This is a genomic window from Streptomyces sp. NPDC104581 (genome assembly GCF_055583685.1).
Genome location: NZ_JBVJNN010000012.1, coordinates 20,449 through 77,139, shown reverse-complemented (window position 1 = coordinate 77,139; position 56,691 = coordinate 20,449). Strand labels below are relative to the sequence as shown.

Here is a 56,691-nt window from a genome sequence, read left to right as displayed (position 1 = left end):
GTCGACGGTCCGGTCGACGAAGACGAGGGGCACGGTGGTGGCGAGGGCGCGGAGGTTCGCGCTGTCCTCCCCCTGCGGAGCGATGATGATGCCGTCGACCCGCTGGGTGAGGAAGGACTCCAGATAGGTGTCCTGCTGTCCCGGGTCCTCGTTGGCGTTGGCGAGGAGGGTGACGTACGAGGAGCGCAGGGCGGCCTGTTCGGCACCGTGCGCCACATCGGCGAAGAACGGGTTGCGTACGTCGGAGATGAGCAGCCCGACCGTCTGCGAACGGGCCGAACGCAGGGAGCGCGCACGGGCGTCGGGCCGGTAGCCGAGTTCCGCGACGGCGGCGCGCACGCGTTCACGGGCGGCGGGGGAGGTGGAGGGGTTGCCGGAGAGCACCCGGGACGTCGTGCCCACGGAGACGCCGGCCAGTGCGGCGACGTCCTTGATGGTCACGGTGCTGTCCATGGGTACCTCTCGCGGATCGGTGTGTGAGCTGTCGGGACTGTATCCCGAGAGTGACTGGAAACGATTCCATGGAAACGTTTCCGAGACAGGATCCTGAAGTGTCTCCTCCGGCGCGTCAAGGGGTTCGGCCGATCGGTTTCCGGGGCGGTCCGCGTGGCGGCCACGTCCCCGCCGGCTCGTGGACCAGGCGTGACGTCTAATCTGCGGCCATGGATTCTCAGACGTACCTCTCCGAACTGTTCTCCCTGGAAGGCCGCGTCGCCCTGGTCACCGGCGGCAGTTCCGGCATCGGCAGGGCCATCGCCGAGGCGCTCGCCCGAGCGGGCGCGAGCGTGGTGATCGTGGCCCGCAGGGAGGCGGAACTGAGCGCCACCGTCGACGAGTTGACGGACCGTGGCTGCCGCGCGGCCTGGGTGAGCGGCGATCTCGGGACGCGCGAAGGAGTCCGTACGGCGGCCGACGAGGCCGCCCAGGTGTTCGGTGAACCGGACACCCTCGTCAACTGCGCCGGGATCAATCTGCGTCCCCCGCTGGGGGAGACCATGGACGACGTGTGGGACGCGACGATGTCGGTGAATCTGGAGGCGCCCCATCTGCTGGGGCAGCGGTTCGGTCCCGGCATGGCCGAGCGCGGATTCGGGCGGATCATGCATGTCACGTCCCAGCAGGCGCACCGGGCGTTCGTCCAGAGCGGTGTCTACGGCGTCTCCAAGGGCGCGCTGGAGTCGCTCGCCCGTTCACAGGCCGAGGCGTGGTCGCGGTACGGGGTCACCTGCAACACCCTCGTGCCGGGGTTCGTGATGACGCCGCTCAACCAACGGCTGTCGTCCGACCCCGAGCGTGTGGCGGCGCTCGCCGCGCGCACGATGACCGGGCGCAACGGGGTCGCGGAGGACTTCGCCGGCGCTGCGGTGTTCCTGGCGAGCCGGGCCTCGGCGTACGTCACCGGGCAGTCGGTCTTCGTGGACGGCGGTTTCTCCGTCCACTGATCCGGCTGTCGGCAACCGATCCCCGAGCCTGACTGCGAAAAAGTCTCCGCAAAGATTTCTTTGCGAACAAGTCTTTGCGAAGAACTGTTCGCGGTCTACGCTGCTCTCCATGACGGATTCCGACAGCACTCCTCGCGGTCCCGAGCTTGACTCGAACACGGTCGTCCTGGACGCCAAGGGGCTGCGTGCCCTGGCCCACCCGGTCCGTGTCCAGCTGGTCGGGCTGCTGCGCAAGCACGGCCCCTCGACCGCCACCCGGCTGGCCGAGCGGCTCGGGGTCAACTCCGGTACGGCCAGCTACCACTTGCGCCAGCTCGGCGACGCCGGCTTCGTGGAGGAGGACGCGGAGCGCGGCAACGCACGCGAACGCTGGTGGCGTGCCGTGCACCGGTCCACGCGGTTCAGTGAGCCCGAACTCGCCGAGCGGGAGCCGGAGGCGGCGCTGGCCTATCTCCAGTCGGTCGCCGCCGCGTACACCCTGCGCACCCAGCGGGCTCTCGGCGAACTCCAGACGCTCCCCGACCGGTGGCGCGGCACCTTCGACATCAGCGACTGGCCGCTGCGGCTGACTCCCGAGGAGACGGTGAACCTGCGGGAGGAATTGCAGGCACTCCTCGCGCGCTACCGCGCCGACAGTCCGGAGACGGCGGCCGAGGCACCGGAGGGCGCCGAGCGCGTCTCCCTGATCACCCAGATCCTGCCCGAGCTGGACACCTCGGGCGAAGACCCCACCGATCTCGCTCCCGCGACCGAACCGCCCCCCGTGCGGCGGGGAATGGAGTCCTGGTGAGTCCAATGGGCCTGCGGGAAGGCGCATCTGACGGTATATCAGGTCGGCGTGCGCCGATGCCGCTCGTCGGTCTGCTCACCGCGATGGCCGTGTCGCTGACCGGTACGCGGGTCTCCGCCATCGCCCTGCCCTGGTTCGTGCTCGTCACCACCGGCAGCGCGGCACAGACCGGGCTCGTCGTCTTCTGCGAGATGGCGCCCTATGTGGTGGTCAAGGCGTTCACCGGGCCGCTCGTGGACCGGGCCGGACCGCGGACCATCTCCTGGACGACCGACCTGATCAGCGCGGTCGCCGCCATCGCGGTGCCCCTCCTGCACAGCGCGGACCGGCTCTCGTTCCCCCTGCTGCTGGTGCTCGTCGCGCTGATCGGCGCGGCGCGCGGACCGGGCGACCTGGCCAAGGACGTCATGGTCCCGGAGGCGGCCGACCACGGGCGGGTCCCCCTGGAGCGGGCCGCCGCCTTCGCCGGTGTGACCGAGCGGCTCGCCTCCACCGTCGGACCGGCGGCGGGCGGCGCCCTGATCGCGCTGCTCGGCCCGCTGACGGGGCTGACCGTCAACGCGGCCTGTTTCGCGCTCGGTTCGGTGATCATCGCGCTGTTGCTGCCACGGGGCATGGGCCGGCCGGCCGAGCGGATCCCGTCGCCACGGGACGACGACGGTGAACCGTCCGCCGAACCGGGCTACTGGCGGCGGTTCGGCCAGGGCTTCACCTTCCTGCGCGGTGAACCGCTGCTCCTCGCGATCATCATCATGGTCGCGATCACCAACCTCCTGGACGCCGCGTTCAGCTCCGTGCTCCTCCCCGTCTGGGCCAAGGAGTCCGGCAACGGACCGAGCGCCATCGGCCTGTGCGCGAGCGCGGGCGGACTCGCGGCGATCGGCGGCAGCCTGATCGCGGCGGCCGTCGCCCACCGGATGCGCCGACGGCTCGTGTTCTTCGGCGGATTCCTCCTGGCGGGCGCGCCACGCTGGCTGATCCTCGCCTCGCCCGCGCCCCTGTGGGCCGTGGTGGTGGTGTTCGCGGTGGGGGGCTTCGGTGCCGGTTTCCTCAACCCCATTCTGGCGGCGGTCAGTTACGAACGCGTGCCCCGTCACCTGCTGGGCAGGGTCAAGGCCCTCAGCGGATCGCTCTCCTGGTCCGGAATCCCGCTCGGCGGCCTGATCGGCGGTGCGGCGGTGGCCTCGTTCGGACTGGCGCCCGTTCTGCTGGCGGGCGCGGCGGCGTACTTTCTCACCACGAACCTCACCGGACTGCGCCCGGAATGGCGCGAGATGGACCGCCTGCGCGGCAGGGGCCGGTCACCCGAATCCCGCTCCACCCCACCACCGGCGCCCCCGAAGCCCGGTCCGGGTCCGGCCCCGGACCCCGACGACGGCCCGGACGCGGACCCGGATCGTCCGGCGCTCTCGAAGCGGTGAACGACTCCGCCGGTCACCCCGCTCGGGTCGCTGGTCGAGGTGCGCGGCCGACCTCAGCGAACCCCCGGATGCTGTCCGGAAGAACGCGCGTGTCCCGGCCCGGTCCGCCGCCGGGCTGTTGGTGACGTCGACGACCGCCTCCACGCCGGTCAGCGCGTCGTCCAGCCCCTCACCCGTCGACAGGTCCACGCCCAGGACCGGCTGATCCGTACGACGTCGCGGCCGTCCGGTTCGAGCGCGGCCACGGTGAGGGCCCCGATGTTCCCGGTCGCACCGGCGACTGCGATCCGCATGCTGCTCTTCTCCCTCCCTCGCCCCTCGATCCCGGGCGGACGGTAACAGGGAGTGAGCGCGACTTCGGCGCCGCTCGCGGGGGACTGCCGGCTCCGTGTCCTGACGGGGAAGGGCGACCGGCGCGGCCCGGCCCGGCCACCGGTGGCCTTCGCGACCGGTGCCGCGTGTCGTCCGCACTCCGCGGGAGGTCTGTGGGCAGGGTGCTGCTCATGAGACTGCGGGGCGCGGACGGCGACGACAAGGACGGCTCCTGGCGCGGGGCGTTGACGGCGGTGACGGACCTGCGGAAAGACGTGACCTTCACACAGACCCTGCGCTCGGCGGCTGCCGCGACGCTCGCCTACGTCGTCGCGCTGTGGCTCAGCACCGAACCCGCGCCGCTGACGGCGCCGCTCACCGCGCTGCTCGTGGTGCAGGTGACGCTCTACTCCACCCTCACCACCAGCTTCCGCCGGGTGAACGCCGTCGTCGCCGGTGTGCTGATCGCCATCGCGTTCAGCGTGCTCGTGGGGCTGTCGTGGTGGAGCCTGGGGCTGATCATCCTGGCCTCCCTGCTGGCCGGCCGGCTCGTGCGGGTCGGCGAGTTCGTTCCCGAGGTCGCCATCAGCGCCATGCTCGTCCTCGGGGTGACCCACGCGGCGAACACCGCCTGGGACCGTGTCCTGGAGACCTTGATCGGCGCGGTGGTGGGACTGCTGTTCAACGTGGTGTTCGTGCCGCCGGTCTGGGTCTCGGCCGCCGGGGAGTCCATCGAGGGCCTCGCCCGGCGGATGCGCCGGCTGATGCGCGACGTCGGCGAGGAGCTGACCACCCCCACGCCGGTCGAACGCGCCGCGGCCCGGCTGTCGGAGGCGCGGCGGCTCGACCACGGCATCGCGGAGGTGGACGCGGCGCTGCGCCAGGCCGAGGACAGCCTGCGGCTCAACCCGCGCGTCAAGGAGGGACTCCTGCACCGGGTGGTGCTCCGTACCGGCCTCGACACCCTGGAGATCTGCGCGGTCGTGCTGCGCGTGCTCACCCGCACCATCACGGACCTCGCCAAGGAGCGGGAGGAGGAGAACCTCTTCACACCCGAGGAGGGATCCGGCCTGGAGGAGCTGCTGTCGCAGGTCGCCGACGCGCTCGTCAGTTTCGCGGTGCTCGTCACCACGCAGACGAGCGAGGCCGCGGAGGCGGCGGAGGACCGCCTCGCGGGCGATCTGAACGCCGCGGCCGCGAGCCGCGAGCGGGTGGCGCATCTGCTGCTGGAAGGCGTACAGCGCCACCCGAGGCAGTGGCAGCTGCACGGTGCGCTGCTGTCGGAGATCGACAGGCTGCTCGACGAACTCGACACCGACCACCGCTCCCAGAGGCTGATGGAGGAGCTGGACAAGGCCACCCGGGAACAGCGCGAACGCTATCCCCGCTACACGGCGTTCAGACAGTGGCTGCGGGGCCGGAAGAGGCCGCCACGACCGCGCCTGAAGCGCCCGGGACGCTAGGACGCGTGGGTCCCGCTGTGCGTCGGGGGCCGTCCGGCCTGCGAGGGCGGACCGGACGCCGCCGTGATGACGTCGTCCAGCACCTCGCGCGTACGCACGAGCTCGGCGATCCTCCGGTCGATCCTGGCCCGCTGCCGCGTCAGGTCGGCCACCAGCCAGGGTGTCGCGGCCTCGGACGGGCCCCCGTCCTCGTCCCGCATGCACGGCAGCAGTTCGGCGATCTTCCCGCTGCACAGCCCGGCGGCGAACAGCTCCTGGATACGGATCACCCGGTCGACCGCCCGTTCCGGATAGGTGCGGTGGCCCGAGGGCGTGCGCTCCGGCGCGAGCAGTCCCTGTTCCTCGTAGTAGCGCAGTGAGCGCTCGCTGACGGCGGTGCGTCTCGCCAGTTCGCCTATCTTCACGCGTCCTCCCCGGGGCTCCGCACCGTCGCCGTGACGGTGGCGGGATTGAACCTGACACCAGTGTGAGGTCCTACCGTCCCGCCATGACGAAAACGACGCTGCTCGCCCCGTATTCCCTCGGCCCGCTCCTTCTTCCCAACCGCATGGTGATGGCGCCCATGACCCGCTACCGCGCCGCCGTGGACGGCACCCCGCTGCCGGTCGTCGCCGAGCACTACGCGCAGCGCGCCGGCGCCGGCCTCGTCGTCACCGAGGGCATCTGGCCCAGCAGCCGGGGCCAGAGCGGCTGGCGGCTCCCCGGCCTGGAGACGGCGGCGCACATCGAGGGCTGGCGCGCGGTCACCGACGCGGTGCACGCCGCCGGGGGCCGCATCATGGCCCAGCTGATGCACGGCGGCCGGCACGGTCACCCGCTGTCCCGGATCGACGGGGACGTGCCGCGCGGCCCGTCCGCCGTACGTGTCCCCGGACCCGTACACGTACGAGACGGCGGCAAGGCCGACCCCCTCCCGCCGCGTGAGATGACGCGTGACGACATCCGCCAGGCCGTCGACGACCACGCCAGGGCCGCGGCCAACGCCATGGCGGCCGGCTTCGACGGGGTCGAACTGCACGGTGCGAACAGCTACTTGATCCATCAGTTCCTCGCCGACAACACCAATCTCCGCACCGACGAGTACGGCGGTACGACCGAGGGCCGGATCCGCTTCCCCGTCGAACTGGTCAGGGCGGTCGCCGACACCGTCGGAGCCGGCCGGACCGGGCTGCGGCTCTCCCCGGGCAACCCCCAGTTCGGCATGGCGGAGGCCGACCCGGCGCCGGTCTACCGAGCGCTCCTCGACGCCGTCGACCCGCTCGGTCTGCTCTACCTCCACCTCACCGACAACGACCGCTATCCGGCACTCACCGACCTGCGGCCCCGCTGGCACGGCCCGCTCATCGCGAACGTCGGTGAGAACCACGGCCCGACGACGCGCGAGGCGGGCGAGTCGGTGCTCGCGGACGGCCTGGCCGACCTCGTCTCGTACGGCAGGTCCTTCATCGCCAACCCGGACCTCCCCGAGCGCTTCGCCGCAGGCGCCCCGCTCAACGCCGTCGACGAGCGGTACCTCTACACGCACGGCGCCCGGGGATACACCGACTACCCGGCGCTGCTCAAGGACCTCCGCGCGGTGGGCACATGACGGCCCGTGAGGCACGGGCGATGCTTGACGGCGGTACGGCGGTACGGCGGTCGTACGGATACGACCGGGATCGCCGGGCCGCCCGCACTGAGCGGCAGGCCCGGCGAACCCGGGTGTCCGAGCGCTCCCGGCCCTCAGAGCGGAAGTACGCAGACGGCGACCGGGGACGCGAACGGGTCGCCCGCCGCGGCCAGTTCGCCGCTCTCCCGGTCGACGTGGAAGACGGACACGTCGTTCGACCGCTGGTTCGCGGCGAACAGCAGACTCCCGTCGGGCGAGAGGGCGAGCTGCCTCGGGTAGTCGCCCCCGACGGGCACCGTGTCCAGCAGTCGCAGACCCGCCCCGTCGTCCTCGACGGCGAAGCGGGAGAGGCTGTTGTGCCCCCGGTTGGCGAGGAAGACGTAGGCGCCGTCGCCCGTGATCACCGGCTGCGAGGGAAAGCTGTCGCCCGCGCCGCCGGCGCCGGTGGGCAGCGGTTCGCCCGGAGTGACGGCCCCGGTACCCGGGTCGTACCCGCACACGGCGATCGTGTTGTTCAACTCATTGGCCAGATAGGCGAATCGGCCCGAGGGATGGAAGACGAGATGCCTCGGCCCGGCTCCGGCGGGCAGCCTCGCGTACGAGACCCGGGTGAGCGTGCCCGCTGTTTCGGCGAGGCGGTAGGTGTGGACGCTGTCGGTGCCGAGGTCGACGGCCAGCACATGGGCGCCGTCCGGACTGGTGACGATCTGGTGCGCGTGCGGGCCGTTCTGGCCGGGGCCCGGAGCCGGTTCGCTATGGGCGACCAGATCGGTGCGCTCGCCCAGCGCGCCCGACGCCTCGATGGGGTGCACCGCCACGTCGCCGGAGCCGTAGTTCGCGCTGAGCAGCCACCGCCCGCCGGGATGGACCGACAGATGGCAGGGCGACGAACCGCCGGTACCGCGGGTGCCGAGCACCGTGTGGTCGCCGTTCCCGCCCAGCGCGATCGCCGTGACACCGCCGTCCTGGCGCTCGTTGACCGTGTACAGGGTGCCGCCGTCGGGATGCGCGGCGAGGTACGAGGGGTCGCCGACACCCTGGAGCGTGCCGGTGCCGGTGATATCGCCGGTGGCCGTGTCGTACGAGGCGAGCCCGATACCCGGACCGCCACTGGAGGTGTATGTGCCGATGAACAGGCTTCCTGTCACGCGGGGTTGACGGGTGCCCGCCGTGACTCCCGTCGCGGGAACGGTGGTTGGCGTCGTCCGGGCCGTCGCGGTTGTGGCCGGTACGGCGACCGTCGCCGCGGCGGCTGCCACCATGCCGACGACCTGACGGCGGCTCGGGCCGCCGGACCGTCCTGCGGCTGTCGCGGGCGCTACCGCGCCCGTTGCCGGATACTCGCCCGAGGGCGTTCCTGTGGGGTCGTTTCTCATGCCGGGCACCTCGGATGACTCGTGGGGGGAGTGCTTGCCGGTGTTGTCGCACACACCCTGTCGCCATCCCGCCCCCGTCGGCAAGGCCACCCCGGCAGGGCCGCGCCGTCACGGCCACCTCGTTCGAGGCCGCTTCGGTGGCCTCAGTCGCGGAGTGCCCGGGCGTCCCCCATCACGATCACCGGGCGTTTCGCCGGGTCCAGCAGGCGCAGGAGCTCGACCATGTGCGTCCTCGACAGCGAGACGCACGCCTGGGTGGGGCCCTTGTGGTCGACATGGACCCAGACGCCGCCGCCCTTGCCGGCGCCGAGGGGGCGCTCCTTGTCCAACGGCGTGGTGCCGGGCGTGCGGTTGTAGTCGATGGCCACGACGTAGTCGAAGGAGCCCTCCAGCGGCTCGCCCAGGAAACCCGTCCCGGACGCCTCGAAGTCGCTGTCCTCGTCGTAGGGGAGCCGGGACCCGGGGTCGGGCAGCCGGCCGCCCGCGTCGCCGAGGGTGAAGACGCCGATGGGTGATCGCAGGTCGGAGGCCCGGTGGTCACGGGTCCAGCCGCGCAGCGCGTTGTGCGCGGGCCAGCGGTTGGTGACGGGCTGCCAGCCGGTGTCCGCGTCCCGCTCGTACAGCGCGACCCCGGAGCGCGGTGAGTTCCGGCCCTCGCCCGTGACGACGAGGGCCTGGCGTGCGGAGACGGGGATACCGGCGCGGGTGGCCGGGCCGAGGCCCGGGATCTCGCGGATCAGCGACGCCTCCACCGGTCGGCCGGCGGCTCCGTGGGCCCCCGCCCCGTTCAGCGGGTCCTGACGGCGATCGGGCCGTCCGTATCTCGTCTCACCCCGCGCCTGCCGCCCCTCGACCGGCTTGCCCTCGGCCGACTTGCTCTCCGTGATCCGCCCCTCCTCCCGCGCGCCGGCCGGGCCCGTTCGCCCCTCCGTGCCGCTCTCGGCCCGCGCTCCGCCGCCCGGCGCGGGCGCCTGCTGAGCACATCCGGTGAGCAGCAGGCACGTACAGAGCGAGGTGAGGGCCAGGGCACCTCGGGCGCCGTGAAGTGCGCGGGGGAGGAGGAGCATGTCGAACCTTCCGTGGGTGTGGGCAGGCGGTCAGTCCTCGTCCGCCGCGTCTCTCTGCGCCATGAAACGCGATCATCGTGTGATCCGACCGTCACGGGATACGCGACCAGTGACAGACCCCGTGATTTCCCCCGTTCTGCCTAAGAAGGCGTCAGAGGTCGTACACGCGAGGTGGATTCCGGTCGGCCGCCGGGTTTCCGGGGCTTCCGTCATTGGTGCGAGCAAAGGCGGAGGAGGGTGATTGGTCGGCCTGCGGGCGATTCGTGAACGCGCGTAGTTTCAGTCTGCCGAAAGAGCGTCAAATTGGTTGCCCGACAGGGTTGTCGAGAACATGGCGGAATTGCTTGTCTTGATCCGTCGTGCACCGTGGGCAGGCCAGGACTCCGCCCCACCGGAGTGGCCAACCCCGAGGCACGGCACACCTGTTGTCGTTGAACCCGGGAGATCGTTCCCCCCACTTCCCAAGGAGATCGACATGGTTGCCACATCAGGACCCGGCCGTCGTACGGTGCTGAGAGGCGGTCTGACCGCCACGGCCGTCGGCGCGCTGGGACTCGCCGCGACCGGGACGGCGAACGCCGCCCCCGCCCGCCGTCCGGCGGGCGGTTCGGCGCCCGCCGCCGCGGAGCCCCGCATCTACAGCACCGCGGAATGGGGCGCGCGACCCCCGAACCAGCAGATCGTGGTGCTCGACCGGGTCCCCACCTACATCGTCGTGCACCACACAGCGGAGCCCGGCAACAGCGAGGACTACTCGCTGGAGCACGCGATGGCGATCTGCCGGTCGATCCAGAACTTCCACATGGACGGCCAGGGCTGGGGCGACTCCGGCCAGCAGTTCACCAACTCGCGCGGCGGATTCATCCTCGAAGGCCGCCACCAGAGCCTCGACGTCGTACGCGGCGGTACCCAGCACGTACAGGGCGCGAACGTCGGCGGCCGCAACAGCGAGGTCATCGGTATCGAGAACGAGGGCCTCTACACGGACGTCGACGTACCCGCCGCGCTCTGGGGCTCCCTCGTCCAGCTCGTCGCGTGGATCGCCACCCAGTACGGGCGCCCCGTCACCGACATCATGGGCCACCGCGACTTCAACTCCACCGAGTGCCCCGGCGGCGTGCTCTACGGCAGGCTCCAGGAGCTGCGCGACGCGGTCGCCGGCGCACTGGGCGTCGCGCCGGCCGACCGGCCCTCCGTCTGGCCGCTGCTGCGGCCGGGGGCCGTCGGTCCCCAGGTGCGTGCCGCGCAGTACCTGCTGCGCGCCCGCGGCTTCGACGACGTGCCCGTGGACGGTGTCTTCGGCGCGGCCACCAAGCGCGCGGTGGTCACACTGGCCGACGTGCACAACGTCGAGAAGCACACCTGCGCGGCCATGGCCCGCAGCCGCACGGACGAGACGGGCTATCTCGGCTCCGACATCTGGCCCCTGATCACCCCGAAGGTCGGGGCCGGCGAGAACGCCGACGTCGAGAAGGCGGTGACCACCCTGCACCGCGCCGGCGCCGACCGGGCCCACTCCACCGGCGTACTCACCGCGACGGACTGGAAGCACCTCCTGGCCTGACCCCCGGCGCGACCCTCCGGCGGCAGGAGCCCCGTCCTGCCGCCGGAGGCACCTTCGGAGCGGACCGCGTTCCGGGCCCGATGTCGGACTCCGGGTGGTACGGCGCCTTCCTGAAGGAGGGGGCGAGCTACAGGAGGCACGACATGTCCGAGCCCGGGACCGGAGCCGGCAGACGGCGGGAGCCGGCGGCCGACGCGGCGGCACAGGTCTTCGTCGACCACCGGGATCTGCTGTTCTCCGTCGTCCACAACACCCGCCGCGCTCACTGGCCCCCGAGCCCCGTCGTGGCGACGGACCTGACGATCTGCCGCTGGAACAGCATGAAGACCACCAGCAGCGGGATCGCGGCGAGCACCGACGCCGCGGACGCCTGGGCGTTCTGGAGCCCGTAGGAGTCCTTGACGCTCGACAGCCCCACCGGCAGCGTCATCAGTGTCGGGTCGCTCGTGATGATGAACGGCCACAGGAAGTTGTTCCAGGTGGTGATGAAGACGAAGATCGACACCGCGGCGAGGATGGGCCGGGACAGCGGCAGTACGACGCTGACGAAGATCCGCACGCTGCCCGCGCCGTCGATGCGCGCCGCCTCCTCCAACTCGCGCGGTACGGCGTCGAAGAACTTCTTCAGGATGTAGACCATGACCGGCGCCACCACCTGCGGCAGGATCACCGCCGCGTAGGTGTCGACCAGATTCATGGCCAGCATCTGCCGGAACAGCGGCACGATCAGGATCTGCGGCGGCACCAGGATCGACGCGACGGTCACGGCGAGCAGCGCCCGCCTGCCGCGGAAGAGTCCCCGGGAGAGCGCGTACGCCGCCAGCGCGGACACGACGACCGTCAGCACGGTCACCGCCACCCCGATCAGCAGGCTGTTGAGCGCCCAGACGGGCAGGTTCCCCTGGGCGAAGATCTCCCGGTACGCCGCCAGAGTGAAGCCCGCCGCCGGTATCCAGTCACCCGCGGCCGAGCTGGCGTCGACCTCCGACTTGAAGGAGGTGTCCACCCCCCAGGCCAGCGGCAGCAGCCAGACACCGGCCATCAGGATCAGCGCCAGCACGGACAGGACCCGGGGGAGGAGCCCCGCGCCCAGCATGGGGTGCCAGCTCCGCCCGGCCACTCCACCGGGGGGCGGACCGCCGCCCCGGCGCCTGCGCGCCACCTCCCTCGGCATCGTGCTGCGGTGCGGTCCGGACGACTTGGATGCGAGTGCGTCGGTGCTCATGACCGGCTCAGTCCTCCCTGCGCGAGAAGAGCTTCAGTTGGGCGAGGGAGAGGATCAGGACGACCGCGAAGAAGACGTACGACACCGCCGACGCGTAGCCCAGCCGGTAGTTGGTGAAGCCCGTGTCGTAGATGTACTCCAGGATCGGCCGGGTGGATCCGGCGGGCCCGCCCTTGGTGAGCAGATAGATCTGGTCGAACACCTTGAGGGAGGCCAGTACTTGCAGGACCGCGATCAGCCCCGTCGTACGGCGCAGCTGCGGCAGTGTGATCGACCACAGCCGGCGCCACGCGCCCGCCCCGTCGAGCGCCGCCGCCTCGTAGAGATGGTCGGGGACGGACTGGAGCGCGGCCAGGTAGAGCAGGAAGTTGAATCCGACGGTCCACCAGAGCGTGAGGAGCGCGACCGACCACATCGCGTACTTCTCCTCGACCACCCAGCCGATGCCGTCGATGCCGACGGCCTTCAGCATGGTGTTGAACAGACCCAGTTCGGGCTGGTAGAGCATGCCCCACACCTGGGTCACGACGGCCACGGGCAGCAGGTACGGGGCGAAGAAGGAGAGCCGCCAGATCCACTGGCCGGGCAGGCCGGTATGCACGAGCAGCGCCATCACGAGCGCGAAGAGCACCAGCGGTACCGACGAGAGCAGGGTGAACCAGGCGGTGTTGCCCAGACTCTGCCAGACCTCGCTGTCCCTGAACGCCTCGGTGTAGTTGTCCAGTCCGGCGAAGGCGCTGTCGCCGTTGCCGGTGAGACTGGAGTCGGTGAGGCTCATCCACAGCCCGAAGGCGAGGGGCACGACCAGGAAGAGGACGAAGAAGACGAGGAACGGCACGACGAACGGCCATCCGGCCCCCTTCGACGCACCTCGCCCCGACGCGACCTTTCCTGACGGCCGTTCACCTGATGTGGCGTCACCACCCGGCGCGTCACGTCGCCGGCGTTTCGCGGAGGGCCGGGATCCGTCCACGGCGGCCTGGCCGCCGGCGGTGGGCACGCTGCTCATGGCCGTCGCTCCTTTCCTTCGCGATCAGGCCGGATTCGGCTTGGACAGAAGCGTGTTGATCTCCGACTCCATCTTCCGCACGGCGCTTCGGGCGGACGCCGCCCCGGTCAGGGTCGGCTGGAGCGCCTGGCACATCCGGTTCTGGAAGTCCGAACCGGAGCCGGTGAACCAGGCTTGGGGATCGAGGACCGGATGATCGGCCGCGGCGGCGTACTCGGCCTGCGGATGCAGCCCCGCGTACTCCTCGGACTCGACGACCGGTCGGTACGCCGGGATATGACCGGCCCCGGCCCACGCCAGGCTGGACTTGAGCAGCTCGGCGACGAACTGGTGGGTACGGCGGCGCCGGTCCGGATCGGCCTCGCTCTGGTGGGGGAGCACCAGTGAGTGGCTGTCGGACGCGGCGCCGGGCTTGTCGAAGAAGGTCGGGAAGGGGGCCGCGCCGAGGGCGTCCTTCTTGGCCGAACGGAAGGTGTTGAGCTCCCACTCACCCGAGAAGATCATCGGGGACCGGCCGTTGGCGAACGCGGCGATCGCGGTGGTCAGGTCCATCGTGCGGCAGTCGGGCCGCACGATGTCGGCCATGAACTCCACCGTTTCCGCGGCCACTTCACGGTCGATCTCCAGCCTGCTCCCCGACAGGTCGAAGGTGGCGCCCGTCTGGTTGAACAGGGTCCAGAACATGCGCCAGCCCATGGCCGCGTCCGTGACATGGCCGAAGAGGGGGCCGAGCTTCCCGTGGTCCTCGCGGAGCTTCTCGGCGACTTCGAGATAATGCGCCGGCGACTCGAACGGGAGGGGCTGCCCGTCACTCCTCAGCAGCCCGGACCTGTCCATCATGTCGCGGTCGAAGTAGATGATGAACGGGTGGGTGTCGAGGGGGATCGCATACGGCTCGCCCTCGTACAGACACCGCTCGAACACCGTCTCGTTGAGATCCTCCCGGCGTACGCCGAACTCGGCCAGCAGGTCCATGTCGAAGGGGTCGAGCAGACCACCGGGGGCGTAACCGGGCAGCCGGGTGAGATGGAGGATCGCCAGGTCCGGCGAGCGTCCCCCGGCCGAGGCCATGGCGAGTTTGGTGTAGTACGGCGGCCCCCACTCCAGGACCGTGCTCCTGACCTTCAACCCCGTGGTGCGGCGCTCGATGTCACGGGTGATGTCCTTCATCAGCGCGCCGTCGGGGCCCTGGAAGAGGTTCCAGTACTGGATCATCTCCCCGGCGTCCGAGACGCTGCCGGTGAACGAGCCGCAGGCGCCGAGAACGGGGCCGAGGGCGGTCGCCCCGGCGCCGTACAGCGCGCCTTTCAGCAGCCGGCGCCGGGACGGGCCGCTCACCGCTCGGCCCCGCCGTCGCCGTCGCCGCCCTCGCCGTCGTCCGGGGCCGGTTCCTCGAAGGCCGCGCGGCGTTCCTGTGCCGCGCGCAGCCGCGCGACGTCGAGCTTCGGCGTACGGTCGAAGCGGTAGACCCCGTTCTGCTCCTGGAACACGTCGGTGAGCTGGGTGTAGCAGTAGCCGAACATGTGCGGATCGTCGAGCAGTACGGCGGTGAGCCCGGCGAAGCGCCGCTGGAACTCCTCCTCCGTACGCGGGCGTTGCCCGTACCCCCACGACACACTGCGGTCGGCGTCGCCCACCGCCTCGTCGTCCCCCGGTCCGTCGCGGTGGGCGGCGGCCTCCTCCGGGTTCCACCAGATGCCGCCGAACTCGCTGCAGAAATAGGGCTGTCCGCCGTACGGCAGCGACCACACGGCGTCCGTGTCCCGCTCGTCGGGGTTGACGAACGGGGAGTCCTTGTCCAGGCCCGCCATCTGGGCGCGGAAGAGGGCCGGGTCCTGTTCGTAGCTGTGCGAGTCGTACACGTCGGTCTCGGCGACCCGGTGGGAGTAGCCGGACGCGTCGATGACGGGCCGCGAGCGGTCCGCGGCCTTCGTCGCGAGGAACATCGACCTGGTGACGTCGTCCAGGACGGTATGCCGGTCGTGGAGCTTCTGATGGGTCTCGTTGAGCGGGCACCAGCCGACGATCGAGGGGTGGGAGTAGTCCCGCTCCAGCGCCTCCAGCCACTGCGCGGTGTATCCGGCGGTCGGCCGCTGGTTGTCCCTGGTGGTGGGCCCGCCCGCGCAGCCCCAGTCCCCGAACTCGCCCCAGACCAGATAGCCCAGCCGGTCGGCGTGGTGCAGGAACCGCTCCTCGAAGACCTTCTGGTGCAGCCGGGCGCCGTTGAAGCCGGCGGCGATCGAGAGCTCGATGTCGCGCACCAGGGCGGCGTCGTCGGGCGCGGTCATCAGCCCGTCCGGATACCAGCCCTGGTCCAGTACGAGCCGCTGGAAGACGGGGCGCCCGTTGAGCAGCAGGCGTTTGCCGTCGATGGAGACCGACCGCAGCCCGGCGGTGCAGACGGCGGAGTCGGCGACCCGTCCCGCCGCGTCCACCACCTCGATCAGCACCGTGTAGAGATGCGGATCCCGCGGACTCCACGGCCTGCGCCGGCCGGCGGGGACGGCCAGCACCATACGGGGCGCCAGATCGAGATCGGCGGGTACGTCGGCCCGTACGACGGCGTCGCCGTCCGCGTCGTGGAGCGTGGCCCGTACGCGGTACCCCGGACGGTTGGCGGAGAGCGGCAGTTCGAGGTGGAACGCGCCCGAGCCGAGGTCCGGGGTGATACGGGGCCTGCGCAGATGCACATCGGCGACCGGCTCCATCCACACCGTCTGCCAGATCCCGGTCGTACGGGTGTAGTTGCAGGCGCTGTTGGCGTACTCGACGGACTGTTTGCCGCGCGCCTGCGGACCGTCCGGGGTGTCCCTGGCGCGCACCACGACGACGACCTCGCCGTCGTTTCCGTCGTCCCCGTCGCCTCCGCCCTCTCCGTTCCCGCTCCTGTCTCCGTGCCCCGCTCCGGCGACCTCGCCGAGGTCCACGGTGAAGGAGGTGAACCCTCCGCTGTGGCGCCCCACTTCACGCCCGTCGGCCCACACCGTCGCGTCGTGGTCGACCGCGCCGAAGTGCAGCAGCACGCGCCGTCCCGCCCAGTGCGCGGGCACCCGCACCGTACGCCGGTACCAGACCGCGGGATGGAAGTCGGGATCGCCGATGCCCGACAGCTCGGACTCGGGGCAGAAGGGCACGACGATCCGGCCGTCGAGCTCCCGGTGGACCAGTCCGCGCTCCAGACCGCTGTCACCGGGGTCGAACGCGAACTGCCAGGTGCCGTTGAGATTCCGCCACTCCTCACGGACGAAGCTGGGGCGGGGATATTCGGGCCGTGGGACGGGTTTCGACTCGCCGGACGGCGTCTCGGTCGGATCGGTGGAGGGCTGTGACATGGCGTCTCCGGTCAGGGACGAGGCACGGAAGAGGCACGTGAGTGGCAGCGGGGAGGCTGGGCTGACGTGTGCGGCCGGACATCGATTACATCGATGTAAAACCCTGGATGTAAATACCTCGCACACAGGTTTCTCGTCGTCGGCCGCACGTGATCAGACCAGCCGGATCACGTTCCAGGAGAGCGGGGCGAGTGTGGCGCGCATGGTGCCGCCGGACACTTCGGTCCCCAACTGGGTCCGCGGCGCGACCCGTTCGGGCTCGGCGAGGGTGTTGCGGGCATCGGGATCGGTGTCGTGGAGCGTGCTGTGCTCCACGACCTCGCTCACCCCCGTCCCGCGCAGGGAGACCTCCAGCGGCAGCGGCTCGGCCCTGTCGCGGTTGACCGCGAAGACCGTGACCGAGCCGTCGTCACCCTGGACGGCGGTGGCGTGCAGCAGGTCGGTCTCCCCGTACGCCCGTGTCGGATACGTCGGTGAGTCCACGTCCACCCGGAGCACCCGGCCCCGCCCGTACCGTGAAGCCTGCTGGAAGGGGAAGTACGTCGTCTGCTTCCAGGCGGCGCCGCCCGGCTCCGTCATGATTGGCGCGATGACGTTCACGAGCTGCGCCAGGCACGCGACGGCCACCCGGTCGGCGTGGCGCAGCAGGGCGATCAGCAGCGAACCGAGCACGACCGCGTCGGTGACCGAGTACGCGTCCTCCAGCAGCCGGGGGGCCTCGTCCCAGCGGTCGCCGGTCGGGGGCTCGTAGCGGGACTGGTACCAGACGTTCCACTCGTCGAAGGAGAGATTGACGCGCTTGCGGGACTTGAGGCGGGCGCCCACGTGGTCACAGGTGGCGACGACGTTCTCGATGAACGACTCCATGTCGACGGCGGACGCCAGGAACGAGTCGCGGTCGCCGTCCTTCTCCTCGTAGTAGGCGTGCAGGGAGATGTGGTCGACCAGGTCGTACGTCTCCATGAGCACCTCCGCCTCCCACGCGGCGAACGTCGCCATGGACTGGTTCGAGCTTCCGCACGCGACGAGTTCCACGGACGGGTCGAGCCGGCGCATGGCGCGCGCCGTCTCGGCGGCGAGCCGGCCGTACTCCCGAGCCGTCTTGTGCCCGGTCTGCCACGGGCCGTCCAGCTCGTTCCCCAGGCACCAGAGCCCGATGCCGTACGGCTCCTTCGCGCCGTGCGACCGGCGCAGTTCGGACAGGGCCGTACCGCCGGGGTGGTTGGCGTACTCCTGGAGGTCGAGGGCCTCCCGTACCCCGCGCGTACCGAGGTTGAGGGCCATCATCGGCCGCGCGCCGACCTTGCCGGTGAAGTCCATGAACTCGGCGAGGCCGAAGCGGTTGGTCTCGGTCGAGTGCCAGGCGAGGTCGAGGCGGCGGGGCCGGTCGGCGACGGGCCCGACGGAGTCCTCCCAGCGGTGGCCGGAGACGAAGTTGCCGCCCGGATAGCGGATGACACTGATGCCCAGGTCCCGCACCAGGGACAGCACGTCGCCGCGCAGGCCGGCGGCGTCGGCGGTGGGGTGGCCCGGCTCGAACACCCCCGTGTAGACGCAGCGGCCGAGATGCTCCACGAAGGAGCCGAAGACACGGTCGTCGACATCCCCGACGGTGAAGGCGGGGTCGAGGGTGAAATGGGCGGTGCGCGTCATGCGTTCCTCACAGCGGTTCGATATCTCGGACAACGGTCGCAATCCCGGACGCGAACAAGGGGAACGTAGGGCGCGCGAAGGGCCCCGTCAACGGGGCCGTGGCGAGCGCCCCGGAGCGGGGGCCGTGCGGACGGGCCGGTGACGGCGCGCGGGCCGGCCGGCTCCCGCCCCGCTGCCGTCCGGCCCGCGCCGCGCGTCGCCGTCAGGCTCCGGTGCGGACCGTCCGCAGCGCCTTGGACCAGCTCACGAGCTGGTCGAGCGTGGTCTCCAGGGCCGTCCGGTGGTGCTCGGCCGGCGTGAACTCGACGACGCCCGAGACGCTCACGAAGTCGGTGTAGAGGGAGAGCGCCACCTGGGAGCGCACGGTCGCCACCTGGAGCTCGGACATGATCAGGCGCAGATGCTCCACTGCGCGGGTGCCGCCGACGCTGCCGTAACTGACGAATCCCGCGGCCTTGTTGTTCCACTCCGCGTAGACGAAGTCGATGGCGTTCTTCAGCGCGCCGGAGGTCGAGTGGTTGTACTCGGGCGTCACGAAGAGATAGCCGTCGAAGGAGGCCACCTTCTCCGCCCAGGCCAGGGTGTGGTCCTGTGTGTAGCGCCCCATGGCCGGCGGGGAGACCTCGTCCAGATGCGGCAGTTTGAGATCCGCGATGTCGACGAGCTCGTACTCCGCGTCACCGCGCGGGGCGGCGATCCCGTGCGCCCACTTGGCGACGGCTTCGCCGTTACGGCCCGGACGCGTGCTGCCGAGCACGATCGCGATCTTCAATGCCATGATCCGCTCCTGACGTGAGAGGTCGACCCAGGTCACATCCTGCCCGCTGATCGATCTCCCCGCTCGTGGTCCGCCCGCTCCCGGGAGGGCGGGTAACTATCAGCCGCTACGGGGTATTTGTGCGGCGGAGTTCCTGCATATTGGGTCATGAGGGTTGTAATTCGGCCATGTGAGCGCCTACACATCGTCTCCACGGATGTGAGGGACGGGAGCACGGCACATGCAAGGCACGGTTGACGGGTTCAGCTACGGGGTCATCACACCGATCGCGGCTTTCGTGATGGCCTGCTTCGGAAGCGCGCTGGGACTGCGCTGCGTCACACGCTCACTGCGGGCGGAAGAGTCCTTCAAACCGGGGTGGTTGTCCCTCGGCGCCGCCTCCATCGGCTGCGGCATCTGGACGATGCACTTCATCGCCATGATGGGCTTTCAGGTACGGCAGACACCGATCGATTACCACGTCCCGCTCACGGTCGCCAGCCTCGTCGTGGCGGTCCTCGTCGTCAGCGTGGGCGTCTTCGTGGTGGGTTACCGGGGAAGCTCCCCGCCCGTCCTGATCACCGCCGGGGTCATCACCGGTCTCGGTGTCGCCGCGATGCACTACCTCGGCATGGCGGGGATGCGGCTGGAGGGCCAACTCCACTACGACGCCTCGATCGTGGCGGTCTCCGTCGTGATCGCCGTGGTCGCCGCGACCGCGGCCCTGTGGGCGGCGGTGTCCGTCCGGGGGTTCTTCCCCAGCCTGGTCGCGAGCCTCATCATGGGCGCGGCCGCGACCGGCATGCACTACACGGGAATGGCGGCGATGAGCGTGCACCTCGCCGGCGGCGCGCCGCGTCCCGGGGTCTCGGGCGACTCGCTGCCGTCGATCATGCTCCCCATGCTGCTGGGACCGCTGGTCTTTCTCGTGCTGGCCGGTGTGGTCGTCATGTTCGACCCGCTGCTGGTCCTCGGGGACGGGGAGTGGAACCAGACACCCGCGGGAAAGGGCGGACCGGGCCGGGCCGACGCACCCGACCTGCCGGGTCTGCCGGGTCCGGCCACGGGAGCCGCCGACCCGGTGCCCGGTCCGCCGGCCTGGACGGCGGCGGCGAACCGCGACACCGGAGTTCGGGCGGCGGGCGACGAACCGCCGCGGCAAGGGCGCTGGTGATGTCAGCTGTCGGTGCGGCCGGTGCCGTCGCCGCTGTTCCGGCGGCCGGCACCGGTCCCGGCGGCCGGCTCCAGCGCTGCCACCGACCAGACGCGCTCGGCCCGCAGCGGCCCGTTGCGCGCCAGCAGCATCCCGTGATCGGCGGCCAGGGGCGCGAGTTGCGAGCCGTAACAGAGCACCGTCTCACGCTTCAGGGCCCACTGGTCGTCCGTCAGCGTGAGGTCGTGCTCCACGCGCAGATCATGACGGGTCGTCATGTCCTGGTAGGCCAGACCGTACCCGTGGCTGCGGCCGAGCGCCTGGTCGGCCGCGGCCGACCCCCATTCGTCCAGATGGCCGGTGTAGGGCAGGTCCGCGTAGACCGACGGCACCGGGCGGCCGAGCCTCGCGGTGACCGCCAGCACCCGGTCGCGGACCTTCTCGTGGTCCGGCTGGTTGGTGGCGATGGGGATCAACAGCGCCGTCTCGGGGCTCAGTTCGGCCAGACAGGTGTCGATACCCGTCAGCTCGGCGCCGTCACCGTAGGGACCGTCGGGATGGTCGAGGGCGACGCTCTCGACCCCCAGGAGCTCACAGGCCCGGGCGTCCTCCGCGCGGCGGGCGCGATAGGCCTCCCGGGCGGTGGAGAACCCGCAGGAGCTGTCCCACCACGAGACCGGATGGTGCGGGGCGGGCTCGCCGCCGTACACCGTCACCACCGTGACGGGACCGGGGAGCCGGGCGATCAGGCCGCTGAGGGAGAGCACCGCGTCGTCGAAGTGCGGCGAGAGGATCACGGTGCCGGGGGCTGAGGGCGTCATGGGGGTGTCTCCTCGGTTGTGGGGTGGGCCAAAGAGGGGTCGAGCCGTCGGGGGCGGCGCGACTACGGACGGGGGCGGGGCGCCAGAGGCACGGCGTGGAACACCTTGTCCCACTGGGCGTCGTCGCCCTCCCAACGGCCGGGGTTCGCGGCGACCGTCCCCCAGGTGATGTCCGGGGAGAGGGCCGCGGGGTCGGCCGGTGGCGTACGGCGCAGCCACAACAGTGAGAACCGCTGCCCCGGGTACGCGGAGGCGATCACCTGGCGCAGCCGGTTCAGGTCCCTCGCGGTGCTCTCGTCGAAGGCGTCGTGATGGACGTAGAGCACCTTCGCCGGGGACGCGGCCAGGGCCCGCCAGCGCTCCGCGAGTGCGGTGAACTTGGCTACGACGGCGTCGAGTTGAGAGTCGATGTCGTCCTGGGTGAGCCGCTGCCCGTCGGCCGGCCGGAAGTCGTGGAAGAAGCGGATGTCCGAGCCGCGGTCCAGGGCGCAGAGCCCGTCGCTGAACGGCTCCACCTGCCCCGGACGCAGCACCTGGGCGAAGTCGTCGGCGATGGCCTCGACCACCGACTCCAGTTCGAGGTCGAGCCAGTCGAAGAAGTGCGCCGAGTCGTTCCCCGTGATGCGGCGGAGCTGATACGTCGTCTCGCAGTGGTAGCCGAGCCCCACGCACACGTCGTACGCGCCGTCCCCGTTCCCGTTCCCGGCGACCGCCCCGTCTGCACCGTCGGCCGCGCGGGCACCGTCGGATTCCGGGGCCGGGGCGGCCTGATTCTGCAGCGCCGTCACGGGGTTCAGCCCGCGGTGCGACGCAGCAGGAGCCCGTCGCTGCCGCGTTTGATCAGATAGGCGCGGCCCGCGCAGACCGTCTCGACGCGCGGCGGGACCAGGTGCACGCTCTCCACCTCCTGCCAGATCGCCGACGCCGCGAGCCAGGGCCGTACGCGGTCGGCCATGGCGTCGGGTTCGAGGGCGACGAAGAGGTGGTCGGTGGGCAGGCGGTCCAGCAGGCCGAGGTCCTGGCCGTAGTAGAGCATCTCGATGAGCAGATGCGCTCCGGCGCGCGGACGGCCACGCTCCGGGCGGTCCGCGAGGTCCGCGAGGTCCGCGGGTTCCGCGAAGTACGTCGGGCCCGTCGGGTCCGTCAGCTCCGCGAGATCCTGGGAGGAGACCCGTACCGTCTCCGTGCCCCCCATCGCCTCCGCGAGCCGCGTCCTGAACACCGGATTGGGCTCGGTGGCGTGCACGGCGCACCCCGCCGCGACCAGACGGTGCGTCAGGGCGCCTTCGCACGCGCCCACTTCGACCAGACACTCGCCGGTCGTGGCGCGATGTCCCAGCACCCAGGCGGCGGTGGCGTCCAGCCGGTCCTTCTCGTAGGGAGAGCTGCCGAACTCCCAGGGGTCCGGGATGGACGCGGCCTCGTCGTCCAGGCTCGCGAGGAGCGCGAAGAGCCGTTCGCGCTCCTCGGCGTCGGCACGGAAGAAGCGCTCGGTCGCCGGTATGCGGGGCGTCTGGACGACGTACTCCGGCGACGGCTCCGTGAGGAGGTGTTCGCATGCCCGGTTCACGAAGTCGAGCTTCCCCGCGAGCAGTTCACGGTCCAGGGAACGGTCGAGGTCGCTCACGACCTGGAGATAGGGCGAGTAGCCGACGGCGTGCCGCACATCGAGATCCGCGCAGCCGGCCGCCGTGTCCCGGCCGACCCGGCCCCGGCTCCGCCGGTTGTCGGCCGGCGAGTGCGTCCAGACCCGCGCCTCGCGGTCGCCGGCCGCCGCCCGTACCAGCTCCGCCAGGGAGCCCGGACCGGACTCCGCGGCCCGGTCGTCGGCGGGACGCACACGGTCCGCGATCCGGGCGAGCCGTTCCGCCGGGCCCTGCGCCGCGGAGAAGCTGAGTGTGCGGCCGTCACCGGCGAGGACGAGGGCGGCCTCACCGCCGGTGAGAACGGACAGGAAGTCGAGTACGGCGTCTTCGGCGCGGAGCACAACAACGATGTCGATCACAGCATCGGTCCTCTGTACGGAACGGGCGGGCCGCAAGCAGCACACGTTAGGTCTAGACCACTGCGAGTGGCAAGGGACTCCGCCGGCGGAGGTCATGTCTCGGCCGTTCCGCCCCCGCCCCGCCCCGCCCGGTCCAGCGGAACCCGCGAGGCACCGGAGCGCCCCTGGGTTGAGCGGGGACGGCCCTGGTGAGAGCCTTGACAGGGATACGACTCCAGCAACGAGGAGCGGACCCGCGATGGGACCGACACACGATGTGCGCACCCTCCCGCTGCCCTCGGGAGAACACGTTCCCGTACTGGGACAGGGCACCTGGGGCTGGGCGCAGGACCCGGCACGGCGGGGTGGCGAGAAGAAGTCCCTGCTGCTGGGGATGGACCTGGGCATGACCCTGATCGACACGGCCGAGATGTACGGGCAGGGCGCCGCGGAGGAGTTGGTCGGTGAGACCCTCGCCGCCCGCCGTGACGAGGCGTTCCTCGTGACGAAGGTGCTGCCGTACAACGCCGGGCGCATGGACACCGTCAACGCCTGCGAACGCAGCCTGAAACGGCTGCGGACCGACCGGATCGACCTCTACCTGCTGCACTGGCGCGCCTCGGTCCCGCTGGAGGAGACCGTCACCGCCTTCGGCGAACTGCTCCGCGCGGGCAAGATCCGTCACTGGGGAGTCAGCAACTTCGACCCGGCCGACCTGCGGGAACTGGCCGAGGTGCCCGGAGGTGACGCGATCGCCGCGAACCAGGTCCTGTACAACCCGAGGCGGCGCGGCATCGAGTACGACCTGCTGCCCCGGTGCCAGGAGCGCGGCGTCCCGGTCATGGCCTACTCCCCGGTGGAGCAGGGACGCCTGCTCACCGACCCGGTTCTGGAGACGGTGGCGGGCCGTCACGGGGCCACGGCGGCGCAAGTGGCCCTGGCCTGGGTCCTGAGCCGTGCCGGAGTGGTCGCGATTCCCCGGGCGGGGCGGCCCGAGCACGTCCGCGACAACCACGCCGCGCTCGCGCTGACCCTCACCGAGGACGACCACGCCGACCTCGACGCGGCGTTCCCGCCCACCCGGGGCCCGGTACCGCTGGAGATGCTGTGAACGGCATCGACACAGCCGGCACCACCGGCATCAGTACCGGGAGCCGGGTGAACCGGCGGTGCCCGTAAGCTCGTCGGCGGCCCACAACAGTGGAGGCGGAGATGGCGGACGACATTCTGCGGACGATCGACACGCTGGTCGCGGAGGAACACCGGCTGCGCGAACAGGCCCCCGGCAAGGGCCTCAGCGCGGAGGAGCGCGCGCGTCTCCAGGACCTGGAACAGCGACTGGACCAGTGCTGGGACCTGCTGCGCCGACGCAGGGCGGGGGCCGAGAGCGGGGAGGACCCCGAGCGGGTCGAACCGCGCCCGGTCGCCGAAGTCGAGTCGTACGAACAGTAGAGGGGTGTACGTGACGTACGACATCGCCGCGACGCGTGCCCGGTTTCCCGCCCTGCGGGCGGGTGTCGCGCACTTCGACGGCCCCGGGGGCACCCAGACGCCCGAGCCCGTCATCGACGCGATCACCGAGGCGCTGAGCGCTCCGCTCTCCGTGCGGGGCTCCGTGGCGCCGGGGGAGGTCAACGCCGAGAGGATCGTCCGCGACTTCCGGCTGGCCATGGCCGATCTGCTGGGCGCGGAGCCCGAAGGGATCGTCTTCGGGCGCAGCGCCACTCAGCTCACCTACGACTTCTCCCGTGTCCTGTCCGGGAGTTGGGCGCCGGGCGACGAGGTCGTGGTGAGCCGGCTGGACCATGACGCCAACATCCGGCCCTGGCTGCGGGCCGCCGAACGGGCCGGTGCCGTCGTGCGATGGGCGGACTTCGACGCGGCCACGGGCGAACTGTCCCCGGAGACCGTCGGCGCCCTGCTCACCGACCGGACGCGGCTGGTCGCGGTGACCGCCGCCTCGAACCTGATCGGGACCCGGCCGGACGTGGCGGCCATCGCCGGCCTGGTCCACCGGGCGGGCGCGCTGCTGTACGTGGACGCCGTGCACTGCGCCGCGCACGCGTCGGTGGACATCGCGGAACTCGGCGCGGACTTCGTCGTCTGCTCGCCGTACAAGTTCTTCGGCCCCCACCACGGTGTACTCGCCGCGTCCCCACGGCTGTTGGAGACCCTGCGACCGGACAAACTGGCGCCGTCCACCGACGCCGTACCGGAGCGCTTCGAACTCGGCACGCTGCCGTACGAAGCCCTGGCGGGCACGCGCGCCGCCGTGGACTTCCTCGCGGAACTCGCCCCCGACACGACCGGCGACCGGCGTGACCGGCTCCGCTCCGGCTACGCCGCGATCCAGGCCCACGAGAGCGCCCTGCGCGAGAGCGTCGAACAAGAGCTGTCCCGATTCGACGGCGTGACGCTGCACTCCCGCGCCGCGCTGCGGACACCCACGATGCTGCTCACCTTCGACCACCACGCGGCGGCCGACGCCCACCACTTCCTCGCCCGGTCCCGGATCCACGCCCCGGCGGGTTCGTTCTACGCCCTGGAAGCCTCCCGCCACCTCGGCCTGGGCGACACGGGCGGCCTGCGCGTGGGCCTGTCGGCGTACAACGACACGAACGACACGGCCCGCCTGCTGACATCCCTCTCGGCCTTCCTCCGCACCTGAGCCGGGTGACGTGCTCCGAGAGCGGCTCACGCGGCCCAACCGGCCCCGTCTCAGCCGCGGATCATTCCCGTCAGGAGTCGGTGCGTCCCCTCGTCGGCCGCCGCGAGCAGGCCGCGACCGCCCGGGCCGGTCGGGGCGCCGTCGGTGCCGGTGACCACGCAGCCGGCGGCCCGGCGCAGGGCGATGCCGTCGGCGACATGCACGCTCCCGGACAGGTGACCGCTGACGGCGACGGCGTACGCCGCGCGTCTGCCTGCGGCGACCCAGGTCGGCGCCGGCGCCGTGGAGGCGGCCCGGGGCCGGAACCGTCCGGCGAATCCGGGGTGGGCCGGCAGGTCCACCGCGGGGGCCGGACCGCGGCGCCCGCACCGTGTCGGCGCGGTGTCAACGCGCGCGCGGCCTCGGTGGAGAGGTACCCGACGCCAGCGGGGAGCGGGCCAGTTCGATACAGCCCGCGGTGATCAGGCCGATCGCGATCAGCTCGGGCAGCAGCCACCAGCCGGTGCGAACGCTCTCACCGAACAGCGTCACACCGTAGGTGATGCTGATCAGCGCGTCGCCCAGCGTCAGCATCGGCTGGGACGCGACCAGGGAGCCCGCCTGGAGGGCGTTCTGGAGGAGGAACAGCGCACCGATCCCGGCGACGGCCGTCGCGTACAGCTGCCAGGACGAGAAGAACGCCGCTACCCCCGACCCTCCCTCCAGCCTGGCCACGGCGTCCTTGAGAAGTGCGGCCGTCAGGGCGTACGCGCACGCGGCCGCGAGCCCCAACAGCGCGGCACGGGTGTTCCTCCGGGTCCTCAGCGCGAGGGCGATCAGCAGCGCCTCGAAGAGTCCGGTGACGATCAGCGCCGGGACCCAGGAGAGATCCCGTACGGTCTCACTGCCACCCGTCGGCGCCGCCGAGCCGAGGCCCACCGCCAGACCCACGGTCACCGCGGCCACGCCGTACCAGGTGGCGCGTGGCAGCCGGGAGCGGAAGGCGTAGCTCGCGATCAGCAGCGTCATCGGCAGCTCGATCACGAAGATCGGCTGTACGACGGCGATGGGGCCGGTCGCCAGCGCCACCGCCTGGCAGACCGCCGCCACGATCACGAGCCCGATACCGGCGAGCCAGACCGGTCTGCGGAGCAGATGCCGGATCAGCGACAGGCGCATGGCGTCGGAGTCGGGCGCCGTGGCCGCGGCACGCCGCTGGAGCACGGAGGCGGAGCCGTTGCTGATCGCGGTCAGCACGGCGAACAGGACACTGATCACCGCCCCATCATGCGGGCGGGTTGCGCCGGGGCCGTTCTCATCGCGGGCGATGCGGCCACGCGGGGGCCGAACGGGTTACCCGTCCGGCCCCCGGCCCGCCTCAGTTCACCGTGAACGCCGGGGACGTCCCCGTGAACGGCGTGATCTTTCCGAGGAGGCTCTTCGAGTCGCCGTGGTGCACGATCCGGTACGTGCCGGGAGCGGTGTCGGCGCCGATGTCCCAGGTGACCGTCGCCTTCGACGTGCCGGTGAGCCCGTTGAGCCGCGTCCAGCGGTACGTGGTCCGCCAGTCGCCGTCGTCCAGGACCCGCACCCACTTCCCGTCGACCAGCCGCTGCACCTCCAGGAAGGTGCCGCCCCGGCGCAGGTTGTTCTTCGGGTGCCCGGTCGCGAACTCGACGGTGGCGCTCCGGCCGCGGGTGTACGACGCGTCCGGCGGGGTCAGTACGGAACCGAACGAGCTGCTGGGGGGCGGGTTGTCGTAGACGACGCCGGTCTGGAAGTTGAACTGCCTGCCCGACTCGTCCGGCGGCGCCGTCCCCCGGTCGATGGTGGTGCCGTCGCGCAGGGACGCCGCGACCCGCGCGTACTCCTGCTGGTAGGCCGGCAGGGTGTAGCGGCCGTAGAGGGTGGAGCCGCCCTCGTACTGCTGCGAGTCGTACTCCTCCGGTGTCGTCACGTACTGGCTGTAGGAGTTGGCGTATCCCTGGAGCAGCACCCGGTCGAGCGGGACACCGAGCTGCTCGGCCACGGTGCGCCGGACCCGGAGCCCGGCGGTGATGGTGAACTCCCCGGGACCGGCCACCAGATGGAGGTCGCCGATCCTCATGATCTGAAGAGGCAGGATCTTCGGGGTGACCGGGTGCACATTGCTCAGCAGACCCGTGGGGACGAGGCTCGCCTTCGGGTACTGGCACGTCGCGAGCCAGTCGGGGGTCTCGATGTGCAGCGCTTCGATGATGGAGGCGACCGGCGTGCGCATGCCCTCTTCCAGGCCGGGGATCGCCGGACCGTCCTCGACGCTGCCCGCGAGCGTGGACGCGCCCACGACGGCGGGGCAGGTGCGGTGCTCCTTGCCGTCCGGGGTGTGGGCCCCGTTCACGGTCACGTTCTCCATGTCGACATAGGCCAGCCGGGAGTCGACGCCGCCGGTGACGGGTTTCGCGTCCCGGTAGATCTCGCGGGCCTTGTCGAGCTGGCGTTCGCCGAGGATGCGCGCGTTCTCGAACTCGTCCTCGGTCGGGCCCGACCCCGGCTTCAGATTGAGATTGGGGGACATGTCGCCGGCGTTGGTGTTGGGGAAGGCCGCGACGAAGCCCGGTGTGTCGTCGAGGTAGCGCACCCCTTCCAGATCGTGCTCCCACGCGTAGGAGGCGTAGCCCTTGCTGTCGGGGCTGATGAGCGTGTTCTTGTTGGTGATCGAGGTGTTGTGGGTCGCGAACCAGCTGATCGCGCCGGCGTCCTTGTCACCCTGCCGGAAGCGCAGCACGGTCATGGCGGGGTCGATACCGTCGGGGAAGGCCGCCCGGTCGGCCGCCGGATTGCGGTCGAAGGCGGCCCGGGACCGGTTGACACTGGCATTGGTGAGCGTGCCCGTGCCCAGACTGATCGTGCCGGGCCGCAGGTCCTCGTGCGCCTTGACGACGGACTCCACGATGCCGTCCACGATGGCCCGGTAGGTGCCGCTCTGGAAGCCGAGTACGGAGAGGTTGTACGCCACGTCGTGGGAGTATCCGCCGGGCCCCGAGTGGGTGTGGGTGGCGGACAGCAGCACGTTCTCGTCGTTGTAGAGGCCGCCGTAGCGCTCCTTGAGGCGCGAGACGACACCCTGCTGGACGGATTGGAAGATCATCGCGAGATCGGCGTTGACGTAGACCACGCGTTTGCCGGTCGACCGGTCGGCGACCACGAAAGCCCGCGACCGCTGTCGCTGGTGGATGCCGGACGTCTTCTGGTCGAAGCTCGAATAGCCCATCATCCCGGTCTCGGCGGCCTCACCCGTGACATCGGCGATACCGCGCCCGACAAGATGGTCCCCGTCGCCGGCGGTGTCCGGGGCCGCTGCCGGGGCCCCGGAGGCGAGGGCCGGGGGAGGGGCGGTGAACGAGGCCGCGCCCAGGGCCGCGGCGAGCGCCAGAACGGCGAGCCTGCTTCTGGAGCGACGGGGGGCGGGGGGTGGCATGGAACCTCCTGTGCGGGAGCGAAACGGGACGCCGGTCCCGGTCGGACGCCCCGCCGGGACCGGCGGGCGCGCGCTGGTGCCCCGACGGTAGAGGCGCGTGCCCGTGATCGCATAGGTCTCTACCGGACAGTAAGTACCCGGCGCCGCCGAGGAGATGGCAGCCCGCCGGGGGAGATCCGGCCGCGTACGGCGCCGTGACCCGCCCCCGGCCGGGGGACGTCGTGCTGCGCGCCGGCGGATATTCCGTACCGCGACGGCCCGAAAGGGCGGAGACTCGTCCCGTGGCAGACATGAGTTCGTTCCGGGAAGCGGTCATCGCGTGGGCGGCCGGCGGTTCCGGTGAGCGGGCGCACGAGCTCGCCGCGGGGCTGCCCGTCCGCACGGCCGTCCTGCTCGAAGGCCCGAGCGACGTCGCGGCGGTCGACGCGCTGGCCGCCCGGCGCGGCCGGAACCTGGCCGCCGAAGGGGTCTGCGTCCTGTCCATGGGCGGGGCGATGAGCGTCGGCCGCTTCGTGAGCCTCCTGGGCCCGCCCGGACTGGGTCTGCGGCTCACGGGACTCTGCGACGAGGGGGAGCGCGGCTTCTACGACCGTGCGCTGGAGCGGGCCGGTGCGGAACGGCGGGGGTTCTTCGTCTGCGCGGCGGACCTGGAGGACGAACTGATCCGCGCGCTGGGTGTGGGACGCGTGCGGGAACTCGTACGCGCGGAGGGCGACCTGCGCGCCCTCCAGACCTTCCTGCGCCAGCCCGCCCAGCGGGGCCGCACCGCACAGCAGCAGTTCCGGCGCTTCCTCGGTACGAAGAAGGGTCGCAAGATCCAGTACGGCCGCGTCCTGGTCGAGGCGCTCGACGCCGACCACGTACCGGCGCCGCTCGACGGGCTGCTCACCAGCCTCTGAACCGGTGGCGGCCGGGCCACGCACCGAGTCCGGCCCGCCGGCCCGCGCCCCGGCCGCCCGCGGGCCCCACCGATGATCGACACGCCCGGGCGCCGCACCTCCGGTAGCGTTGGCCGGACGACGTGCTCATCCAGGGTCGCCCTCTCGCCGCCGACCCCTCCGCGCCGATCCGGCGCGCGTTCGACGCCGGTCCGCGGCACGCACGCGGGCACCCGGACTCCGGTCGGGCACTGAACTCCGGAGCACACCCGGAGTTGTGGATCAGTTCGGAAGGAAGTCACCATGCCCTTCGCCACCGCCAAGGACGGCACACCGATCTTCTACAAGGACTGGGGTACGGGTCAGCCCGTCGTCTTCTCGCACGGCTGGCCGCTCACCGCCGACGCCTGGGACCCCCAGATGAAAGTGATGGCGGACAACGGCTTCCGCGCCGTGGCCCACGACCGGCGCGGTGGCGGACGCTCCGGCCAGACCTGGGAAGGCAACGACCTCGACACCTACGCCGACGATCTCGCGGCGGTCATCGAGGCCGCGGATCTGCGCGACGTCATCCTGGTCGGCCACTCCACGGGCGGCGGAGAGGTCACCCGCTACATCGGCAGGCACGGCTCCGGCCGCGTCGCCAAAGCGGTGCTGCTGGGCGCGATCCCGCCGCTCATGCTCAAGACGGAAGCGAACCCCGAAGGGCTCCCGATCGACGTCTTCGACGAGATCCGCAGCGGCGTCGAGAAGGACCGCTCGCAGTTCTACCAGGAACTCAGCGCCGCGTTCTACGGGGCCAATCGCGACGGTTCGACCGTCACCCAGGGAACCCGTGACGAGTTCTGGCTGTGGGGAATGACCGTCGGTATCAAGGGCGCCTACGACTGTGTGAAGGCGTTCTCCGAGACCGACCTCACCGAGGACCTCAAGCGGTTCGACGTACCCACGCTGATCGTGCACGGCGACGACGACCAGATCGTGCCGATCGTGGCGTCCGGCGACAAGTCCTCACAGCTCGTCAAGGACGTGACCTACAAGGTCTACGCGGGCGCGCCCCACGGGCTGGCGATGGTGCCCGAGTTCGCGGAACGGTTCAACGCGGACCTTCTTGAGTTCGCACGCGCCTGAGCCGCGCGGCGCGCCCGGCCCCGTCACAACCGGCCGGGCCGCGCCCGCCGCCACGAGCCGTCGCCTCTGCGGGCGCGCTCGCCGTCGTCGTCCGCCCGGGCGTGGTCGTCGCGGACGAGACCCGGGCGCCCGGCCGAGGCATGGTCGCGCTGGGTTCCGTGGCATTCGTCGCGCTGGTCGCCGCGCACGCCTCGGTCGTCCGCGTCCGGACGGTGGGGAAGCGCCGCGCGGGCGGAACCACGCGTGAACTCGTCCACGTACGTGCCGTCGCCGACGTCGTGCGGGTTGCTGTTCTCGGTCCGGTGCCCCGCACCGGCGGACCGGTCGAGCCGGCCGTCTCCCGCACCTCCGCGCCCCTGCGCGACGCGCTCGCCGCCCGCACCCTGCGGCGGCTGACGGACGACGACGCCGCGCCGCTCCTGCTCCGCCTCACCGGCCGGCGACCGGCCGAGCACCAGAGAAGGTGACACCAAGTGGCGAACCGATTACGTTCCGTTCTATTCTCGCCCCGATGAACGCACCGTACGAGTTCGGGATCCTGGGACCGCTCGCCGTCACGCGCGACGGCGCGTGCGTGAGCCTCGGCGCCGCCCAACTGCGCACACTCCTGGCCGCGTTGCTCCTCGACGCCGGCCGTGTCGTCCCGGTCGACGCGCTCGTGGACCGGCTGTGGGGACAGTGCCCGCCGCCGGGCGCCAGGAACGCCGTACAGAACTACGTCCTGCGGCTGCGCCGGGCGCTCGGAGCGGAGCTCGTACGGACCGACCGGCGCGGATACGCGCTCGACACGGAGGGCGGCCACCGGCTGGACGCGCACCGGTTCACCTCCCTCAGCCGGGAGGGCACGGCCGCGCTCGACGCCGGCCGGCCCGAACGGGCGCAGGAGCTGCTCGGCGACGCGCTCGCGCTGTGGCGCGGTGAGCCGCTGGCGGATCTGGAGCCGGAACGCTTCGAGGACGTCGTCCCCGTCCTGTGCGAACAGCGCCTGACCGCCGAGGAGTCGTGGATCGACGCCGCGATCCGGCGCGGACGGCCGGCGGACGCGCTCCCGGAGCTGCGCAGGCTGACCCGGCTCCATCCGCTGCGCGAACGCTTCTGGGCCCAGCGGATGCTGGCGCTGTACCAGTGCGGACGGCAGGGCGAGGCGCTGGCGAGCTTCCGCGAGATCAGCGCCCTGCTCGCCCAGGAACTCGGCGTCGATCCGGGCGCCGAACTCAAGGCCCTGCACCAGCGGATGCTCACGGCGGCGCCGGACCTCGCCCCCGCCGCACCCCGGACACGGGCGGCGCCGTCACCCGCTCGGGACCGGAGCGGGAACCTGCCCGCCGAGACGACGTCGTTCATCGGCCGTGAGAGGGAACTCGTCGAGGCGGAACGGCTGTTGGGGCGGTCCCGGCTGGTCACGTTCACCGGCGTGGGCGGAGTCGGCAAGACCCGGCTCGCGCTGCGCACCGCGCGGCGGATGGCGCCCGCCTTCCCCGACGGAGCGTGGCTCGTCGATCTCGCGGCGGTCACCGACCCGGCACTGCTGGAACGGGCAGTCGCCGAGACGCTGGGGCTGCGCGACCAGTCCACCCGGTCCGCCACCGACGCGGTCGCCGACCATCTGCGCACGCGCCGTCCGCTGCTCGTACTGGACAACTGCGAGCACCTGGTGGACGCGGCGGCCACCCTCGTACTGCGACTGCTGCGCGCCGCGCCGGAGCTGCGGGTGCTCGCCACCAGCCGCGAGAGGCTGGGCGTACCGGGCGAACACCTGCTGCTGGTGCCCTGCCTGACGCTCCACCAGGAGCGGGACGGAGGCGCGTGCGAGGCGGTGCGGCTGCTGTACGACCGGGCCGCCGCCTGCGCGGTCGCGCCGCCGTCCGGCGAAGGGGACCGCGCGTCGGCGGCCGAGCTGTGCAGGCGCCTGGACGGCATCCCGCTGGCCATCGAACTCGCGGCCGTGCGGCTCGGTTCGCTCAGTGTGCGGGAGGTCCTGGAACGGCTGGAGGACCGCTTCCGTCTGCTGTCCGCCCCACGCGGCCCGGCGCCCGCCACGTCCGGGGCGCCCGCCCCACCGGCGGCGGGCGCGGCAGGCGCCCCGGACGGCCCCGCACCGGGCCGCGTCCCCGGACAGGCCCCGGCCCGGGTGCCGACGGCCGCCCCCGGCCGCTACCTCCAGACCCTGCGCGGTGTCATGGACTGGAGCCACGGGCTGTGCACACCGGGCGAACGGCTGCTCTGGGCGCGGCTGTCGGTCTTCGTCGGCTGCTTCGACCTCCGGGCCGCCGAGGCCGTCTGCGCGGACGAGGCGGGCAGGCCGGAGTCCCACGAGGCGGGGCGGAGCATCGCACCAGAGGATGTACTCGACCTGATCGACGGGCTCGTCCACAAGTCCGTGGTGAGCGTCGAGCCGGCCGGGCCACCGGGGCGCCACGGCGGCGCCACCCGCTACCGCCTGCTGGAGACCATCCGCCAGTACGGCGCGGACCGCCTCCGGGCGGCGGGCGGTTCGACCGGACCGCTCGTCAGGCACTGCGAGTACTACCGTGCGCTCACCGCCCGCGCCGCCGCCGAATGGTGCGGTCCCGAAGAGGCAGGCTGGCTGGAGCGACTGCGCCGGGAACTGCCCAACATCCGGTCGGCGCTCGACCTCTGCCGGGTGCGCCCCGGCCTCGCACCGACCGGCGCGGCCATCGTCGTGGACCTGACGCGCACGCGCTGCTGGTTCTTCGGCAGCACACTCGGTGAAGCCCGGCACTGGATCGACAGCCTCGCCCCGCTGGTCGATCCCGCCCCCGTCGAGCTGACGGTGATGGTGCCGGTCACCAGAGCCTTCGTCGCGATCGTCCAGGGGGACCACACGGCGGCCCGGACCCACCTCGCCGAGTGCCGGAAGGCCGCGCCCGGGACCCCGGGCCCCGCCCCCGTCGTCTACATCGAGGGCGTGTACGCGCTCCTCGCGCCGGGCGACCCGGTCTGCATCGCTCAACTCGCCGACGCGCGGGAGAAGTTCATCGCGGCCGGACAGACCGGCGACGCGCACATGGCCACCATGTTCTGGGCGATGGCCGCGGCGTTCCTGGGGGACCGCGCCGAAGCCCGCCTCGCCTGCGACACCTACGCCGCCGACGCCGAGAGCGCGGGCGCCGAGTGGGCGCGGACCTGGGCCCAGTGGTGCACCGGTCTCACCGAACTGCTGCACGGAGAGCCCTGCCGAGGGCTCGCGCCACTGTGCGACGCGCTCGTACGGCAACGCGCCCTCGACGACAACTGGGGTCCCGCCTGGAGCCTGGAGACCCTGGCCTGGATCCTCGGCGCCCTCGGGCACCACCGCCGGGCCGCCGTCGTACTCGGGGCCGCGCACCGCTACCGCCAGGTGACGGGCGCGAGCATCACCGCACTGCGCCCCTTCGGCACACTCCACGCCCGCACTCGCGCCGTCGTACAGGAGCACCTGGCGGCCGAGGCGTACACCAGCGCGTGGCAGCGGGGCGCGACGGCCGAGGACAGCATCGCCCTGGCGCTCGGGATCGCTCACGAGGTGCACCGGCCGGCCGACGTCCGAGACCCGGAGTGACCGCGGCGTGACCGGGACGACAGCGCCGGGCGGAATGGTGCGTCGCGAGAACACCGCGGGCGGCGCCGCCCGCGGCAGCGCACGACACGTCATCGCACGACGTGTCGCCGCGTGAGACGACACCGCACGACACCCGATGACAGACGACACGAAACGGAACAGGAAACCCATGCGCAAGCGCCACGCTCTTCGTACCGCCGTCAGCGCCACGATGCTGACCGGAGCCCTCGTCCTCGGCTCGGGCACGGCCCTCGCGAGCAGCTTCCTCAGCTGGTCGGGACCGCAGAACACCGGAAGCGCCCGTGAGGTCTTCGCCTGCGGCTGCAACGAGATCGACCCCGGTCACAAGGCGGCCTACCGCTTCACCTACACCGGTCAGACCGCCGCCATGTACAACGAGGGAGGGTGCCGGGGGAAGGTGCACACCACCTTCCGCGGCAGCCAGGAGAGCCGCGACGCCTTCGGCTGGAAGAGCGTCTTCTTCCACTGCTGAGCGGCGTGACGGCTGAACCGGCCCCATGACGGGCGGGTGGACCTCCAGGTCCCGGGTCCACCCGCCCCCTGTCCAGCGTTGTCCGGCCGGCGGCCACACCGGCTCCCACCGCACGACGATCGATCCGCGCCCCCGTGACATGGGCGCGGAATGCGCGCGCCCCCTCTGCGAAATCCCGGCCGGCCGCGCACCGCGCCGCTCGGTCCGGTCCCTTCCGGTCAGCCTCAACACCCGCGCCTCGACCGGCATCCGACCCGCTGCGCCACCGGATGAACGCGGAGCGGGCCCCGTTACCCACCCGCATCGGCGTTTCGGCCATCCGTCTCACAAGGCGCCCTCCCACCCGCCAAGGGCCCGTGCATCCGGCACACACCGATTCCCCTGCGGTCACGCGGTTCGCAGAGCGTCCGAAACACACGCGTTCGAAAACGCCACCAGGTCGTTGAGCCTCACGACGTGCCCGATCGACCTTCCAGGAGGCCAAGTTGAGCTCGGCTGACGCACGGCGACGACACGGGGGTACGCGGGGTGGGCGGCATGAGTGAGTCCGGCGACGCGTCAGCCGAGAAGGTCCCGGCACCGCGCACCGCCCCGCCCCCGTCCGCGCCGCCACCCGCCGGACCATCGGACGTACGAGGGCCACGGACCGTTCCCGGGCCCGTTCCTGAAACCGCTCCCGGCGCCGTTCCCGAGCCCGAGATGCGCTACGTCGACCTGACCGGCAGCCGGGAAGCGGCCGGGCGTTCGATCCGTATGCGCGACATGGCGCGCCGACTGCCGCAGCTGGTGCGCCGGTCACTGGCCCTCGCCTGGCGCGTCGACCGACGAGCGACCATCGGTCTCCTGCTGTGCCAGGCGGCCGCGGGCGTGACGCAGGCGCTGGGCCTGGTCGCGATCAGCGGAACCCTGACCGCGCTGCTGACCGGCGGTGACGTCTACGACCGGCTCCTCAGGGCGTGGCCGTCCGTCGCCCTGCTGGCCGGGGCGGCCGGAGTGCGTGCGCTTCTGGGCATCACCGTCAGCTGGCTCTCCTCCCGGCTCGGCCCGCTGATGTCGCGCGAGGCGGAGCAGATGCTGCTCACCGGCTGCGCCGAGGTGGAGCTGTGCGCCTACGACGAACCCGACTTCAACCGCGACCGCGAGGCCGCCGACCGAGGCGCCCAGGTCACCGGGGACCTGATCGACGAGGGCCAGGACCTGATCGCCTCGGCGGCCTCCTTCCTGGCCGGGGCCCTCGTGCTGGCGGGAGTGAGCTGGGTGCTCCTGCCTCTGCTGGTGGTCGCGAGCCTGCCGCAGGCCCTGGCACAGGTCAGCGCCGCGCGGGTGCGCTATCTCGCGAACCTGCGGAGCAACGGCGACCAGCGGATGCTCTCGGTGCTGCGCTGGCACATCTACACGAAGGACGCCGCCGACCAGATCCGCGCCGGCACCATGGCCGGGTTCCTGTCCGGCCGCTACCGGCAGACCGTCGCCCGGATCAACCGGGAGGACCGGGCCGCGGCCGACACCGGGGCCCGGATGTCCCTGGTCGGCGCGCTCTGCGGGGGGCTGGGGTCGGCGGTCGTCTGGGGCGCCGTCGTATGGCTGCTGGCCAACGGCCGTATCAGCGTCGGGCACGCCGGAACGGCGGTCTTCGCCCTCCAGACGGCCGGCCAGTCGGTCCGCGGACTGGTGTCCGTCGGGGCCCGGGCCGTGCGCACCGGCCTGTACATGGACGATTGGACCGGATTCCTCGACAAGGCCGGCGGTTACCGCATGCGCCGCGGCGAGCACCGGCCCGAGCCGCCGAGGACCATCGAGATCACCTCGGTCTCCCACCGCTACGCCGGCAAGGACCGGGACGCGCTGTCCGATGTCTCCCTCACCCTGCGCCGGGGCGAGGTCACCGCTCTGGTCGGCTTCAACGGCTCGGGCAAGTCGACGCTGTCCAAACTGGTCAGCGGCCTGTATCTGCCCACGGCCGGACAGGTGTCGTGGGACGGGGTCCCGGTGGGCGACGCGGACCCGCAGGCGCTCTGGCGGCAAGTGGCCCTGGTCCCGCAGGACTACGCGCACTGGCCCTTGACGGTGCGCGAGAACATCACGCTCGGACAGCCCTCGTCCCGGGGCGACACGGCCGTGCGCGAGGCGTGCCAAGCCTCCGGAGCGGACGAGGTCGTGGCCGGGCTCGGTGCGGGTCTCGACACCCTGCTCGCCCGCGAATGGCTCAACGGCGAGGAGCTCAGCGGCGGCCAGTGGCAACGGGTCGCTCTCGGCCGGGCGTTCTTCCGGGAGGCTGGCCTGCTGGTCCTCGACGAGCCGACCGCGAATCTGGATCCCCGGGCCGAGTACCGGATCTTCCAGCGGCTCCGGGACCTGGCACGCGACCGGGTGGTGCTGCTGGTGACCCACCGCATCACCAATGTCGCCGTGGCCGACCGGATCGTCGTCCTCGACGAGGGCCGGATCGTCCAGCAGGGCACCTATCAGGAGCTGGCCGAACAACCCGGCCTCTTCAAGCAGTTGCTCTCCTACCAGGTCGCCTCCGCGATCACTCCCGACGGTGGACGGCGATGACCCCACGCGAATCCCCCACGGCCCTGCCGGGCGAGCGGCCGGACGGCGCCGAGGCCGGACCCTGGATGTCGCCGGACCGGTACGCCGAGACCGTCCTCAAGGCGACCGCCTGGGCATGCGTCTACTTCACCGACGAGGCCGACCGGCCCCTGCAACTGCGCTCCGTCTACTCACCCGCCCACCCGTGGCAGCTCGTGGGCGGCACGATGGACCCGGGCGAACGCCCCTGGCAGACGGCCGTCCGCGAGTGCCGGGAGGAGACCGGCATCACCCCGGACGGGCCGCCCCGGCTGCTGGCCACGGTGTACGGCCTGCCCGGCGGCGGATGGCCCTACAGCACGATCGGCTGCGTCTTCGACGGTGGCCGGCTCACCGCCGCGCGGATCCGTGACATCACCGTCGACCCGAGGGAGCACGACGAGGTCCGCGTCCTGCCCCTGGCGGAGTGGGAGGCACTGATGCCGTCACGCGACTTCGCACGCCTGAGCGCCGTCGCGCGGGCCCGCCGCACCGGCGAGGCCGCGTACGTCGACACATGGGACTGGGAGGGCGAGTGACCGCCAGCGATCCCCCCGACCCGGATCCGGTCCAGGCCCCGCGTGCCCGGGGCCCGACCTCGTAGCGCGGGCCGCCCTCTGCCAGGGAGACGACGTTCCCGGACACCGGGTTGCCCAAGCCCCGTTCACACGCGCGAGGCGGCCGGCCCCTCGGTGGGGCGGCCCGGCCGCCCCACCGGGCACGCTACGGGCCCGGCCGGCGCGCGGGAGGAGCAGCGGTGCTGTCGCGTACGACGAGCCGCGTGGGGACGAGCGTGAGGCCGTGCCGCGACTCCTCACGGCGCATCTGCCGAAGGACACCCTCGACGCAGCGCCGTCCCACTTCGGCGAAGTCCTGGTGAATGGTGGTCAGGGGAGGCAGGAAGGACCCGGCTTCCGGGATGTCGTCGAAGCCGACGACGCTGACGTCCTCCGGCACTCCTCGCCCCCGCCCGTGCAAGGCGCGCAGAAGCCCCAGCGCCATCTGGTCGTTGGCCGCGAACACCGCGGTGCAGTCCTCCCGGGACGCGAGTTCCAGCCCCGCCCGGTAGCCGGACTCCGCGGACCAGTCACCCCGTACGAGAGGCGGCGTGGCGCGCCCCGACGCGGTCAGCTCGGCGCGCCAGGCGTCGGCCCGGCGCTGCGCTGCGTAGGACTCCTCGGGACCCGCGAGGTGCCAGACCGTGCGGTGCCCGAGGTCGAGCAGATGGCGTACAGCGGTGCGCGTGCCGCCCGCCTGGTCGGTGTCGACCACCGTGTACCGGTCACCCGCGTCCGAGTCGGCCACGACGACCTGGACGTTCGGCGGCAGCGACAGGGTCACCGCGTCGATCAGATGTACTTCCTGGATGATGATGACGGCGTCCACGGCCAGTTCCCCCAGCCGGGAGAACGCCCCGCGCACCTCGTCCTGCGTGGGGACGGCGACCGGCAGGAGCGTCACCGCGTAGCCCTCGTGCGCCGCATGGGTCGCGATCGCCTCCAGGGTGCGCACGTTCCCCGTGGTGGAGAGGCCGAAGGTGATGACGCCGATGGTCCGGAACTCGCCGCGCTTGAGCGCGCGGGCGGCGCTGTTGGGCCGGTAGCCCAGCTCCTTCATGGCCGCCAGCACCTGCTGCCGGGTCTCCTCGTTCACCCCGGCGTAGCCGTTGGAGACGCGGGAGACGGTCTGCGAGGAGACCCCCACCAGCCGGGCGACATCCGCCATGGACGCGCCCCGGGCGCGGCCGGCCCGGTCCCCGTCGCGTAGCGCCGCAGCCGGCGGCCCGCCCGCCGAGGTGCTGTCCACTGTGCCCACCTGTCTCCCCCGCCGCCTTCGGCAAGCGGTTCCCCGCCGACCCTTGACCACCGTCAATGGGGCAGTGTAGACATGCCGCCACCAGATGTTTACGTAAACATAACCGCGCGACATTCCAGGTCGCGCCCGGTGTTCGCGCAAGCGTCCACGCGCCCGCCATGCACGCCACGCACCTCACCGCCACGCCGATTCCGAGACGGACGAGCGAGGAAAGAACATGACGACGCTGCGACCGCCGAAGGCGGTGAGACGGAGCCACTCCCCGTCCGCGCGGGGACGGACCCGCCGTTCCTGGACGGGATGGGGATTCATCGGCCCGTTCGCGATCGTGTTCGCCCTCGTCTTCCTGGCGCCGATCGTCTACTCGATCCACCTCAGCCTGTTCCGGGACCAACTGATCGGCGGCACCACCTTCGTCGGCCTGGACAACTACGAACAGGCCCTGAAAGACGACCAGTTCTGGGCCTCGCTCGGCCGCGTCTCGCTCTTCCTGGCCGTTCAGGTACCGATCATGCTCGGTATCGCCCTGCTGATCGCCCTCGCCCTGGACAGCGGCCGGCTCTACGGACGGGACTTCTTCCGTATCGCGATCTTCCTGCCGTACGCCGTGCCCGCCGTGGTCGCCACCCTCATGTGGGGCTTCATGTACGGCACCCGCTTCGGCCTGGTCGGTGACATCAACGAGGCGTTCGGCATCACCCTGCCCGACCCGCTCTCGACCGATCTGGTCCTCGCGTCCATCGGCAACATCGTCACCTGGGAGTTCGTCGGCTACAACATGCTGATCCTCTACGCCGCGCTGCGCGTCGTACCCCACTCGCTCTACGAGGCCGCGGAGATCGACGGCGCCGGACAGTTCCGCGTCATCACCGCCATCAAGCTGCCCGCCATCCGCGGCGCCCTGGTCATCGCGACGATCTTCTCGGTCATCGGCAGCTTCCAGCTGTTCAACGAGCCGAACATCCTTCGGCAGTTGGCGCGCAACGCCATCACGACGGACTACACCCCGAACTTCTACACCTACTCGCTGTCCTTCAACGGGCAGCAGCACAACTACTCCGCGGCGGTCGCCATCATCATGGGGCTGATCACCATGGTCATCGCCTATGTCGTGCAACTCCGCGGCATGCGAAGGGAGGCGTAGCCCATGACCAGCAGGGACAGCGCGATCGGCACGAGCGCCACGGGCAGCCCGGCCCCCGCCGCCTCCCCGCCCCGATCCGTCCCCACCCCCGACGCCGGCACGGCGAGAACGGCGCCCCGTCTGCGCCGGCCCCGCCGGCACACCCCCGGCCGTCCCCGGCGCAGCGTGCTGCTGACCGTGCTCACCGGCCTGGTGCTGCTCTACACCGTCGTGCCCCTGATATGGCTGGTCATCAGCGCCACCAAGACCCAGGAGGGGCTCGCCGACTCGTCCGGACTCCGGTTCGGTGACGACTTCGCCCTGTGGGACAACATCGGCCAGACCTTCACCTACGACGACGGCATCTTCCTCCGCTGGCTCCTCAACACCGTGCTGTACGTGGTCCTCGGGGCCGGCGGCGCCACCTTCCTCGCGATCCTCGGTGGCTACGCGCTCGCGAAGTTCGACTTCCCCGGGAAGCGCGCGGTGTTCGCCGTGGTCATCGGCGCCGTCGCCGTCCCGGGAACCGCCCTCGCGGTCCCCACCTTCCTCATGTTCAGCGAGCTGGGCCTGACCGACAGCCCCTGGGCGGTGATCATCCCCTCCCTGGTGTCACCCTTCGGCCTGTACCTGATGTGGGTCTTCGCGACCGAGGCCGTCCCCGTGGAACTGCTGGAGGCCGCCCGCATCGACGGAGCGGGCGAGGCCCGCACCTTCTTCCGCGTCGCCCTGCCACTGCTCGCCCCGGGCATCGTCACCGTGCTGCTGTTCACCACCGTCGCGACCTGGAACAACTACTTCCTGCCGCTGATCATGCTCAAGGACCCGGACTGGTACCCCCTGACCCTCGGCCTGAGCAGCTGGAACTCCCAGGCCGAGACCATCGGTGGCGACGTGATCTTCAACCTCGTGATCACCGGTTCGCTGCTCACCATCGTCCCGCTCATCGGAGCGTTCCTGCTGCTGCAGAGGTACTGGCAGTCCGGGCTCGCCGCCGGAAGCGTCAAGGAGTAGCGCAGCCCGCCCGTACCCGTCCGACGTCCCGCCGACGAATTGCCCGCCGCCCCGCCCACGAAGAAGTGGAAGCACCTCCATGCGCAGAACCTCCGGCCGCCTGCTGCGCGGCATCGCTCTCCTCTCCGTCCTCGCCCTGGGTGCGACCGCCTGCGGCGGATCCGGCGGTGACGGCTCCGACCAGAGGCCCGTCTCCGCGGGGGACATCCAAGCGGCCCTGAAGAAGGGCGGTACGGTCACGGTCTGGGCCTGGGAGCCCACGCTGGAGGCGGTCGCCGCCGACTTCCGGGCGAAGTACCCCAAGGTCAGGATCAACCTGGTGGGGGAGCGGTCCGGCGACAAGCACTACACGGCGCTGTCGAACGCCATCTCGGCCGAGAAGGGCGTCCCCGACGTCGCGCAGGTCGAGTACTTCGCGGTGGGGCAGTACTCCCTCACCAAGGGCCTCACCGAGCTGTCCCCCTTCGGCGCCGGCAAGCTGGCCGAGAAGTACACACCGGGTCCCTGGAACGCCGTGAGCGACGGCGACAAGGTCTACGGCCTGCCGATGGACTCCGGCCCGATGGCGCTGTTCTACAACAAGAGGATCTTCGACAAACACAAGATCGCCGTGCCGACGACCTGGGACGAGTACGTCGACGCGGCCCGCGCACTCCACAAGGCCGACCCCGAGGTCTTCATCGCCAACGACGCGGGCGACGCCGGATTCGCCACCAGCATGCTCTGGCAGGCCGGTTCACGCCCCTACACCGTCGACGGCACCGAGGTGAAGATCGACTTCTCCGACGCGGGCGCGAAGAAGTACACCGACACCTGGCAGCGACTCCTCGACGAGAAGCTCCTCGCGCCCGTCAACGGCTGGACCGACGACTGGTACAAGGGCCTCGGTGACGGCACCATCGCCACCCTGGCCACCGGCGCCTGGATGCCCGCCAACTTCGTCACCGGCGTGCCCAAGGCCGCCGGTGACTGGAGGGCGGCACCGATGCCGGCCTGGACAGAGGGCGACAAGGCGAGCGCGGAGAACGGCGGCAGCTCCCTGGCCCTGCCGGCGCTCGGCAAGAACAAGGAACTCGCCTACGCCTTCGCCGAGTACGCCAACGCCGGTGACGGCGTGGCGACCCGTGTCGAACAGGGAGCCTTCCCGGCGACCACCGCGGAGCTTCGGTCCGCGGAGTTCCGCGACACCGGGTTCGAGTACTTCGGCGGGCAGAAGGCCAACGAGATCTTCGCCGACTCCGCCGCCAACGTCGCCGACGACTGGGCCTATCTGCCCTTCCAGCAGTACGCCAACTCGATCTTCAACGACACCGTCGGCAAGGCGTACGTATCGGACACCGGACTGGCCGCCGGGCTGAAGTCCTGGCAGGACGCCTCGGTCAAGTACGGCAAGGAACAGGGCTTCACCGTCGGGTAGACCCGCTGAACCGAATCGTTCGAGCGGCCCGGTCGGCTCAACCGTCCGAGCGGCAGCGGCCGGTCCCGGCACAAGCGGTGCCGGCGGCCGGACCCGCTCAAGCCGTGCGAGTGGCCCGGCGGTCCGGGCCGTTCGCGTCGCCGCGCTGCCCGGACGACGCCGTCAGCCCCCGTGACACTCCGGAAGGAACCCCATGATCTCCACCCTCCTGTCCCGGCCGCACGGGCCGGACGGTGATCCCACCCCGCGCCTCGTGTACGGAGCCGACTACAACCCCGAGCAGTGGCCCCGCGAGGTATGGAAGGAGGACGTGCGGCTGATGCGCGAGGCCGGTGTCAACCTGGTCTCCGTGGGCATCTTCTCCTGGGCCCGCGTCCAGCCGACGCGGCACAGCTGGGACTTCACCTGGCTGGACGAGGTGATGGACCTGCTGCACGCGGGCGGCATCGGCGTGGACCTGGCCACCGCCACCGCGTCCCCGCCGCCCTGGCTCACCACGGCCCACCCCGAGATCCTCCCGGTCACCGCCTCGGGCGAGACCCTGTGGCCGGGGGCGCGGCAGCACTGGCGCCCCACCTCTCCCGTCTTCCGCACCCACGCGCTCGCCCTCGTACGGAAATTGGCCGAGAGATACGCCGGCCATCCCGCCCTGGTGGCCTGGCACGTCTCCAACGAGCTGGGCTGCCACAACGTCTACGACTACTCGGACGACGCGGCCCGCGCCTTCCGCGACTGGCTGCGCGCCCGCCACGGCACGCTCGACCGGCTCAACCACGCCTGGGGCACGGCGTTCTGGTCCCAGAGGTACAGCGACTGGGACGAGATCCTGCCACCCCGGCTGGCGGCCTCCCACCCCAACCCCACCCAGCAACTCGACTTCAAGCGCTTCTCGTCCGACGCGCTGAAGGACCATCTGCGCGCGGAACGGGACGTGTTGCGCGAGATCACGCCCGCTGTTCCCGTCACCACGAACTTCATGGTGATGGGCGGGACCAAGGGCATGAACTACCCGGACTGGGCGGGCGAGATCGACTTCGTCTCCAACGACCACTACGCCCACCCGGGCCCCCAGGACCGCGACGAACTGTCCTTCTCCGCCAACCTCACCAGCGCCATCGCCGGCGGGCGTCCCTGGTTCCTCATGGAGCACTCCACCAGCGCCGTCAACTGGCAGCCCGTCAATGTGCCCAAACGGCGCGGCGAGCTGGCCCGGGACTCGCTGCTGCACGTCGCGCACGGCGCCGACGCGGTCTCCTTCTTCCAGTGGCGCCAGTCCGCGGCCGGCGCCGAGAAGTACCACTCCGCGATGGTTCCGCACGCCGGACCCGACAGCGAGGTCTTCCGCGCGGTCACCGCCCTCGGAGAGACCCTGCGGGCGCTGGCACCCGTCGCGGGCACCGGGCGTGAACCCGCCCGGGTCGGCATCCTCTTCGACTGGGACTCCTGGTGGGCCTGTGAGCAGGACTCCCACCCCACCTCCCGGCTCGACTACCGGCAGGAAGCGCTCGACTGGTACTCCGCCCTGCTCGCCCTCGGCGTACGGGCCGACACCGTCACGACCAGCACCGATCTCGAACGGTACGACCTCCTGATCGCGCCCGTACTGCATGTGGTCCCCGCGGCACTGGCCGCGCGGCTCACCCGGTACGCCGACGACGGAGGGCACCTCGTCACCACGTACTTCTCCGGTGTCGTCGACGAGAACGACCACATCTGGCTGGGCGGACACCCCGGGGCGCTGCGCGAGCTGCTGGGCATCCGCGTCGAGGAGTTCGGTCCGCTGCTCGACGGTGAGAGCGTTTCGCTGGACGGCGCCGGTCCCGGCACCCTGTGGACCGACCGGATCACCGTCACCGACCCCGGCGCGGAGGTGCTGGCCCGCTACGAGACCGGGGCGTACGCGGGCCTGCCCGCCGTCACCCGCCGTTCGACGGGCCGGGGTTCGGCCGCGTACGTCTCCACCAGGCTCGGTGTGAGCGGACTCGCCGGCCTGCTGCCGAAGCTGCTCGCGACCGCCGGCGTGCGGAGTGAACTCCCCGAGCACGCGCGTGGAAGCGTCGAGCTGGCCGTACGGCGCGACGCCGGGAGCCGCTATCTGTTCCTGGTCAACCGGACCGACGGGCCCGTACCACTGCCCGGACTCACCGGGGAGATCCTGACCGGCCGAACCGACACCGAGGGTGTGCTCGTCCTGGCGCCGAGGGAGGTCGCCGTACTGCGGCAGCCCACGCCCTGACCTCGCGAACGCACACGTGAACCCGCACGTGAACGGGACCGCGAACGCGTTCGCGGACGCGAAGCTGCACGCCTGTGTGACGACGTACGCGGCACCGGATCCGGGCCGTCCCGCCGGCCGTGGCGGGACGGCCCACCGTCGCGCCCGCACGCCGCTGTCCGGCTGAGGCCGATGCCTGAAGGCCCCGGCCCTCCGCACTGTCGAATGAGTTCGACTCTTCAAGAACCTTGACCGGGACATGACCCGCATCCAGTATGGGAGCGCTCCCACTGATTCAAGGCTTGACGCGCCGCGAGCGATCCCTCGCCGTGCGTCGCCCGCACCAGATGTCCCGGACCGATCAGTTCCCTCGACGGCACGACCGCACGACGGCACGAACGGCACCCCCACCCGCATTCGGCAGCGGGCCGCCGCCACCATCGGCGCGCCCCGGACGGAGAGTGACTTCAGCCATGAGATCTCGTACGGCCTTACTGGCCGCCGCCGCACTGACAGCGGCCGCCACCGGAACAGCCGCCGCCGCCCCCTCCCCGAACGGCGCCGCCGCCGCGGGCTGCACCGTCGCCTACACGGTGCAGACCCAGTGGGACTCCGGCTTCACCTCCGGCGTCACGGTCACCAACACCGGTGACGCGGTGAACGGCTGGAACCTCACCTGGTCCTTCGCGGGCAACCAGCGCGTCACCCAGGGCTGGAACGCCGACATCGCCCAGAGCGGTACCGGCGTCACCGCCAGGAACGTCGCCCACAACGGCACACTCGCCGCCGGCGCCTCCACCTCCTTCGGTTTCAACGCCTCGTACAGCGGCTCCAACGCGACACCCGCCACGTTCAAGCTGAACGGCGTCACCTGCAACGCCGGTCCGACCGATCCCACGGACCCGACCGACCCGACCGATCCCCCCGGCCCCGGCGACCGCGTGAACAACCCCTACGCCGGCGCCAAGGTCTACGTGAACCCCGAGTGGTCCGCCAAGGCCGCCGCCGAACCGGGCGGCAGCCGCATCTCCAGCCAGCCGACCGGGGTCTGGCTCGACCGCACCGCCGCGATCGAGGGCGTCGGGAGCGGCATGGGCCTGCGCGACCACCTCGACGAGGCCCTGACGCAGAAGGGCTCCGGTGAACTCGTCGTCCAGCTCGTCATCTACAACCTGCCGGGCCGCGACTGCTCGGCCCTCGCCTCCAACGGAGAACTCGGCGCGACCGAGATCGACCGCTACAAGACCCAGTACATCGACCCGATCGCCGCGATCCTCGCCGACCAGAAGTACGCCGGTCTGCGCATCGTGACGACCGTCGAGATCGACTCCCTGCCCAACCTCGTCACCAACGTCACCCCGCGCCCGACCGCCACCCCCAACTGCGACACGATGAAGGCGAACGGCAACTACCAGAAGGGCGTCGGCTACGCCCTGAACAAGCTGGGCGACGCGCCCAACGTCTACAACTACGTGGACGCCGGACACCACGGCTGGCTCGGCTGGGACGACAACTTCGGCCCCTCGGCTGAACTCTTCAAGACCGCCGCCACCACCGAGGGCGCCACCCTCGGCGACGTACACGGCTTCATCGTCAACACCGCCAACTACAGCGCCCTGAAGGAGAACCACTTCGCCGTCGACGACACCGTCAACGGCGTCTCGGTCCGCCAGTCCAAGTGGGTCGACTGGAACCGCTACACCGACGAACTCTCCTACGCGCAGGCCATGCGCGCCAAGCTCGTCTCACTCGGCTTCGACACCGACCTCGGCATGCTGATCGACACCTCCCGCAACGGCTGGGGCGGCACCGCCAGGCCCGCCGCTCCCGGGCCCAGGACCACCGTGGACGCCTACGTCGACGGCGGTCGCTACGACCGGCGCATCCACCTCGGCAACTGGTGCAACCAGTCCGGCGCTGGGCTCGGCGAACGACCCCAGGCCGCGCCCGCCGCCGGCATCGACGCCTATGTGTGGATGAAGCCGCCGGGGGAGTCGGACGGATCCAGCACGGCGATCCCGAACGACGAGGGCAAGGGCTTCGACCGCATGTGCGACCCGACGTACGAGGGCAACCCCCGGAACAACAACAACATGTCAGGGGCGCTGCCCGGATCACCCCTGTCCGGTCACTGGTTCTCCGCCCAGTTCCAGGAACTCATGAAGAACGCCTATCCGGCGCTGTAACACCTCCCCGCCGGTGGGGGGGGGGGGGGGGGGGGGGACGCCCCCCCCCCCCCCCCCCCCCCCCCCCCCCCCCCGCGCCCCCGCCCCATGGCACCGACCGCCGAAGTGACGCGCAACCGAGTCCGGGAGAGCTGGAATGATCACCCTCGCCGAGGTCGCCAGGCACGCCGGAGTCTCGGCCAGCACGGTGAGTTACGTCCTCAGCGGCAAGCGGTCCATCTCACCGGGCACCTGTGAGCGCGTCGAGCGCAGCATCCATGAACTGGGTTACCACGCAGGGGCGCGCGCCCTGGCCGGCGGCAGGTCCGGCATCATCGCCCTGATGATGCCGCTGCGCACCGACGCCTGCGCCCCGGCGGTGACGGAGACCGCGCTCGCCGTCACCACCACGGCCCGCGCCCACGGCTACGACGTACTGCTGCTGACCGGCCGGGACGGTCCCGCCGCGGTGCGCCGGGTCACCGGCGGCGCTCTCGCCGACGCCGCGATCCTGATGGACGTCGCGCCGGCGGACGTACGGCCGCCGCTGCTGCGCGAGAGCGACAAACCGTTCGTCCTGATCGGCCTGCCCGCCGACCCGGCTGGCCTGACCTGTGTGGACCTCGACTTCAGCGCGGCGGGCGCACTGTGCGCCGCACATCTGGCCGCACTGGGACACCGCGACATCGCCCTGATCACGGGGACCCCCGCCGTCCACGAACCTGCCACCGGAGCCGCCGGGCGTACGCTGCACGGGCTGCGCGCCAGGGGCCGGGCACTTGGCCTGAGCGTCCGTCACCTGTCGACGGGCGGCGGCAGTGCGGCCATGGCGGACACGGTCGCCCGCGACTTCGCCGAGCACCCCGCCACTTCGGGATTCGTGGTCCAGCACGAGCAGGACGAGCGGGGAGCCGAGTCCCTGCTCCACTCGCTGAGCCGAATGGGCCGATCGGTCCCGGAGGACGTCTCCGTGATCGCGATCTGCCCGGACCGGGTGGCGCTCCGGCCGGCCGTACTCCTCACCTCGGTCTCCGTCCCGGCACAGGTGATCGGCCGCCGGGCCGTGGACCGGATCGTCGCCGGACTGACCGGCGAGCGCACACCCGACGTCACCTTGATCACCCCGGAACTGACGATCCGCGCCACCTCCGGCCCCGGGCCCGCTTGACACTCCGCGGTCGCCGCCGGCTGCCGCGTTCGTCCGATTCCTGGCCGGTCATGCCGCCGCGGCGGGCCGACCACCAGCGACCACCAGCGGCGCGGCCCCCACCACGAGCGTGAGGACCATGGCGCGTGTCCCGGGCGGCCGCGGTCCGCGCGCCACGCGGCCCAGCCGGGCCCGGGCCGCGAGGAGCGGCACGAGCCCGAAGCAGGCGCCGAACAGCCCTGTCGCCGCTGCTTCCGGCGGTGTTGCCAGGGCCTCACCGACCGGCAGGGCACCGGCATTCGCGCCACCGGTGGCGGGAAGGGAACGCGCGGTGCGCCGGGGGAGTCCGCGACGTGTCGGACGCGCTCCGGCCTGCCGGGTTGGGGGTGTCGCGGGGAGGTGTGTCATTGTGTGCGATCTGACTGACAGACCATCAACTCCCGAGGGGGACCCACAGCCATGCGCAGAACCCGTCTCACCACTGCTGTTCTGGCGTCCGTGTTCGGTCTTGCCGGTGTACTTGCCACCGGTCCGGTCGCCGGGGCCGAGGCCCGGGCGGGGTGCCAGTACAAGGTGATGTGGCCGACGGCCGGGGTCTACGAGAACCCGGAGCCCACCAGTGCCGTGGTGAAGACCAAGCACGCCGGTGACATCGTCGGCGCCTCGACCTGTGAGGGCGCCACGTACAACGAGTGGAGCTACGTGCTGGTGGCCACGGACGCGGCGGCCGACGGCCGGGGCTGGATGCGTGCCGAGGCCGTCGTCTCCGTCTGACGGCTGCGGACCCGACCGGGGCCGGCCGGGGCGGGTGGTCTGCGGCGGTCCTCGCGTGAGGGGGATTCGGCGGTTGTGCACGGTTGTTGTCCGGTGCTCCGGTCGCGTCCGTGCGGTGGACGCGCCCCGCCTCCCGCCCCCGACCCCACCCCGCGTCTGTGACGAGAGAGGTTCCCGCGTCCGTGACCGTGCCGGCTCCTTCACTTTCCCTGTCGTCCGTTCTGCCGTCGGTGCTGGGGGTGTTCGCTCACCCGGACGACGAGAGCCTCCTCGCGGGAGGCGTGCTCGCCCGGCAGGCCGCTGCCGGTGCCCGGACGGAGGTCGTGACGGCGACATGGGCCCCGGACTCGGTGCGGGCTTCCGAACTGGCCCGGGCGCTGGCCGTGCTGGGAGCGGGTGCGCCGCGGATGCTCGGGTACGGCGACGCCCGCAATGAAAGGTCGGCGCCCGGCCGGCCCCGGTGGTGCGACGTGGATCTGGACGAGGCTGTCGCGCGGGTGGTCCTCCATATCCGGCAGGTGCGTCCCGCTGCTGTCATCACCCATGACGCTCTGGGCCAGCTGACCGGTCATCCCGACCACCGGCGCACACACCAGGTGGTGCTGCTCGCCGTGGAGGCGGCGGGCCTTGCCGCGCTGTATCCCGAGGCCGGGGCGCCGTGGCGGACCGGCGTGCTCTATTCGGCCACGCACCCTCAGTCCGGGGTCGGCGGCCTCGGACCGCTGCTTCACGGGGCCGGCAAGAGCCTGCTGAGTGTGCCCGACGAGTACGTGACGGCGAGTGTGGACGTGACACCGTGGCTGGAGCGGAAGTGGGCCGCGATCCGTGCACACGGCAGCCAGCTCACGGGCGGGCGTCCGCTGCCCGCGTTGCTGTCACGTCTTGACGCGGGTGACCGGGACCGGATTCTGGCGGTCGAGTACTTCACCGGGCACCACGTCGCCCCCGCCCCGGCCGGCCCGGAGGATTCGGGAGGTTCGGGGGAGGGGCGGGAGCAGGCTCGCTGAGGGAGCGGCGGGCGCGGACTCGCGGGGGTGGTCGAGTGGGCCGGTGGTCAGCAGAACCAGCCGTTCTGGACCCAGCCCCGCCGGTTGATGTCGCCGTAGGCGAAGCCGTAGACCCACTCCCCGCCGGCTTCCTCGACGAGGAAGGTCTGACCGCGGTACAGGGTGCCCATCCAGGCTCCGTGAGGGGCGGTGACCCGTACGGCGAGGTCCTGGGCGCAGACGGTCTCGCGTACGCCCGCGGTGCCGTCGTCGGCGGTGACGGGGCCGGCGGTCAGGGCGGCCACGGCTCCGGTCACGGCCAGGACGAGGGTGATGCGCCTGCTGATGCGGGTCATGGATGGTCCTTCGCGGGGTGTGGGTTGCGGGTGTGTCACCAGGAACCGAAGCCGCCCAGGCATTCCTGCCTGACGTAGCCCCAGTCGTTGGGCCCGAAGTCGAAGGTGGCGGCCCACCCGTTGTAGACGGGGTGGGCGCCGCGGGTGTGTCCGACCTTGTCGCCGCGTCCGAGGGTCCGTTTGAGTCCGGCCGGTCCGGAGGCGCTGTCGTAGTTCGCGTAGAAGCTGGCGCTGTCGCAGACGATGACGGCGTGTTCCGGCACGGTCGGCTCCGCCTGCGCGAAGCCGGTGGGGATGAGGGCGAGGGCGGCGGCCAGGGGCAGCGTCAGCCCGAAGCGTCGTGTCGTGGCCATGACATGCATCATGGCGCAAGGCCGCCGCCCCGTCGAGAGGGGACCCACTGCCGCACCCGCGCGGAGCCGGCCCCGCCCACCCCCTCCCCGGCGGAAAGGGGTCACTAACCCTTCCGGGGGACGGGCCGCCGAACGTCGTGTCGCGCCCGGTTCTTCCCTTCTACTGTGGGCCGCCCCCACCCCGTGAAGGGACACACATGCTGGTTCAGTTGAGGGCCGAGCCGGACGACGGCGTACTGACGACGCTCGACCTCTACACCTGGCTTCGGCAGGACCCAGACGTCCGCGACCACAGCCGGCTGAGCCTCGACGAGCCCGACCCGAGCGGCGAGGCCATGGGCGCCGTCGAGGTGGTCAACCTGGTGCTCGGACAGACCTTCACCGCGCTCAACCTGGCTCTCTCGTACGCCAACTGGCGCGCGGCGCGGCCGACCGCACCCGCGATCTCCCTCACGGTCGACGGCAGATCGATCGCCCTCCAGGGGTGTTCGGAGGAGACCCTGTCGCGGATCGTCGAGCTGCTGGCCACGGGGGAGACCGGCGCTCCGGCCGTGTCGCCCCGGGACGACGGCGCGCCGGAGCCGGTGTGACGGCTCTGCCCGACCCCGGGGCCTCCCGCGCGGTGCTCATCGGGGTCAGCGCGTACGACGAGCCCCTGGCCCCCCTGGACACCGTGGCCCACAACCTGGCCGGGCTGGAGGAGTTTCTCACGGGACCCGACTCGTGGTCCCTGGCCCCGGAGCACTGCGTCGTACTGTCCAATCCCGAATCGGCCGCCGACGTACTCGACGCCGTGCACACGGCGTCGACGGAGGCCACGGACGCCCTCCTCGTCTACTTCGCCGGGCACGGCCTGCTGTCGCCTGCCGGTGACCTGTACCTGGCGCTCACGGACTCGCACGCCGGCCGTCTCTTCCGCGCGCTGGACTACGACCACCTCAGGCGCCAGGTGGCCGAGGAATGCGCGGCGCGCAGCCGGGTCGTCGTCCTGGACTGCTGCTACAGCGGCCGGGCCCTCCACGGATACATGGGGGCGCCGCTGGAACTCGCCGACTGCGGAGGCATCGACGGGACATACGTGATGACCGCGTCCGCCGAGACGAAGCGCTCCATGGCGCCGCGGGCCGAGCACTACACCGCGTTCACCGGAGCCCTGCTGACGGCACTGACCGAAGGCGTCCCCGACGGGCCCGAACTGCTCGACACGCAGTCCGTCTACCGCCACCTGAGACGGCAGTTGCAGGCCACGAGGCGGCCGGTACCGCAGCAGCGGGCCCGCAACGAGGGACACCGGATCGTGCTCGGCCGCAATCGCTGGAGCCCGGCACCGGGGCCCGAGGCGGATGCCTACGCCACGGAGCTGCGGAAGGCGGTGTCGTCCGCCCCCGCGCCGAGCGTCACACGGGGCGGGAACGACGGCCGGTACCTGCGCGGAGAGCGCGTCGCCCCGCGCGCCTTCGTGGACGCGCTGGCCGGCGTTCTGCCCCCGCGGACGCTGGAGCGACTGCACACCCTGCGCCGGGCGGCGCAGCGGGCCTCTCCCGACGCCGCGACCCAACTCCTCTACTGGCAGGAGGAGGTGACCCGGCTCCGGCACCGGACGGCACACGCCGGTGACTACAGCCGCCGGATCGAAGCCGAGCTGACGGAGGCGCGGGAGCGTGTACGGCTGCTGCACCAGGAGGTGACGGTGCTGCGGCAGCAGGTGCGGGGGCTGCTGGACGAGCGGCGCACCGATGAGGGCAGGGCGGAGGAACTGGCCGGTGTGACCGCCGCGTCCGAGGCGGCGGCACGCGGAGGCCGGACTTCGCCCGTGAAGGGACCCGTAGCGGGCACATCCTCAAATGCCCCCGGGAGAAGAAGTGTTGGCCCCTCGGCCGCCCTGCTGGGGGGCGTCCCGGCCGTGTTGGGCGTGCTCTTCCTCGTGATCGCCTGGTTCTCCAGCCTCGGCCACGTGTCGCTGACATACGACTCCGGCCGCAGACCCGCGTCGGCGGGGAGAGCGGTCTACTCGGGGGCCGGTGAGGGGCCACGCCATGTCTGGGACGTGGCGGAGAGCGTCACCAGCGTGTTCCGCCCCTCCGAGGACGACGGGGTCGACCAACTGTCGGGAGACCTCACCGTCTCCGTGCCCCGGGACTGTACGGACCGGACCGTTGAGTGGGAGATAGCCCTCGACGGCGAGCGGGCCGCCCATGGCTCCCTGACCGGGAAGACGGAGCATCAGGTCTCGGTCGACGTGGGCCTGGAACAGTCCCCGAAGCGGATCACGATCGACGCGTCCTGGGACGGTCCCGGCGGGACCTGTGAGAGTTTCGGTCTCGTCTGGACCGACCCGCGGCTGTCCAAGAGCTTCGGCCTGGCTCTGTGGTGAGGCGGTGCGATGAGCGCGCGTGACCGGCGCGGTGCCTGGCTCGGGGGTTGCGCCGGTCTGCTCGGCGTCATGGGGATGCTCACCTTGATGGCGGCGAGTTGCTCGGCGTCGGCGCTCGGTCTGTCGTACGACAGCGGCGCGCGCCCGGTCAAGGCGACGGTGAGCCGCGCCGCCAGATTCGTGGACCCGGTGTACGAGTACAGCTGGGACGTCCGGCGTCGCGTCGAAACCAGGTTCGCCGTTCCCTCCGGCTTCGGCACGAGCGAGGTCGGCTCACTGGAAGGCACCCTCCGGGCGTCGGTGCCCGACGGGTGCGCCGACCGCACGGTCCGCTGGCAGATCGAAGTCGACGGAGCACCGTTCAGGAGTGGACAGGTGCGGTGGGTGCACGCGTACGACGTGGAGATCGACGTGGCCGTGCACGGCAGACCCCGCACGGTCACCATGAAGGCCGGGTGGGACGGCGGCACCGGGTCGTGCCCGTCCTTCGCGCTCACTTGGCGGGACCCGGAGATCCTCATGAGAGCCGACCCGAATTTCATGAATCCGGACTTCTACTCCTGAGACCCGGTCACCCCGCGGCTCCCAGGGCGTGTGGTGAGAGTCCGATCCCGCACGTCCTGGGATTCGTCACGCCGACCACGAGACCCGCCCCTACCGAACCTCGGGCGCTGGATGCCGCCGGGACGAAACCCACCGCCTGCGCACGGCTGGTGGCGCGGTCGAGGGAAGCCACCCCTGTGCCGAGCCCGCCCGAGGGGCCGCCGACTCGCGCGGCTTTCAGGTGAATTCGGGCCGGGGCCGGCCGTCGTGGCGCAGCCGGAGCCGGCGGCGGGGGTGCGAGCGGAGTACCGGGTGGAGACCCCAGCCCTGTTCCGAGGCCACGCGGAGTACGTAACCAGGGCCCGCGCCACGGAAGTAGTGCGCCCCGAGTTCCAGGTCCCGGTGGTACTCGCGGGCATGTCCCGACGTCTCCACCCGCCGGGTCTGCTTGCCGACCCGGCGGTCCACCCGTGCCTGGTAGTACGCGGTGTCGCCCTCCCGTACGAGCGCGACCGGGGTCACACACCAGAGCGGGATGAAGGGCACCCTGCCGAGAGTGGCGTCCAGTACGCGAATCGCGCCCCTCTCGGCGCGCGGCACCACGTAGACGATGAGCTGGGCCACCGTCGCCACACCGTAGAAGAAGCACCCGAGCAGGACCCACAGGACCCACCACAACGGCAGGAACACCAGGGTCAGTGGCAGGAGCAGCAGCCAGCGGACCGCGGCCGGGCGGACCGGGAACGGACCCCAGGCCGGGTCGTCGGGGTGATGCGCGGACGGCGGTGTGTTCCCCACGGACGGTGTGTCCCCCTCATGCTCGCCATGGCGCGTGCGCCACGGCCCTGTTGCGGTGCGCCCGCGAGTCTATGCCGGGCCGGCGGCCCCGAAGCCGGCCCACCGGTACGGGGACCGGTGGGCCGCGCCGGGTGAGCCGGGTTCGGTCACGCGGGCAGGGCGTGCAGCTTCTTGCCGTGCAGCGCGAAGACGCGTTTGCCGTCGGTGGCGATCAGCCACGCGTGGAAGTCGCCGGATTCGTCGTTGAAGGTCCAGCGCAGTTCACCGGTCGAGGCGTCGATCGCGACGACACCGCCCTGTTCGTCGAGGCTCGTGGCTCCGTAAAGGACCTCACCGACCTTGACGTACTGTCTGGGCACCTGGACCTCCTTCTCCGCGAGGGCCTTGGACTGCCAGATCTCCTTGCCGGTGCCCGGCTCGATCGCCCGCAGTGTGCGGTCGCTGTCGCCGATGTAGAGCACGCCCTCCAGGACGGCCGGCTCCTTGAACGTGGTGAGGCGCTCGGTCTTCATGGACCACTTCTGGGTGCCGTCCGACAGGTTGAAGGCCTGGAGCGTCTGCCCCTGCGGGACGATCACCAGATCCTCGTGCACGGCGAAGAAGCCGTAGTTCGTCTTCGTCGTCTTGTGCGTCCACACCTGCGACCCCGTGGCCGTGTCGCGCACCGTGAGGTTCTTCTTGAAGTCGGTGTACACCAGATGGCGGCCCTGGACGGCGGCGTGGACCCCCGTCTCCATGGTGCCGAGATCGCGCTGTTCACTCCAGGCCACCTTGCCCGTGGAACCGTTGAGCGCGGCGATCACGTTGGTCCGGGACGAGCCGTCGTCCTCCAGTATCTCGGCGATGACGTACACCTGCTTCTCGTCCACCGCCATCGGCTTCGGCTGCCGGTAGCCCTTGCCCAGGTGGCTGCGCCAGGTCTCCCTGCCCGAAGCCGGGTCGTAGCCGGCGACGGTGCCGTCGTACTTGCCGCTGGCCAAGTACAGCGTGCCGTTGCCGACCAGCATCGGCGCACCGGGGATCGCACCGCTCTCCAGCGCCCACCGCTCCTTGCCGGTCGCGGCGTCGAGGGCGGCGAGCGGATCACCGCTCGCGATCACCACGCCTCCCACGGCCACGAGTTCGTCGTTGTCACCGTAGGTCTGCGCCGCGGTCGACTTCGTCCACTGCGGCTCGGGGGCCTGCCCGGCCCGGGGGCTCTCGGCCCCGGAGGGCTTGTCGGCCCCGGACACCTCCGAGCCCCCGCCGTCCGTCGTGTCCTCGCGGCAGCCCACCGCTCCGGCCGCCAGGACCGTCAGCGTGAGACCGCCCCCGGCAAGCCTCAACACCCGCCGCCGGGAGGGCCTGCCACCCGACGCACTGATTCCCCTGGCCATGCCGTACCCCCGTGGGTCGTAACAACAGAAAAGCGCACAGACCGATGTCATATGTCCTACGGCCCTGCGATCATGAACGTTAGCCGCCGCCGGGCGCCACGGGAGACGCCGTGAACCAACCGGGACAACGTCGTGGAGCAACCGGGACATCACCCCCGCACACCCGGCCCGGCCGAGCGCGCCGCGCAGGCAGGGGCGGACGTCCGTACGGGCCCTCACCGGCCGAGGCCCTGCCGGACAGCGCCGAGTCGGTGAACAACGGTCTCGATGTGCCGCGCACCGCGTCGCGCCGAAGCCGCACAGGGCCGTCACGGCCCTGGACGCCGAGGACTCGGGCGGAGGTGATCGCCGGGGCACGGGCCGCCGCCGTCCGCCGCCTCGGCCACATCCGAGGAGGCCGACAGGCAGCGGCCGGGGGGGGGGGGGGGGGGGGGGGGGGGGGGGGGGGGGGAGACGGGGGGGGGGGGGGGGGGGGGGGGGGGGGGGGGGGAGGGGGGGGGGGGGGGGGGGGT

General features: G+C 71.6%; 50 protein-coding genes and 1 pseudogene (1 of these 51 only partly in view). 29 read left to right on the top strand and 22 right to left on the bottom strand.

Annotated features, from left to right (window positions below; translation table 11 throughout):
- Positions 1 to 453, bottom strand: partial view of a LacI family DNA-binding transcriptional regulator gene (locus ACZ61E_RS12760; RefSeq protein WP_469699626.1) — the 5' portion only. 558 nt of this gene lie to the left of the window's left edge; 453 of the gene's 1,011 nt are visible here — the first part of the coding sequence; the start codon lies at positions 451 to 453; its stop codon lies off the left edge, out of view.
- A 209-nt stretch (positions 454 to 662) separates the two neighbouring features.
- On the opposite strand from ACZ61E_RS12760, the gene ACZ61E_RS12755 reads away from it, so the two are divergent.
- From ACZ61E_RS12755 to ACZ61E_RS12745, 3 genes are all read left to right on the top strand, one after another.
- The gene (locus tag ACZ61E_RS12755; protein ID WP_469699625.1) at positions 663 to 1,442 is read left to right on the top strand and encodes an SDR family NAD(P)-dependent oxidoreductase; all 780 of its coding nucleotides are present in this window, start codon (positions 663 to 665) and stop codon (positions 1,440 to 1,442) included.
- Positions 1,443 to 1,551: 109 nt separating this feature from the next.
- Positions 1,552 to 2,232: a helix-turn-helix domain-containing protein gene (locus ACZ61E_RS12750; RefSeq protein ID WP_469699624.1), complete on the top strand. Its 681-nt coding sequence runs from the start codon at positions 1,552 to 1,554 to the stop codon at positions 2,230 to 2,232.
- A gap of 56 nt (positions 2,233 to 2,288) precedes the next feature.
- Positions 2,289 to 3,653 carry an MFS transporter gene (locus ACZ61E_RS12745; RefSeq protein WP_469699623.1) on the top strand — a complete coding sequence of 455 codons (1,365 nt, stop codon included), beginning with the start codon at positions 2,289 to 2,291 and terminating at the stop codon, positions 3,651 to 3,653.
- A gap of 149 nt (positions 3,654 to 3,802) precedes the next feature.
- Here ACZ61E_RS12745 and ACZ61E_RS12740 read toward each other — a convergent pair whose 3' ends face one another.
- Positions 3,803 to 3,946, bottom strand: coding sequence for a hypothetical protein (locus tag ACZ61E_RS12740; RefSeq protein ID WP_469699622.1), 144 nt, complete (start codon positions 3,944 to 3,946; stop codon positions 3,803 to 3,805).
- Between the two features lie 210 nt (positions 3,947 to 4,156).
- On the opposite strand from ACZ61E_RS12740, the gene ACZ61E_RS12735 reads away from it, so the two are divergent.
- Complete coding sequence (locus tag ACZ61E_RS12735) at positions 4,157 to 5,428, top strand: FUSC family protein (protein ID WP_469699621.1); 1,272 nt, start codon at positions 4,157 to 4,159, stop codon at positions 5,426 to 5,428.
- Here the strand turns inward: ACZ61E_RS12735 and ACZ61E_RS12730 are convergent.
- Positions 5,425 to 5,832: a MerR family transcriptional regulator gene (locus tag ACZ61E_RS12730; protein ID WP_469699620.1), complete on the bottom strand. Its 408-nt coding sequence runs from the start codon at positions 5,830 to 5,832 to the stop codon at positions 5,425 to 5,427. The two genes, ACZ61E_RS12735 and ACZ61E_RS12730, sit on opposite strands and share 4 nt — an antisense overlap.
- Positions 5,833 to 5,915: 83 nt before the next feature.
- Here ACZ61E_RS12730 and ACZ61E_RS12725 point away from each other — a divergent pair, with 83 nt between their 5' ends.
- Positions 5,916 to 7,016 (top strand): alkene reductase, encoded by a 1,101-nt coding sequence (locus ACZ61E_RS12725; RefSeq protein WP_469699619.1) that lies wholly within the window; start codon positions 5,916 to 5,918, stop codon positions 7,014 to 7,016.
- Between the two features lie 134 nt (positions 7,017 to 7,150).
- Here the strand turns inward: ACZ61E_RS12725 and ACZ61E_RS12720 are convergent, their stop codons facing one another.
- Positions 7,151 to 8,299, bottom strand: coding sequence for a lactonase family protein (locus ACZ61E_RS12720; protein ID WP_469699618.1), 1,149 nt, complete (start codon positions 8,297 to 8,299; stop codon positions 7,151 to 7,153).
- A 257-nt stretch (positions 8,300 to 8,556) separates the two neighbouring features.
- Complete coding sequence (locus tag ACZ61E_RS12715) at positions 8,557 to 9,480, bottom strand: hypothetical protein (protein WP_469699617.1); 924 nt, start codon at positions 9,478 to 9,480, stop codon at positions 8,557 to 8,559.
- A gap of 475 nt (positions 9,481 to 9,955) precedes the next feature.
- Here ACZ61E_RS12715 and ACZ61E_RS12710 point away from each other — a divergent pair, with 475 nt between their 5' ends.
- Positions 9,956 to 11,044, top strand: a complete 1,089-nt coding sequence (locus ACZ61E_RS12710; protein WP_469699616.1) for a peptidoglycan recognition protein family protein — start codon at positions 9,956 to 9,958, stop codon at positions 11,042 to 11,044.
- 262 nt (positions 11,045 to 11,306) lie between these two features.
- Here ACZ61E_RS12710 and ACZ61E_RS12705 read toward each other — a convergent pair whose 3' ends face one another.
- From ACZ61E_RS12705 to ACZ61E_RS12680, 6 genes are all read right to left on the bottom strand, one after another.
- Entirely contained in the window at positions 11,307 to 12,269 is a 963-nt protein-coding gene (locus ACZ61E_RS12705) for a carbohydrate ABC transporter permease (RefSeq protein ID WP_469699615.1), read from the bottom strand.
- A 7-nt stretch (positions 12,270 to 12,276) separates the two neighbouring features.
- Positions 12,277 to 13,278, bottom strand: coding sequence for a carbohydrate ABC transporter permease (locus ACZ61E_RS12700; protein WP_469699613.1), 1,002 nt, complete (start codon positions 13,276 to 13,278; stop codon positions 12,277 to 12,279).
- A 24-nt stretch (positions 13,279 to 13,302) separates the two neighbouring features.
- A complete protein-coding gene (locus ACZ61E_RS12695; protein ID WP_469699612.1) occupies positions 13,303 to 14,616 on the bottom strand; it encodes an extracellular solute-binding protein in 1,314 nt (437 codons plus the stop codon).
- Entirely contained in the window at positions 14,613 to 16,610 is a 1,998-nt protein-coding gene (locus ACZ61E_RS12690) for a glycoside hydrolase family 2 protein (protein WP_469699611.1), read from the bottom strand. The genes ACZ61E_RS12695 and ACZ61E_RS12690 overlap by 4 nt, the downstream gene beginning before the upstream one ends.
- A gap of 153 nt (positions 16,611 to 16,763) precedes the next feature.
- The gene (arfA, locus tag ACZ61E_RS12685) at positions 16,764 to 18,263 is read right to left on the bottom strand and encodes an arabinosylfuranosidase ArfA (protein WP_469699609.1); all 1,500 of its coding nucleotides are present in this window, start codon (positions 18,261 to 18,263) and stop codon (positions 16,764 to 16,766) included.
- Positions 18,264 to 18,465: 202 nt separating this feature from the next.
- A complete protein-coding gene (locus tag ACZ61E_RS12680) occupies positions 18,466 to 19,041 on the bottom strand; it encodes an NADPH-dependent FMN reductase (RefSeq protein WP_469699608.1) in 576 nt (191 codons plus the stop codon).
- 220 nt (positions 19,042 to 19,261) lie between these two features.
- Between ACZ61E_RS12680 and ACZ61E_RS12675 the strand changes: the two genes are divergently transcribed.
- The gene (locus ACZ61E_RS12675) at positions 19,262 to 20,194 is read left to right on the top strand and encodes an MHYT domain-containing protein (protein ID WP_469699606.1); all 933 of its coding nucleotides are present in this window, start codon (positions 19,262 to 19,264) and stop codon (positions 20,192 to 20,194) included.
- 2 nt (positions 20,195 to 20,196) lie between these two features.
- On the opposite strand, the gene ACZ61E_RS12670 is transcribed toward ACZ61E_RS12675, so the two are convergent.
- From ACZ61E_RS12670 to ACZ61E_RS12660, 3 genes are all read right to left on the bottom strand, one after another.
- Positions 20,197 to 20,994, bottom strand: coding sequence for a PIG-L deacetylase family protein (locus tag ACZ61E_RS12670; protein WP_469699604.1), 798 nt, complete (start codon positions 20,992 to 20,994; stop codon positions 20,197 to 20,199).
- A gap of 62 nt (positions 20,995 to 21,056) precedes the next feature.
- Positions 21,057 to 21,668, bottom strand: a complete 612-nt coding sequence (locus ACZ61E_RS12665) for a DUF1796 family putative cysteine peptidase (protein ID WP_469699731.1) — start codon at positions 21,666 to 21,668, stop codon at positions 21,057 to 21,059.
- A 119-nt stretch (positions 21,669 to 21,787) separates the two neighbouring features.
- Positions 21,788 to 22,999, bottom strand: a complete 1,212-nt coding sequence (locus ACZ61E_RS12660; protein ID WP_469699603.1) for a hypothetical protein — start codon at positions 22,997 to 22,999, stop codon at positions 21,788 to 21,790.
- A gap of 238 nt (positions 23,000 to 23,237) precedes the next feature.
- On the opposite strand from ACZ61E_RS12660, the gene ACZ61E_RS12655 reads away from it, so the two are divergent.
- The 3 genes from ACZ61E_RS12655 (at position 23,238) to ACZ61E_RS12645 (ending at position 25,646) form a co-directional block, all read left to right on the top strand.
- Complete coding sequence (locus ACZ61E_RS12655; protein WP_469699602.1) at positions 23,238 to 24,089, top strand: aldo/keto reductase; 852 nt, start codon at positions 23,238 to 23,240, stop codon at positions 24,087 to 24,089.
- Positions 24,090 to 24,190: 101 nt separating this feature from the next.
- A complete protein-coding gene (locus ACZ61E_RS12650; RefSeq protein WP_147877177.1) occupies positions 24,191 to 24,430 on the top strand; it encodes a DUF2630 family protein in 240 nt (79 codons plus the stop codon).
- A 10-nt stretch (positions 24,431 to 24,440) separates the two neighbouring features.
- A complete protein-coding gene (locus tag ACZ61E_RS12645) occupies positions 24,441 to 25,646 on the top strand; it encodes a cysteine desulfurase-like protein (protein ID WP_469699600.1) in 1,206 nt (401 codons plus the stop codon).
- Between the two features lie 50 nt (positions 25,647 to 25,696).
- On the opposite strand, the pseudogene ACZ61E_RS12640 reads toward ACZ61E_RS12645, so the two are convergent.
- From ACZ61E_RS12640 to ACZ61E_RS12630, 3 genes and pseudogenes are all read right to left on the bottom strand, one after another.
- Positions 25,697 to 25,990: pseudogene (locus ACZ61E_RS12640) on the bottom strand (inositol monophosphatase family protein); the annotation flags it as partial.
- A 40-nt stretch (positions 25,991 to 26,030) separates the two neighbouring features.
- A complete protein-coding gene (locus ACZ61E_RS12635) occupies positions 26,031 to 26,903 on the bottom strand; it encodes a DMT family transporter (protein WP_469699599.1) in 873 nt (290 codons plus the stop codon).
- A gap of 100 nt (positions 26,904 to 27,003) precedes the next feature.
- Positions 27,004 to 29,085 (bottom strand): neutral/alkaline ceramidase, encoded by a 2,082-nt coding sequence (locus tag ACZ61E_RS12630; RefSeq protein ID WP_469699598.1) that lies wholly within the window; start codon positions 29,083 to 29,085, stop codon positions 27,004 to 27,006.
- A gap of 281 nt (positions 29,086 to 29,366) precedes the next feature.
- On the opposite strand from ACZ61E_RS12630, the gene ACZ61E_RS12625 reads away from it, so the two are divergent.
- The 7 genes from ACZ61E_RS12625 (at position 29,367) to ACZ61E_RS12595 (ending at position 38,262) form a co-directional block, all read left to right on the top strand.
- The gene (locus ACZ61E_RS12625) at positions 29,367 to 29,984 is read left to right on the top strand and encodes a TOPRIM nucleotidyl transferase/hydrolase domain-containing protein (protein WP_469699597.1); all 618 of its coding nucleotides are present in this window, start codon (positions 29,367 to 29,369) and stop codon (positions 29,982 to 29,984) included.
- Between the two features lie 282 nt (positions 29,985 to 30,266).
- Complete coding sequence (locus ACZ61E_RS12620; protein ID WP_469699596.1) at positions 30,267 to 31,094, top strand: alpha/beta fold hydrolase; 828 nt, start codon at positions 30,267 to 30,269, stop codon at positions 31,092 to 31,094.
- Between the two features lie 158 nt (positions 31,095 to 31,252).
- Entirely contained in the window at positions 31,253 to 31,561 is a 309-nt protein-coding gene (locus ACZ61E_RS12615) for a hypothetical protein (RefSeq protein ID WP_469699595.1), read from the top strand.
- 44 nt (positions 31,562 to 31,605) lie between these two features.
- Complete coding sequence (locus ACZ61E_RS12610; protein ID WP_469699594.1) at positions 31,606 to 34,656, top strand: AfsR/SARP family transcriptional regulator; 3,051 nt, start codon at positions 31,606 to 31,608, stop codon at positions 34,654 to 34,656.
- Positions 34,657 to 34,825: 169 nt separating this feature from the next.
- Complete coding sequence (locus tag ACZ61E_RS12605; protein WP_469699593.1) at positions 34,826 to 35,149, top strand: MiAMP1 family antimicrobial peptide; 324 nt, start codon at positions 34,826 to 34,828, stop codon at positions 35,147 to 35,149.
- A 699-nt stretch (positions 35,150 to 35,848) separates the two neighbouring features.
- Positions 35,849 to 37,705: an ABC transporter ATP-binding protein gene (locus ACZ61E_RS12600; RefSeq protein WP_469699592.1), complete on the top strand. Its 1,857-nt coding sequence runs from the start codon at positions 35,849 to 35,851 to the stop codon at positions 37,703 to 37,705.
- Positions 37,702 to 38,262, top strand: coding sequence for an NUDIX domain-containing protein (locus ACZ61E_RS12595; RefSeq protein ID WP_469699590.1), 561 nt, complete (start codon positions 37,702 to 37,704; stop codon positions 38,260 to 38,262). Before ACZ61E_RS12600 ends, ACZ61E_RS12595 begins: the two co-directional genes overlap by 4 nt.
- Before the next feature lie 184 nt (positions 38,263 to 38,446).
- Here the strand turns inward: ACZ61E_RS12595 and ACZ61E_RS12590 are convergent, their stop codons facing one another.
- A complete protein-coding gene (locus ACZ61E_RS12590; protein WP_469699589.1) occupies positions 38,447 to 39,538 on the bottom strand; it encodes a LacI family DNA-binding transcriptional regulator in 1,092 nt (363 codons plus the stop codon).
- A 217-nt stretch (positions 39,539 to 39,755) separates the two neighbouring features.
- Here ACZ61E_RS12590 and ACZ61E_RS12585 point away from each other — a divergent pair, with 217 nt between their 5' ends.
- From ACZ61E_RS12585 to ACZ61E_RS12545, 9 genes are all read left to right on the top strand, one after another.
- The gene (locus ACZ61E_RS12585) at positions 39,756 to 40,682 is read left to right on the top strand and encodes a carbohydrate ABC transporter permease (protein WP_469699587.1); all 927 of its coding nucleotides are present in this window, start codon (positions 39,756 to 39,758) and stop codon (positions 40,680 to 40,682) included.
- Between the two features lie 3 nt (positions 40,683 to 40,685).
- Positions 40,686 to 41,675: a carbohydrate ABC transporter permease gene (locus tag ACZ61E_RS12580; protein ID WP_469699586.1), complete on the top strand. Its 990-nt coding sequence runs from the start codon at positions 40,686 to 40,688 to the stop codon at positions 41,673 to 41,675.
- A gap of 79 nt (positions 41,676 to 41,754) precedes the next feature.
- Positions 41,755 to 43,092: an ABC transporter substrate-binding protein gene (locus ACZ61E_RS12575; protein WP_469699585.1), complete on the top strand. Its 1,338-nt coding sequence runs from the start codon at positions 41,755 to 41,757 to the stop codon at positions 43,090 to 43,092.
- A gap of 193 nt (positions 43,093 to 43,285) precedes the next feature.
- Positions 43,286 to 45,328, top strand: a complete 2,043-nt coding sequence (locus tag ACZ61E_RS12570; protein WP_469699584.1) for a beta-galactosidase — start codon at positions 43,286 to 43,288, stop codon at positions 45,326 to 45,328.
- A 28-nt stretch (positions 45,329 to 45,356) separates the two neighbouring features.
- On the top strand, positions 45,357 to 45,494 hold the full coding sequence (locus ACZ61E_RS12565; protein ID WP_469699582.1) for a hypothetical protein: 138 nt from the start codon (positions 45,357 to 45,359) through the stop codon (positions 45,492 to 45,494).
- Positions 45,495 to 45,780: 286 nt separating this feature from the next.
- The gene (locus ACZ61E_RS12560) at positions 45,781 to 47,493 is read left to right on the top strand and encodes a glycoside hydrolase family 6 protein (RefSeq protein WP_469699581.1); all 1,713 of its coding nucleotides are present in this window, start codon (positions 45,781 to 45,783) and stop codon (positions 47,491 to 47,493) included.
- A gap of 136 nt (positions 47,494 to 47,629) precedes the next feature.
- On the top strand, positions 47,630 to 48,640 hold the full coding sequence (locus tag ACZ61E_RS12555) for a LacI family DNA-binding transcriptional regulator (protein ID WP_469699580.1): 1,011 nt from the start codon (positions 47,630 to 47,632) through the stop codon (positions 48,638 to 48,640).
- Between the two features lie 438 nt (positions 48,641 to 49,078).
- On the top strand, positions 49,079 to 49,393 hold the full coding sequence (locus ACZ61E_RS12550) for a glycosyltransferase (RefSeq protein ID WP_469699578.1): 315 nt from the start codon (positions 49,079 to 49,081) through the stop codon (positions 49,391 to 49,393).
- Between the two features lie 239 nt (positions 49,394 to 49,632).
- Positions 49,633 to 50,400, top strand: coding sequence for a PIG-L deacetylase family protein (locus ACZ61E_RS12545; protein ID WP_469699577.1), 768 nt, complete (start codon positions 49,633 to 49,635; stop codon positions 50,398 to 50,400).
- 47 nt (positions 50,401 to 50,447) lie between these two features.
- On the opposite strand, the gene ACZ61E_RS12540 is transcribed toward ACZ61E_RS12545, so the two are convergent.
- Both ACZ61E_RS12540 and ACZ61E_RS12535 read right to left on the bottom strand, forming a co-directional pair.
- Positions 50,448 to 50,735, bottom strand: a complete 288-nt coding sequence (locus ACZ61E_RS12540; RefSeq protein ID WP_469699576.1) for a hypothetical protein — start codon at positions 50,733 to 50,735, stop codon at positions 50,448 to 50,450.
- A gap of 35 nt (positions 50,736 to 50,770) precedes the next feature.
- A complete protein-coding gene (locus ACZ61E_RS12535) occupies positions 50,771 to 51,088 on the bottom strand; it encodes a hypothetical protein (RefSeq protein ID WP_469699574.1) in 318 nt (105 codons plus the stop codon).
- Between the two features lie 197 nt (positions 51,089 to 51,285).
- Between ACZ61E_RS12535 and ACZ61E_RS12530 the strand changes: the two genes are divergently transcribed.
- The 3 genes from ACZ61E_RS12530 to ACZ61E_RS12520 are packed head-to-tail and all read left to right on the top strand — an operon-like array spanning position 51,286 to position 54,026.
- Positions 51,286 to 51,678 (top strand): effector-associated constant component EACC1, encoded by a 393-nt coding sequence (locus ACZ61E_RS12530; protein ID WP_469699573.1) that lies wholly within the window; start codon positions 51,286 to 51,288, stop codon positions 51,676 to 51,678.
- Entirely contained in the window at positions 51,675 to 53,462 is a 1,788-nt protein-coding gene (locus tag ACZ61E_RS12525) for a caspase, EACC1-associated type (protein ID WP_469699572.1), read from the top strand. The genes ACZ61E_RS12530 and ACZ61E_RS12525 overlap by 4 nt, the downstream gene beginning before the upstream one ends.
- 9 nt (positions 53,463 to 53,471) lie before the next feature.
- Positions 53,472 to 54,026 carry a hypothetical protein gene (locus tag ACZ61E_RS12520; protein ID WP_469699571.1) on the top strand — a complete coding sequence of 185 codons (555 nt, stop codon included), beginning with the start codon at positions 53,472 to 53,474 and terminating at the stop codon, positions 54,024 to 54,026.
- A gap of 216 nt (positions 54,027 to 54,242) precedes the next feature.
- On the opposite strand, the gene ACZ61E_RS12515 is transcribed toward ACZ61E_RS12520, so the two are convergent.
- Positions 54,243 to 54,803, bottom strand: a complete 561-nt coding sequence (locus ACZ61E_RS12515; RefSeq protein ID WP_469699570.1) for a hypothetical protein — start codon at positions 54,801 to 54,803, stop codon at positions 54,243 to 54,245.
- Positions 54,804 to 54,949: 146 nt separating this feature from the next.
- Positions 54,950 to 56,179, bottom strand: coding sequence for a PQQ-binding-like beta-propeller repeat protein (locus tag ACZ61E_RS12510; RefSeq protein ID WP_469699569.1), 1,230 nt, complete (start codon positions 56,177 to 56,179; stop codon positions 54,950 to 54,952).
- Positions 56,180 to 56,691: the final 512 nt, after the last annotated feature.

Excerpts from the sequence above, each read along its gene's own strand:
- ACZ61E_RS12755 (WP_469699625.1), top strand. The coding sequence starts at position 663 with ATGGATTCTCAGACGTACCTCTCCGAACTGTTCTCCCTGGAAGGCCGC.
- ACZ61E_RS12750 (WP_469699624.1), top strand. The coding sequence starts at position 1,552 with ATGACGGATTCCGACAGCACTCCTCGCGGTCCCGAGCTTGACTCGAAC.
- ACZ61E_RS12745 (WP_469699623.1), top strand. The coding sequence starts at position 2,289 with ATGCCGCTCGTCGGTCTGCTCACCGCGATGGCCGTGTCGCTGACCGGT.
- ACZ61E_RS12740 (WP_469699622.1), bottom strand. The coding sequence starts at position 3,946 with ATGCGGATCGCAGTCGCCGGTGCGACCGGGAACATCGGGGCCCTCACC.
- ACZ61E_RS12735 (WP_469699621.1), top strand. The coding sequence starts at position 4,157 with ATGAGACTGCGGGGCGCGGACGGCGACGACAAGGACGGCTCCTGGCGC.
- ACZ61E_RS12725 (WP_469699619.1), top strand. The coding sequence starts at position 5,916 with ATGACGAAAACGACGCTGCTCGCCCCGTATTCCCTCGGCCCGCTCCTT.
- ACZ61E_RS12720 (WP_469699618.1), bottom strand. The coding sequence starts at position 8,299 with ATGGTGGCAGCCGCCGCGGCGACGGTCGCCGTACCGGCCACAACCGCG.
- ACZ61E_RS12715 (WP_469699617.1), bottom strand. The coding sequence starts at position 9,480 with ATGCTCCTCCTCCCCCGCGCACTTCACGGCGCCCGAGGTGCCCTGGCC.
- ACZ61E_RS12710 (WP_469699616.1), top strand. The coding sequence starts at position 9,956 with ATGGTTGCCACATCAGGACCCGGCCGTCGTACGGTGCTGAGAGGCGGT.
- ACZ61E_RS12705 (WP_469699615.1), bottom strand. The coding sequence starts at position 12,269 with ATGAGCACCGACGCACTCGCATCCAAGTCGTCCGGACCGCACCGCAGC.
- ACZ61E_RS12700 (WP_469699613.1), bottom strand. The coding sequence starts at position 13,278 with ATGAGCAGCGTGCCCACCGCCGGCGGCCAGGCCGCCGTGGACGGATCC.
- ACZ61E_RS12690 (WP_469699611.1), bottom strand. The coding sequence starts at position 16,610 with ATGTCACAGCCCTCCACCGATCCGACCGAGACGCCGTCCGGCGAGTCG.
- arfA (WP_469699609.1), bottom strand. The coding sequence starts at position 18,263 with ATGACGCGCACCGCCCATTTCACCCTCGACCCCGCCTTCACCGTCGGG.
- ACZ61E_RS12680 (WP_469699608.1), bottom strand. The coding sequence starts at position 19,041 with ATGGCATTGAAGATCGCGATCGTGCTCGGCAGCACGCGTCCGGGCCGT.
- ACZ61E_RS12675 (WP_469699606.1), top strand. The coding sequence starts at position 19,262 with ATGCAAGGCACGGTTGACGGGTTCAGCTACGGGGTCATCACACCGATC.
- ACZ61E_RS12670 (WP_469699604.1), bottom strand. The coding sequence starts at position 20,994 with ATGACGCCCTCAGCCCCCGGCACCGTGATCCTCTCGCCGCACTTCGAC.
- ACZ61E_RS12655 (WP_469699602.1), top strand. The coding sequence starts at position 23,238 with ATGGGACCGACACACGATGTGCGCACCCTCCCGCTGCCCTCGGGAGAA.
- ACZ61E_RS12650 (WP_147877177.1), top strand. The coding sequence starts at position 24,191 with ATGGCGGACGACATTCTGCGGACGATCGACACGCTGGTCGCGGAGGAA.
- ACZ61E_RS12630 (WP_469699598.1), bottom strand. The coding sequence starts at position 29,085 with ATGCCACCCCCCGCCCCCCGTCGCTCCAGAAGCAGGCTCGCCGTTCTG.
- ACZ61E_RS12620 (WP_469699596.1), top strand. The coding sequence starts at position 30,267 with ATGCCCTTCGCCACCGCCAAGGACGGCACACCGATCTTCTACAAGGAC.
- ACZ61E_RS12610 (WP_469699594.1), top strand. The coding sequence starts at position 31,606 with ATGAACGCACCGTACGAGTTCGGGATCCTGGGACCGCTCGCCGTCACG.
- ACZ61E_RS12605 (WP_469699593.1), top strand. The coding sequence starts at position 34,826 with ATGCGCAAGCGCCACGCTCTTCGTACCGCCGTCAGCGCCACGATGCTG.
- ACZ61E_RS12600 (WP_469699592.1), top strand. The coding sequence starts at position 35,849 with ATGCGCTACGTCGACCTGACCGGCAGCCGGGAAGCGGCCGGGCGTTCG.
- ACZ61E_RS12595 (WP_469699590.1), top strand. The coding sequence starts at position 37,702 with ATGACCCCACGCGAATCCCCCACGGCCCTGCCGGGCGAGCGGCCGGAC.
- ACZ61E_RS12585 (WP_469699587.1), top strand. The coding sequence starts at position 39,756 with ATGACGACGCTGCGACCGCCGAAGGCGGTGAGACGGAGCCACTCCCCG.
- ACZ61E_RS12580 (WP_469699586.1), top strand. The coding sequence starts at position 40,686 with ATGACCAGCAGGGACAGCGCGATCGGCACGAGCGCCACGGGCAGCCCG.
- ACZ61E_RS12575 (WP_469699585.1), top strand. The coding sequence starts at position 41,755 with ATGCGCAGAACCTCCGGCCGCCTGCTGCGCGGCATCGCTCTCCTCTCC.
- ACZ61E_RS12570 (WP_469699584.1), top strand. The coding sequence starts at position 43,286 with ATGATCTCCACCCTCCTGTCCCGGCCGCACGGGCCGGACGGTGATCCC.
- ACZ61E_RS12560 (WP_469699581.1), top strand. The coding sequence starts at position 45,781 with ATGAGATCTCGTACGGCCTTACTGGCCGCCGCCGCACTGACAGCGGCC.
- ACZ61E_RS12555 (WP_469699580.1), top strand. The coding sequence starts at position 47,630 with ATGATCACCCTCGCCGAGGTCGCCAGGCACGCCGGAGTCTCGGCCAGC.
- ACZ61E_RS12550 (WP_469699578.1), top strand. The coding sequence starts at position 49,079 with ATGCGCAGAACCCGTCTCACCACTGCTGTTCTGGCGTCCGTGTTCGGT.
- ACZ61E_RS12540 (WP_469699576.1), bottom strand. The coding sequence starts at position 50,735 with ATGACCCGCATCAGCAGGCGCATCACCCTCGTCCTGGCCGTGACCGGA.
- ACZ61E_RS12535 (WP_469699574.1), bottom strand. The coding sequence starts at position 51,088 with ATGGCCACGACACGACGCTTCGGGCTGACGCTGCCCCTGGCCGCCGCC.
- ACZ61E_RS12530 (WP_469699573.1), top strand. The coding sequence starts at position 51,286 with ATGCTGGTTCAGTTGAGGGCCGAGCCGGACGACGGCGTACTGACGACG.
- ACZ61E_RS12520 (WP_469699571.1), top strand. The coding sequence starts at position 53,472 with ATGAGCGCGCGTGACCGGCGCGGTGCCTGGCTCGGGGGTTGCGCCGGT.
- ACZ61E_RS12510 (WP_469699569.1), bottom strand. The coding sequence starts at position 56,179 with ATGGCCAGGGGAATCAGTGCGTCGGGTGGCAGGCCCTCCCGGCGGCGG.